General features: G+C 64.7%; 56 protein-coding genes and 1 riboswitch (2 of these 57 only partly in view). Of the genes, 28 read left to right on the forward strand and 28 right to left on the reverse strand.

All coding sequences use genetic code 11. The features are described from left to right. On the reverse strand, nucleotides 1-568 hold the 5' portion of the coding sequence (locus ACT2BZ_RS06445) for an ABC-F family ATP-binding cassette domain-containing protein (RefSeq protein ID WP_457940021.1). The gene continues 1,253 nt to the left of window position 1, outside the view; only the first 568 of its 1,821 coding nucleotides appear in the window; it begins with the start codon at nucleotides 566-568; its stop codon lies off the left edge, out of view. A gap of 5 nt (nucleotides 569-573) precedes the next feature. Then, nucleotides 574-1,218, reverse strand: a complete 645-nt coding sequence (locus tag ACT2BZ_RS06450) for a thiamine diphosphokinase (protein WP_457940022.1) — start codon at nucleotides 1,216-1,218, stop codon at nucleotides 574-576. Nucleotides 1,219-1,320: 102 nt separating this feature from the next. Continuing rightward, nucleotides 1,321-1,441: riboswitch (TPP riboswitch) on the forward strand. A 36-nt stretch (nucleotides 1,442-1,477) separates the two neighbouring features. On the opposite strand from ACT2BZ_RS06450, the gene thiB reads away from it, so the two are divergent. The 4 genes from thiB (at nucleotide 1,478) to ACT2BZ_RS06470 (ending at nucleotide 6,521) form a co-directional block, all read left to right on the forward strand. After that, nucleotides 1,478-2,473: a thiamine ABC transporter substrate binding subunit gene (gene thiB, locus ACT2BZ_RS06455; protein ID WP_457940023.1), complete on the forward strand. Its 996-nt coding sequence runs from the start codon at nucleotides 1,478-1,480 to the stop codon at nucleotides 2,471-2,473. Next, nucleotides 2,449-4,104, forward strand: coding sequence for a thiamine/thiamine pyrophosphate ABC transporter permease (thiP, locus tag ACT2BZ_RS06460; protein ID WP_457940024.1), 1,656 nt, complete (start codon nucleotides 2,449-2,451; stop codon nucleotides 4,102-4,104). The genes thiB and thiP overlap by 25 nt, the downstream gene beginning before the upstream one ends. Further along, nucleotides 4,101-4,841 carry a thiamine ABC transporter ATP-binding protein gene (thiQ, locus tag ACT2BZ_RS06465; RefSeq protein ID WP_457940025.1) on the forward strand — a complete coding sequence of 247 codons (741 nt, stop codon included), beginning with the start codon at nucleotides 4,101-4,103 and terminating at the stop codon, nucleotides 4,839-4,841. Before thiP ends, thiQ begins: the two co-directional genes overlap by 4 nt. 240 nt (nucleotides 4,842-5,081) lie before the next feature. After that, complete coding sequence (locus ACT2BZ_RS06470; protein ID WP_457941237.1) at nucleotides 5,082-6,521, forward strand: M48 family metalloprotease; 1,440 nt, start codon at nucleotides 5,082-5,084, stop codon at nucleotides 6,519-6,521. Here the strand turns inward: ACT2BZ_RS06470 and ACT2BZ_RS06475 are convergent. The 7 genes from ACT2BZ_RS06475 to ACT2BZ_RS06505 form a co-directional block, all read right to left on the reverse strand. After that, a complete protein-coding gene (locus ACT2BZ_RS06475) occupies nucleotides 6,508-7,356 on the reverse strand; it encodes an RNA polymerase factor sigma-32 (protein WP_457941238.1) in 849 nt (282 codons plus the stop codon). The two genes, ACT2BZ_RS06470 and ACT2BZ_RS06475, sit on opposite strands and share 14 nt — an antisense overlap. A 216-nt stretch (nucleotides 7,357-7,572) precedes the next feature. Then, the gene (locus tag ACT2BZ_RS06480) at nucleotides 7,573-8,169 is read right to left on the reverse strand and encodes a CarD family transcriptional regulator (RefSeq protein ID WP_457940026.1); all 597 of its coding nucleotides are present in this window, start codon (nucleotides 8,167-8,169) and stop codon (nucleotides 7,573-7,575) included. 364 nt (nucleotides 8,170-8,533) lie between these two features. Continuing rightward, nucleotides 8,534-8,872 (reverse strand): ferredoxin FdxA, encoded by a 339-nt coding sequence (gene fdxA, locus ACT2BZ_RS06485; protein ID WP_457940027.1) that lies wholly within the window; start codon nucleotides 8,870-8,872, stop codon nucleotides 8,534-8,536. 112 nt (nucleotides 8,873-8,984) lie between these two features. Then, nucleotides 8,985-9,368: an RNA-binding S4 domain-containing protein gene (locus ACT2BZ_RS06490; protein WP_457940028.1), complete on the reverse strand. Its 384-nt coding sequence runs from the start codon at nucleotides 9,366-9,368 to the stop codon at nucleotides 8,985-8,987. A 3-nt stretch (nucleotides 9,369-9,371) separates the two neighbouring features. Continuing rightward, entirely contained in the window at nucleotides 9,372-12,752 is a 3,381-nt protein-coding gene (locus tag ACT2BZ_RS06495; RefSeq protein ID WP_457940029.1) for a helicase-related protein, read from the reverse strand. A gap of 687 nt (nucleotides 12,753-13,439) precedes the next feature. Then, on the reverse strand, nucleotides 13,440-14,162 hold the full coding sequence (phbB, locus tag ACT2BZ_RS06500; protein ID WP_457940030.1) for an acetoacetyl-CoA reductase: 723 nt from the start codon (nucleotides 14,160-14,162) through the stop codon (nucleotides 13,440-13,442). A 90-nt stretch (nucleotides 14,163-14,252) separates the two neighbouring features. Continuing rightward, complete coding sequence (locus ACT2BZ_RS06505) at nucleotides 14,253-15,437, reverse strand: acetyl-CoA C-acetyltransferase (protein ID WP_457940031.1); 1,185 nt, start codon at nucleotides 15,435-15,437, stop codon at nucleotides 14,253-14,255. Between the two features lie 278 nt (nucleotides 15,438-15,715). Between ACT2BZ_RS06505 and phaR the strand changes: the two genes are divergently transcribed. Continuing rightward, entirely contained in the window at nucleotides 15,716-16,309 is a 594-nt protein-coding gene (gene phaR / locus ACT2BZ_RS06510; protein ID WP_457940032.1) for a polyhydroxyalkanoate synthesis repressor PhaR, read from the forward strand. 79 nt (nucleotides 16,310-16,388) lie between these two features. Beyond that, nucleotides 16,389-16,817, forward strand: a complete 429-nt coding sequence (locus ACT2BZ_RS06515; protein ID WP_457940033.1) for a GlcG/HbpS family heme-binding protein — start codon at nucleotides 16,389-16,391, stop codon at nucleotides 16,815-16,817. A 7-nt stretch (nucleotides 16,818-16,824) separates the two neighbouring features. Here the strand turns inward: ACT2BZ_RS06515 and ACT2BZ_RS06520 are convergent, their stop codons facing one another. The 3 genes from ACT2BZ_RS06520 to ACT2BZ_RS06530 all read right to left on the reverse strand — a co-directional run bounded on the left by ACT2BZ_RS06520 (nucleotide 16,825) and on the right by ACT2BZ_RS06530 (nucleotide 18,403). Beyond that, nucleotides 16,825-17,232 carry a hypothetical protein gene (locus ACT2BZ_RS06520; protein ID WP_457940034.1) on the reverse strand — a complete coding sequence of 136 codons (408 nt, stop codon included), beginning with the start codon at nucleotides 17,230-17,232 and terminating at the stop codon, nucleotides 16,825-16,827. A 132-nt stretch (nucleotides 17,233-17,364) separates the two neighbouring features. After that, a complete protein-coding gene (gene rpmF, locus ACT2BZ_RS06525; RefSeq protein ID WP_008834724.1) occupies nucleotides 17,365-17,547 on the reverse strand; it encodes a 50S ribosomal protein L32 in 183 nt (60 codons plus the stop codon). Nucleotides 17,548-17,695: 148 nt separating this feature from the next. Next, nucleotides 17,696-18,403 (reverse strand): biosynthetic peptidoglycan transglycosylase, encoded by a 708-nt coding sequence (locus ACT2BZ_RS06530; RefSeq protein WP_457940035.1) that lies wholly within the window; start codon nucleotides 18,401-18,403, stop codon nucleotides 17,696-17,698. 151 nt (nucleotides 18,404-18,554) lie between these two features. On the opposite strand from ACT2BZ_RS06530, the gene ACT2BZ_RS06535 reads away from it, so the two are divergent. Beyond that, nucleotides 18,555-19,472: a polyprenyl synthetase family protein gene (locus tag ACT2BZ_RS06535; protein ID WP_457940036.1), complete on the forward strand. Its 918-nt coding sequence runs from the start codon at nucleotides 18,555-18,557 to the stop codon at nucleotides 19,470-19,472. Nucleotides 19,473-19,551: 79 nt separating this feature from the next. Continuing rightward, a complete protein-coding gene (locus tag ACT2BZ_RS06540; RefSeq protein WP_457940037.1) occupies nucleotides 19,552-21,876 on the forward strand; it encodes a response regulator in 2,325 nt (774 codons plus the stop codon). A 12-nt stretch (nucleotides 21,877-21,888) separates the two neighbouring features. On the opposite strand, the gene ACT2BZ_RS06545 is transcribed toward ACT2BZ_RS06540, so the two are convergent. Then, nucleotides 21,889-22,743 carry a transglycosylase SLT domain-containing protein gene (locus tag ACT2BZ_RS06545; RefSeq protein WP_457940038.1) on the reverse strand — a complete coding sequence of 285 codons (855 nt, stop codon included), beginning with the start codon at nucleotides 22,741-22,743 and terminating at the stop codon, nucleotides 21,889-21,891. A gap of 4 nt (nucleotides 22,744-22,747) precedes the next feature. After that, nucleotides 22,748-23,998, reverse strand: coding sequence for a flavodoxin-dependent (E)-4-hydroxy-3-methylbut-2-enyl-diphosphate synthase (gene ispG, locus ACT2BZ_RS06550; RefSeq protein WP_457940039.1), 1,251 nt, complete (start codon nucleotides 23,996-23,998; stop codon nucleotides 22,748-22,750). A gap of 300 nt (nucleotides 23,999-24,298) precedes the next feature. Between ispG and glmM the strand changes: the two genes are divergently transcribed. The 5 genes from glmM to ACT2BZ_RS06575 all read left to right on the forward strand — a co-directional run bounded on the left by glmM (nucleotide 24,299) and on the right by ACT2BZ_RS06575 (nucleotide 28,849). Further along, a complete protein-coding gene (glmM, locus tag ACT2BZ_RS06555) occupies nucleotides 24,299-25,651 on the forward strand; it encodes a phosphoglucosamine mutase (RefSeq protein WP_457940040.1) in 1,353 nt (450 codons plus the stop codon). 99 nt (nucleotides 25,652-25,750) lie between these two features. Beyond that, nucleotides 25,751-26,152: a peptide-methionine (R)-S-oxide reductase MsrB gene (msrB, locus tag ACT2BZ_RS06560; protein ID WP_457940041.1), complete on the forward strand. Its 402-nt coding sequence runs from the start codon at nucleotides 25,751-25,753 to the stop codon at nucleotides 26,150-26,152. Nucleotides 26,153-26,285: 133 nt separating this feature from the next. Continuing rightward, nucleotides 26,286-26,858, forward strand: a complete 573-nt coding sequence (locus ACT2BZ_RS06565) for a Spy/CpxP family protein refolding chaperone (protein WP_457940042.1) — start codon at nucleotides 26,286-26,288, stop codon at nucleotides 26,856-26,858. Nucleotides 26,859-26,885: 27 nt separating this feature from the next. Next, complete coding sequence (locus ACT2BZ_RS06570; RefSeq protein ID WP_457940043.1) at nucleotides 26,886-27,587, forward strand: response regulator; 702 nt, start codon at nucleotides 26,886-26,888, stop codon at nucleotides 27,585-27,587. Nucleotides 27,588-27,589: 2 nt separating this feature from the next. Continuing rightward, the gene (locus ACT2BZ_RS06575) at nucleotides 27,590-28,849 is read left to right on the forward strand and encodes a sensor histidine kinase (RefSeq protein ID WP_457940044.1); all 1,260 of its coding nucleotides are present in this window, start codon (nucleotides 27,590-27,592) and stop codon (nucleotides 28,847-28,849) included. 322 nt (nucleotides 28,850-29,171) lie between these two features. On the opposite strand, the gene ACT2BZ_RS06580 is transcribed toward ACT2BZ_RS06575, so the two are convergent. From ACT2BZ_RS06580 to ACT2BZ_RS06590, 3 genes are all read right to left on the reverse strand, one after another. Further along, complete coding sequence (locus ACT2BZ_RS06580; protein ID WP_457940045.1) at nucleotides 29,172-30,452, reverse strand: TRAP transporter large permease; 1,281 nt, start codon at nucleotides 30,450-30,452, stop codon at nucleotides 29,172-29,174. Between the two features lie 13 nt (nucleotides 30,453-30,465). After that, nucleotides 30,466-31,038: a TRAP transporter small permease gene (locus ACT2BZ_RS06585; protein ID WP_457940046.1), complete on the reverse strand. Its 573-nt coding sequence runs from the start codon at nucleotides 31,036-31,038 to the stop codon at nucleotides 30,466-30,468. Nucleotides 31,039-31,106: 68 nt separating this feature from the next. Next, nucleotides 31,107-32,087: a sialic acid TRAP transporter substrate-binding protein SiaP gene (locus ACT2BZ_RS06590; protein ID WP_457940047.1), complete on the reverse strand. Its 981-nt coding sequence runs from the start codon at nucleotides 32,085-32,087 to the stop codon at nucleotides 31,107-31,109. Nucleotides 32,088-32,416: 329 nt separating this feature from the next. Between ACT2BZ_RS06590 and ACT2BZ_RS06595 the strand changes: the two genes are divergently transcribed. Together ACT2BZ_RS06595 and ACT2BZ_RS06600 are read left to right on the forward strand one after the other, a co-directional pair. Continuing rightward, entirely contained in the window at nucleotides 32,417-33,064 is a 648-nt protein-coding gene (locus ACT2BZ_RS06595) for a carbonic anhydrase (RefSeq protein WP_457941239.1), read from the forward strand. 210 nt (nucleotides 33,065-33,274) lie between these two features. Continuing rightward, nucleotides 33,275-33,442 carry a hypothetical protein gene (locus tag ACT2BZ_RS06600; RefSeq protein WP_457940048.1) on the forward strand — a complete coding sequence of 56 codons (168 nt, stop codon included), beginning with the start codon at nucleotides 33,275-33,277 and terminating at the stop codon, nucleotides 33,440-33,442. 68 nt (nucleotides 33,443-33,510) lie between these two features. On the opposite strand, the gene ACT2BZ_RS06605 is transcribed toward ACT2BZ_RS06600, so the two are convergent. The 4 genes from ACT2BZ_RS06605 to ccmA form a co-directional block, all read right to left on the reverse strand. Continuing rightward, a complete protein-coding gene (locus ACT2BZ_RS06605) occupies nucleotides 33,511-34,095 on the reverse strand; it encodes a DsbE family thiol:disulfide interchange protein (RefSeq protein ID WP_457940049.1) in 585 nt (194 codons plus the stop codon). Continuing rightward, nucleotides 34,092-34,262, reverse strand: a complete 171-nt coding sequence (gene ccmD, locus ACT2BZ_RS06610; protein ID WP_457940050.1) for a heme exporter protein CcmD — start codon at nucleotides 34,260-34,262, stop codon at nucleotides 34,092-34,094. Before ccmD ends, ACT2BZ_RS06605 begins: the two co-directional genes overlap by 4 nt. A gap of 72 nt (nucleotides 34,263-34,334) precedes the next feature. After that, entirely contained in the window at nucleotides 34,335-35,000 is a 666-nt protein-coding gene (gene ccmB / locus ACT2BZ_RS06615; protein WP_457940051.1) for a heme exporter protein CcmB, read from the reverse strand. Then, nucleotides 35,000-35,683 (reverse strand): heme ABC exporter ATP-binding protein CcmA, encoded by a 684-nt coding sequence (gene ccmA, locus ACT2BZ_RS06620; protein ID WP_457940052.1) that lies wholly within the window; start codon nucleotides 35,681-35,683, stop codon nucleotides 35,000-35,002. Before ccmA ends, ccmB begins: the two co-directional genes overlap by 1 nt. Before the next feature lie 202 nt (nucleotides 35,684-35,885). Between ccmA and acnA the strand changes: the two genes are divergently transcribed. From acnA to ACT2BZ_RS06635, 3 genes are all read left to right on the forward strand, one after another. Further along, nucleotides 35,886-38,591 (forward strand): aconitate hydratase AcnA, encoded by a 2,706-nt coding sequence (gene acnA / locus ACT2BZ_RS06625; RefSeq protein WP_457940053.1) that lies wholly within the window; start codon nucleotides 35,886-35,888, stop codon nucleotides 38,589-38,591. 148 nt (nucleotides 38,592-38,739) lie between these two features. Continuing rightward, a complete protein-coding gene (locus ACT2BZ_RS06630; RefSeq protein ID WP_457940054.1) occupies nucleotides 38,740-39,480 on the forward strand; it encodes a DUF1223 domain-containing protein in 741 nt (246 codons plus the stop codon). Between the two features lie 391 nt (nucleotides 39,481-39,871). Beyond that, the gene (locus ACT2BZ_RS06635) at nucleotides 39,872-40,264 is read left to right on the forward strand and encodes a DUF2794 domain-containing protein (RefSeq protein ID WP_457940055.1); all 393 of its coding nucleotides are present in this window, start codon (nucleotides 39,872-39,874) and stop codon (nucleotides 40,262-40,264) included. A 40-nt stretch (nucleotides 40,265-40,304) separates the two neighbouring features. Here ACT2BZ_RS06635 and ACT2BZ_RS06640 read toward each other — a convergent pair whose 3' ends face one another. From ACT2BZ_RS06640 to ACT2BZ_RS06655, 4 genes are all read right to left on the reverse strand, one after another. After that, a complete protein-coding gene (locus ACT2BZ_RS06640) occupies nucleotides 40,305-40,859 on the reverse strand; it encodes an N-acetyltransferase family protein (protein ID WP_457940056.1) in 555 nt (184 codons plus the stop codon). A 100-nt stretch (nucleotides 40,860-40,959) separates the two neighbouring features. Next, nucleotides 40,960-41,739, reverse strand: coding sequence for a Bax inhibitor-1/YccA family protein (locus ACT2BZ_RS06645; protein WP_457940057.1), 780 nt, complete (start codon nucleotides 41,737-41,739; stop codon nucleotides 40,960-40,962). Nucleotides 41,740-41,988: 249 nt separating this feature from the next. Then, the gene (locus ACT2BZ_RS06650) at nucleotides 41,989-44,538 is read right to left on the reverse strand and encodes an ABC transporter permease (protein WP_457940058.1); all 2,550 of its coding nucleotides are present in this window, start codon (nucleotides 44,536-44,538) and stop codon (nucleotides 41,989-41,991) included. Further along, entirely contained in the window at nucleotides 44,538-45,233 is a 696-nt protein-coding gene (locus ACT2BZ_RS06655) for an ABC transporter ATP-binding protein (protein WP_457940059.1), read from the reverse strand. Before ACT2BZ_RS06655 ends, ACT2BZ_RS06650 begins: the two co-directional genes overlap by 1 nt. A 64-nt stretch (nucleotides 45,234-45,297) precedes the next feature. Between ACT2BZ_RS06655 and ACT2BZ_RS06660 the strand changes: the two genes are divergently transcribed. Continuing rightward, nucleotides 45,298-45,945, forward strand: a complete 648-nt coding sequence (locus tag ACT2BZ_RS06660; RefSeq protein WP_457940060.1) for an arylesterase — start codon at nucleotides 45,298-45,300, stop codon at nucleotides 45,943-45,945. Nucleotides 45,946-46,072: 127 nt separating this feature from the next. After that, the gene (gene thpR / locus ACT2BZ_RS06665) at nucleotides 46,073-46,669 is read left to right on the forward strand and encodes an RNA 2',3'-cyclic phosphodiesterase (RefSeq protein ID WP_457940061.1); all 597 of its coding nucleotides are present in this window, start codon (nucleotides 46,073-46,075) and stop codon (nucleotides 46,667-46,669) included. Here thpR and ACT2BZ_RS06670 read toward each other — a convergent pair. Continuing rightward, a complete protein-coding gene (locus ACT2BZ_RS06670; protein WP_457941240.1) occupies nucleotides 46,573-47,091 on the reverse strand; it encodes a low molecular weight protein-tyrosine-phosphatase in 519 nt (172 codons plus the stop codon). The two genes, thpR and ACT2BZ_RS06670, sit on opposite strands and share 97 nt — an antisense overlap. Nucleotides 47,092-47,131: 40 nt before the next feature. Between ACT2BZ_RS06670 and ACT2BZ_RS06675 the strand changes: the two genes are divergently transcribed. The 3 genes from ACT2BZ_RS06675 to ACT2BZ_RS06685 all read left to right on the forward strand — a co-directional run bounded on the left by ACT2BZ_RS06675 (nucleotide 47,132) and on the right by ACT2BZ_RS06685 (nucleotide 48,594). Further along, nucleotides 47,132-47,428 (forward strand): 4a-hydroxytetrahydrobiopterin dehydratase, encoded by a 297-nt coding sequence (locus ACT2BZ_RS06675; RefSeq protein ID WP_457940062.1) that lies wholly within the window; start codon nucleotides 47,132-47,134, stop codon nucleotides 47,426-47,428. 56 nt (nucleotides 47,429-47,484) lie between these two features. Continuing rightward, nucleotides 47,485-47,847, forward strand: a complete 363-nt coding sequence (locus ACT2BZ_RS06680) for a YkvA family protein (protein ID WP_457940063.1) — start codon at nucleotides 47,485-47,487, stop codon at nucleotides 47,845-47,847. A 237-nt stretch (nucleotides 47,848-48,084) separates the two neighbouring features. After that, entirely contained in the window at nucleotides 48,085-48,594 is a 510-nt protein-coding gene (locus ACT2BZ_RS06685; protein ID WP_457940064.1) for an invasion associated locus B family protein, read from the forward strand. A 10-nt stretch (nucleotides 48,595-48,604) separates the two neighbouring features. Here ACT2BZ_RS06685 and ACT2BZ_RS06690 read toward each other — a convergent pair whose 3' ends face one another. Continuing rightward, on the reverse strand, nucleotides 48,605-49,921 hold the full coding sequence (locus ACT2BZ_RS06690) for a chloride channel protein (protein WP_457941241.1): 1,317 nt from the start codon (nucleotides 49,919-49,921) through the stop codon (nucleotides 48,605-48,607). Between the two features lie 195 nt (nucleotides 49,922-50,116). On the opposite strand from ACT2BZ_RS06690, the gene rlmN reads away from it, so the two are divergent. Further along, complete coding sequence (gene rlmN, locus ACT2BZ_RS06695) at nucleotides 50,117-51,352, forward strand: 23S rRNA (adenine(2503)-C(2))-methyltransferase RlmN (protein ID WP_457940065.1); 1,236 nt, start codon at nucleotides 50,117-50,119, stop codon at nucleotides 51,350-51,352. Continuing rightward, a complete protein-coding gene (locus tag ACT2BZ_RS06700; RefSeq protein ID WP_457940066.1) occupies nucleotides 51,352-51,831 on the forward strand; it encodes a hypothetical protein in 480 nt (159 codons plus the stop codon). The genes rlmN and ACT2BZ_RS06700 overlap by 1 nt, the downstream gene beginning before the upstream one ends. Here ACT2BZ_RS06700 and ACT2BZ_RS06705 read toward each other — a convergent pair. Next, complete coding sequence (locus ACT2BZ_RS06705; RefSeq protein WP_457940067.1) at nucleotides 51,803-52,444, reverse strand: LysE family translocator; 642 nt, start codon at nucleotides 52,442-52,444, stop codon at nucleotides 51,803-51,805. The two genes, ACT2BZ_RS06700 and ACT2BZ_RS06705, sit on opposite strands and share 29 nt — an antisense overlap. A 342-nt stretch (nucleotides 52,445-52,786) precedes the next feature. Between ACT2BZ_RS06705 and ACT2BZ_RS06710 the strand changes: the two genes are divergently transcribed. From ACT2BZ_RS06710 to ACT2BZ_RS06720, 3 genes are all read left to right on the forward strand, one after another. Beyond that, complete coding sequence (locus ACT2BZ_RS06710) at nucleotides 52,787-53,908, forward strand: TRAP transporter substrate-binding protein (protein ID WP_457940068.1); 1,122 nt, start codon at nucleotides 52,787-52,789, stop codon at nucleotides 53,906-53,908. A 100-nt stretch (nucleotides 53,909-54,008) separates the two neighbouring features. After that, on the forward strand, nucleotides 54,009-54,626 hold the full coding sequence (locus ACT2BZ_RS06715; RefSeq protein WP_457940069.1) for a TRAP transporter small permease subunit: 618 nt from the start codon (nucleotides 54,009-54,011) through the stop codon (nucleotides 54,624-54,626). Beyond that, on the forward strand, nucleotides 54,626-55,162 hold the 5' portion of the coding sequence (locus ACT2BZ_RS06720; protein ID WP_457940070.1) for a TRAP transporter large permease. The gene runs 816 nt beyond the window's last position; the window shows 537 of its 1,353 coding nt (coding positions 1-537); its start codon is at nucleotides 54,626-54,628; its stop codon lies beyond the right edge, outside the window. Before ACT2BZ_RS06715 ends, ACT2BZ_RS06720 begins: the two co-directional genes overlap by 1 nt.

Here is a 55,162-nt window from a genome sequence, read left to right on the forward strand (position 1 = left end):
CCAGCCACACGGTTGCCCGGCTTACCCGTTCCAGGAAGCGCCGGTCGTGCGAAATGACGACAAGCGCCGATGAGGAGCGGTTGAGTTCGTCTTCCAGCCACTCGATCGTCGCGAGGTCGAGATGGTTGGTCGGTTCGTCGAGCAGCAGGATGTCGGGCTCGGGCGCCATGACGCGGGCAAGGGCGGCGCGTCTTGCCTCGCCACCGGAAAGTTGCTCGGGATCCTCTTCGCCTGTCAGGCCGAGATGGTCGAGCAGATAGGTCGGACGGTGCGGATCGTCGGCCGGGCCGAGACCCGCCTCGACATAGGCGCGCACCGTGGCGAAACCTTCCATGTCCGGCGACTGCGGCAGGTAGCGAATCGTCGCCGAAGGCTTGCGGAATATCTTGCCGTCCTGCGGCTCGATCTGGCCGGCGGCGATCTTCAGCAGCGTCGACTTGCCGGAGCCGTTGCGACCGACGAGCGCAATGCGGTCGCCAGGCGAAGCCGACAGCTCGGCGCCGTCGAGAAGCGGCGTGCCGCCAAACGTCAGCAGGATGCCGTCGAGCGTCAGAAGTGGCGGGGCCATGCTGCCTAGAATTCCTCGCCCGGATAGGGGTGAGCGAGAAGCATGGCGCGGCCGACCGCCAGCGAAATGCACAGGTCGCCCCGCACCTCGTTGGAGATCGTGAGCGACGATCCGAATGGTACTTCGACCGAATCGAGCGGCCATTTGGCGCCGATGACGGTCAGGCCCGACAGATGCGAGAAACCCAGGATGCTGAACATGGTGCCATCCTCGTAGTCGAAATCTCGCGACCCGGGCAGCAGCGGTGAGCCCTCCTGCGCGCCGCTTGTAACCAGGACGGACAGGCCTTCCTTGGCGCGCCGAATGGCGAGAGCCGCGTGCAGGAATGCGTGGTCGGCGCGCGGACCGCCGAAGGCGCCGGCCAGCACCAGTGAGGTCGCACCGCGGGACAGGGCCTCTGCGACAGCCAGTTCGCCGTCAGTCTTGTCCTTCTCGGTCTCGAACCGGAGTTGCGGCACGGCAGCGAGATCGTCGCTCAGGCCTTCCGGCGCCGAGTCGAAATCGCCGACCCACAGCTCCGGAACCACGCCCAGCGCCGCAGCGTGCTTGATCCCCGCATCGGCCGCAATGATGCGCGCGCCCTCCATTTGCGCCTCAAGACGCGGAGTGCGGACAAGCTTGCCGCCAAGCAGGATGATGAATCGGCTCATGAGCGAGGCCCTTACCACGCGGTACGTCGAAAGTGGAAGCGGCCAATACCATACCCCTCAAACAAATACTTGCACGCCACGCGCCTGCGCCGTATTTCTTTCGGCGCTCTAACGGGGTGCCGGCTGCGGAAACGCGGACCGGCTGAGAGGCAAAGGGGAAACCCGCCAACCCGCTGAACCTGATCCGGTTTGTACCGGCGGAGGGATTAGACGCTGCAACGCGCCTCAATTCCTTTCAACATCAACGAAGGAGGCGCAGATGCGCAAGATTTCCGTTCTCATATTCATCCTGCTTTCCACGCTGGGCGTCGCCGACGCTCAGGAAAAACTGACCATCTACACTTACGAGAGCTTCACTGCCGAATGGGGTCCCGGGCCGCAGGTGGAGAAGGCTTTCGAGGCCGAGTGCGGCTGCGACCTCGAATTCGTTGCCGTCGCCGACGGCGTCGCCCTGCTCAACCGCGTCAGGCTGGAAGGTGACTCGACCAAAGCCGATGTCGTGCTCGGCCTCGACACCAACCTGACCGAAGACGCAAAGGCCACCGGCCTCTTCGTACCGGCCGGCATCGACATGGCTGCCGTCAAGGTGCCGGGAGGCTGGAGCGACGAAACCTTCGTGCCGTTCGACTACGCGCATTTCGCCGTCGTCTATGACACCGAAAAGCTGGCGACGCCGCCCAAGAGCCTGAAGGAACTGGTCGAGGGCGACCCGGAACAGAAGATCGTCATCCAGGATCCCCGCACCTCCACGCCCGGCCTCGGCCTCGTCCTCTGGGTAAAAGCCGTCTACGGCGACAAGGCGCCGGAAGCTTGGGCGAAGCTCAAGATGCGCGTGCTGACGGTCACGCCGGGCTGGAGCGAGGCCTACGGGCTATTCACCAAGGGCGAGGCGCCGATGGTTCTTTCCTATACGACGTCGCCAGCCTACCACATGGTGGCCGAGGGCACCGCCCGGTACCAGGCCGCCGCCTTCGAGGAAGGACACTATCTGCAGATCGAGGTCGCGGGCATCACCGTCAACGGCGAGAAGAACCCGCTGGCGAGCCGCTTCCTGTCCTTCATGACGAGCCCCGCTTTCCAGGATGTGATACCGGAGACCAACTGGATGTTCCCGGCGGCAGAAACCGCCAATGACCTCAACCCGGCATTCGGCAAGCTCGTGTCGCCGGCCAAGACGCTGCTGATCGAGCCCGCCGAGGTCGCTCGCAACCGGAAGGCCTGGGTCGACGAATGGCTGGCCGCCATGAGCAGGTAGGAACCCCATTGGCAGGACGGACGCACAGGCGGACCGATCCGCGAATCGCCGCCGGCGCTGTCGCGCTGGCGGCCATCGCCATCCTGATCGGTGGAGCCTTTCTCGGCCTCTTGGCGGAAGGCGCCAGCGACCTCACCGGCGCGGCCGCGGCCTTCGATTCATACCTCTTTCGCATCGCCCGATTCACGCTGTGGCAGGCCGCGCTCTCGACGTTGCTGTCGGTGGTGCCGGCAATCTTCGTGGCGCGCGCCCTGTCGCGCCACCCCGAGTTTCCCGGCCGCCAGCTCATCCTGCGACTCTTCGCTTTGCCACTGGCGCTGCCCGCCATCGTCGCAGCGCTCGGCATCCTGGCCCTGCTCGGTCGGGCCGGCTTTTTCGCCGAGACGCTCTCGGGCCTCTTCGGTGGCATATGGCCCGGCATCTACGGCCTTTCGGGTATCCTGGTCGCGCATGTCTTCTTCAACCTGCCGCTGGCGACACGCTTCTTCCTCGAGGCGCTCGACACGTTGCCGCCCGACCAATGGCGGCTGGCGAGCCAGCTCGGCATGGGAGCAGGGCCGTCGTTCAGGCTGATCGAGTGGCCGGCCATCCGCGCCAGCCTGCCGGGCACGGCCGGCCTCGTGTTCATGCTCTGCATTACCTCCTTCACGATCGTCCTGACGCTCGGCGGCGGCCCCGCAGCGACGACGCTGGAGGTCGCCATCTACCAGGCGCTGCGCTTCGACTTCGACCCGGCAAGGGCCGTGGCGCTTACCATGCTGCAGGTCGTGCTGACGGGAGCGGTCATGGTCGGCCTTGCAAGGCTCGGCGCCGCCACGGCGATCGACGCCAACCTGCCGGTCGCCCCGCGCCGCTTCGGCCGGGTGTCGCCCGGCGAGGCACTGACAAACGGCGTTCTGGTGCTCGCAGCGCTGTTGTTCGTCGCCGGCCCGATCCTGGCAATCGCGCTTGCCGGAGCACAGGCCGACCTCACGCGCCTTGCAGCCGACATTGCCGTCCGCAACGCCGCCGCGACCAGCGTCGTTCTCGCCACCCTGGCCGCCACCCTCTCGGTCATGCTGGGGCTCGCACTCGTGACAGCCCGGCAGGCGCTTGAGCGCCAGCGTGGCGGGAAGCGTCAGGGCTGGCTCGAGCGCGCCAGCGGCACCGGCGCAGGCTTCGTGCTCGTCATTCCGCCCATCGTCATCGGCGCCGGCTGGTTCGTGGCGCTGCGCCACTCCGATCTTCTCTTTGCCGCCGCTCCGCTGATGGTAGTCACGGTCAACGCGGTGATGGCCATGCCCTTCGCCATTCGTGCCATCCGGCCCGCCTACGACGCGGCCGGCGAGCGCAACGATCGGCTCTGCATGCAGCTCGGCATCGCGGGCTGGACGAGGCTGAGACTGATCGACTGGCCGGAGTTGCGCAAGCCGCTGCTCACCGGCTTCGCCTTCGCCATGGCGCTGTCGCTCGGCGACCTCGGCGTCATCGCTCTGTTCGGCAGCGATTCGGTGCAGACCTTGCCCTACCTGCTGCTTGCCCGAATGGGGAGCTATCGCACAGATGATGCGGCAGGCATCGCCCTGTTGCTGGCGATCCTGTGCCTGACGTTGATCTTTCTCGCCGAGCGGTTCGGCCGGAGGCCAGCATGACCGACATCCGTGAGCGGCATCCCGGAGGCCAGCCAGTAAGGCTGGATCATGCAGCGTTCACCTATGGCAGCGCGGACATGCTGTTCGACGCCGATTTCCCGTCCTCCACGATCACGGCGGTCATGGGGCCGAGCGGTTCGGGCAAGTCGACGCTGCTCAATCTCGTTGCCGGCTTCGAGACGCCCCGCAAAGGGCGCGTGCTGATCGGCGACAGAGACGTCACGGCACTTGCCCCGGCCGAACGCCCGGTGTCGATGATCTTTCAGGAGAACAACCTGTTCGCCCATCTCGACGTGGCGAAGAATGTCGGTCTCGGCCGCTCGCCGGCGCTCAGGCTGACATCCGACGACCGGCGCGCCGTGGCGAACGCCCTGGCGCGGACGGGCCTGTCGGACAAGGAGCACCGCCTGCCGCGAGAACTGTCCGGCGGCGAACGCCAGCGCGTGGCGCTGGCCCGAGCGCTGGTCAGGGACCGCCCGGTGCTGCTGCTCGATGAACCCTTCGGGTCGCTTGGCCCGGCGCTTAGGCAGGATATGCTCGATCTTCTCGCCGGCGTTCAGGCCGAGCGGCGGATGACCATTTTGTTCGTCACCCACCAGCCTGAGGATGCAAGGCGGCTTGCCCAGAAGATCGTCTTCCTCGAAGCGGGAATCGTTACAGCGGCAGGAAGTACCGAGGAATTCTTCGCCGGGGATGGTCCTGAAGGATTTCGGCGCTATGTGGGTTCGCAATCCTAGGCGATTGCGGGCAAATCGAGCCGCACCGCCCGGAAGCGGCCATAATTTGCGGCCAAACCGCAAGCTGCGGCCACATTATGTCAATGCTCGCGCAATGCGCGTAGAGTAGGAAGCAAACGCGGTCGCGTTTGACTGGCGAAGCTTTGATACCGAAAGGAAGTCGACCTGGCGTTTGACGTGCCTCGTTCCGGATCGAACCGGGTGTTGATTCTGGCCGCCCGATTTGCGGGCGTGGCGGGGCTGGTGGCGCTTGTCTCGGGTTGCCAGGCGCTTTCCAGCCTGTCGAGTGGCGACATCAAGGAATCGGCCTTCAGGCCATCCGAGAATCCGGTCACGGTCGATTCAGTCTCCCGCAACAACCGTCTTGCCGAACTCGCCAAGAGCCAGCACCCACGGATCCTGGCCACCTATGGCGGCGAGTATTCCGACCCGAAGCTTGAGCGCATGGTCGCAAAGGTCGTCGGAAACCTGACCACCGTATCGGGCAATCCTGGCCAAGCCTACCGGATCACCATTCTCAACTCGCCGAATGTCAATGCCTTCGCGCTCCCCGGCGGCTATCTGTACGTCACGCGCGGCCTGCTGGCGCTCGCGAATGACTCGGCCGAACTGGCCGCGGTCATCGCACACGAAATGGGCCATGTGACGGCCAATCACGGCCTGCAGCGGCAGCAGAAGGAAGCCGAGGAAGTGCTGGCCACCAAGGTGGTCAAGGACGTGCTGGGCGGCAATCCGACGGCCAATGTCGCGCTGATCCGCGGCAAGCTTAGGCTTGCCCAGTTCTCGCGCAACCAAGAGCTCGAAGCCGATGCGATCGGCATCAAGGCCAGCGGCCAGGCCGGCTTCGACGCCACCGCCGCGTCCCGCTTCCTGCAGTCGATGTCGGCCTACACGGACTTCCGCTCCGTCAGCGGCGCGACCGACGCCAGCCTCGACTTTCTGGCCAGCCATCCCAATGCACCGCAGCGCATCGAACTGGCGCAGCGCCACGCCCTGCAGTTCGGCAATGGCGGCGGCGCGCGCGACCGCGACTCCTACCTCGCCGGCATCGACGGCTTGCTCTATGGCGATACGCCGGAAGAAGGCTATGTTCGGGGCAACACCTTCCTGCACCCCAAGCTTGGCATCTCCTTTTCGGTGCCTACGGGCTTCATCATCGACAACAGCGCTGCGGCCGTCACCGCGACAGGCCCCGGCGACGTGGCGATCCGCTTCGACGGCGTCGCCGTCGACAAGCGCACCAGGCTTACCGACTACATCCGCAGTGGCTGGGTTGCCGGCCTGCAGGATTCGAGCGTCGAGGCCAGGACGATCAACGGCAACGAGGCGGCGAGCGCGCGTGCTGCCGCCGAGGGCTGGCAGTTCGACATTACTGTCGTGCGCGCAGGCGATCAGGTTTACAGGCTGCTGACGGCTGCCCCCGTGGCCAGCACCCAGCTCGACAGCGTCGCGGCCACGGTCGGCGGCAGCTTCAAGCTGCTCAGCGCCCAGGAAAAGGCCGCGCTGAAGCCGCTGAGAATTCGCATCGTCACCGTGCAGCCGGGTCAGACCACCGGGGCGATTGCGGCCCAGATGGTCGGCGTCGACCGCAAGCTCGATCTCTTCAGGGTTCTCAACGCCCTTGCGCCGGGCGCCTCGGTGTCGGCCGGCGACAAGGTGAAGATCGTTACCGACCGATAGCCGGGAGTTGCGTGCCGGCTGAAGCGAGCATGCCCGGCTCGTTGCGTTCCAGCGCCATCTTCAGCTTTTCGAGCGCCCGGGTCTCGATCTGGCGCACCCGCTCCTTTGAAATGCCGAGTGCGCCGCCGAGCTCCTCGAGCGTGGCGCCATCCTCGCTCAGCCGCCGCCTTTCGATGATCTGCATCTCGCGTTCGTTGAGAACGCCAAGCGCATCGCGCAGCCATATGCTGCGCCGTTCGACGTCGATCGTGTCGGCGACGACCTCGTCGGGCAGCGGATCGTCGTCGACGAGAAAGTCAGAACGCTCTGTCGTCGATCCGTTCTCGCCGGAAACCGGGGCGTTGAGTGAGGTATCGGCACCGGAAAGGCGCGAGTCCATCAGCGCGACGTCGTCCTCGGAAACGCCAAGTGCTGCCGAGATCTCCTTGCGTATCGCGAAGTCGGTCAGCGGACCGGCGCCCTGCGACAGGCGGGCCTTCAGGCGCCTCAGGTTGAAGAACAGCGCCTTCTGAGCCGAACTCGTTCCGCCGCGCACGATGGACCAGTTGCGCAACACGTAGTCCTGCATCGAGGCGCGGATCCACCAGGTCGCGTATGTCGAGAAGCGAACGTCGCGCGATGGCTCGAAGCGCGCCGCAGCTTCTAGCAGGCCGACATGCCCCTCCTGCACGAGATCGCCCATCGAAAGGCCGAAGTGCCTGAACTTGCTGGCCATCGAGATGACCAGGCGCATATGGGCGATCGTGATCTGGTGAAGCGCATGTTGGTCCTGCGTTTCCTTCCAGCGGACCGCAAGATCGTGTTCTTCGGCGCGTTCCAGATAGGGAGCCCGCATGGCAGTTCGTGCGAGCTTTCGATCACTGTCGGTTTGCTGGGTCACGCCGGGCTCCAATATGTCTGGCGCAGCACTGCCGCTTGCACGAACGGGCGCGCGAAGAAACTCAAACGCGTTGACCCTTGAATGGTTCCCCCGTTTTGGCGCACGCGCAACAAAAAACCCGGCCAGAAGGCCGGGTTTTCGTGCGAACTTGAAACGATGTCAGCCTGGGATTCAGGCCGCCTTTTCCTGCTCGGGTTCAGCCTCTGTCTCGGCTTCCTCGTTGTCAGCCTTGGCGCCGCGCTTGGGTCCCTTGGCGAGATTGACCTCGATGAGCCTGACTGCCTCGGTCTCCGACATGCGGTTGACCGCGGCGATCTCGCGCGCCATCCGGTCGAGTGCTGCCTCGTAGAGCTGGCGTTCGGAATAGGACTGTTCCGGCTGGTTGTCGGCGCGGAAAAGGTCGCGCACGACCTCCGCGATCGAGATCAGGTCACCGGAGTTGATCTTGGCATCATATTCCTGGGCACGACGCGACCACATGGTGCGCTTGACCCGTGCACGGCCCTGGACGACCTTGAGCGCGCGCTCGACATAGTCCTCTTCCGACAGCTTGCGCATGCCGATCGAGGTGGCCTTGGCGACCGGAACTTTCAGCCGCATCTTGTCCTTCTGGAAATCGATGACAAAGAGCTCCAGCTTGTGACCGGCAACTTCCTGCTCGTCGATGGACACGATCTGTCCGACGCCATGCGCGGGATAGACGATGTACTCGCCGGTCTTGAAACCGTGACGCGTTGCCGACTTCTTTTGCTGGGGGTTGGTTGCCATTACGCCCTGAACTCCTTGTTATGGCGCCGGTCAAGTCGACCGGCAAACCTGCTTCCGGGCCGTAAGGCCCTGACTCATGCGCCGTGCAAACAGATGAAATCCACCGGAACACCCCGAACCTGCCGACGCATAGCCGCGCCTGCTTGGCCCAGATCATCCTGGTCCGAAGAGTGGAGTGCACCTTTCAATGATTAGGGCTTCCGCGCCTTTGATCGACGTTGTGCCACCGGCATGTTGTGATTATGTAGCACAAAAACGCGCCAGAATCAACAATTTGCTGCATGAGCGCGCAGGAGCGGCCGCGGCTGCGGCCACGTCTCGTAGCGCATCAGGCGCCGGGCGAGATTCTTCCCTAGGGGAAGAATCAGTCGCCTTCTCCCGGCTCCGGCGAGAAGAACTTCTCGAACTTGTCGGGCACTCCGTCAAAGGACTTCGCATCCTCCGGAGCGTCCTTCTTGGCCGTGATGTTCGGCCATTTGGACGCGTATTCCGTATTCACTTCGAGCCACTTCTCAAGGCCGGGCTCGGTATCGGGCTTGATTGCGTCGGCCGGGCATTCCGGCTCGCACACGCCACAGTCGATGCACTCGTCGGGATGGATGACGAGCATGTTCTCGCCTTCATAGAAGCAGTCGACCGGACAGACCTCGATACAGTCCATGTACTTGCATTTAATGCAGTTATCGGTCACGACATAGGTCATCGGTCGGCTCCGGGATTTCCCGCGATGTGCGTCTTTCGGGTGAGGTAGCCCGTTTGCCGGGGTGTTGCAAGGTCGCCGATTGCGCCGCTGCCCGCCACCGTGGAATCCTGTTTCAATCGCTGTCGCGCAGCCGGTCGGTTTCCCGGCGTTCCTTCTTCGTCGGGCGGCCGCTGCCTGCCTCGCGCTGCGGCAGGATCGCCCTTGGCGGCAGTTCCGCGCCTGGTTCGGGGGGCGGAGACAGGTCCTCGTAGAGCTTGCGCGCCTCTTCGGCGGGGCCCCGCCTGACGCCTGGCAACAGCACCTTGTAGATAACGATGCGGCGCTCCAGCGTGATCGTCAGGACGTCTCCGGGCTTGACCAGGTCGGCTGCCTGCGTCGCGTTGTCGCGATTGATGCGCACCTTGCCTGAAAGTGCGAGCTTTGCGCCGAGCGATCGCGACTTCGTCACTCGTGCGAAAAACAGCCACTTGTCTATGCGCTGGCGGCCTTCCGCCATCGCCTACTTCTTGAGCTGGTCGCGCAATGCCGCCAGCTTGGCGAAGGGCGACAGCGGATCGATGCGCGCCGGACGCTCCTCGCGCTGGCGCGACGGTGCGGCAGGATGCTTCGACCGGTCGCCCCGACCTTCGGCCTGTCGATCCGGGCGCCCGCCCTCTTTCGCGCCCTTTGGCGGACCCTTGTAGCGGTCGCGGTCGAACTTCGGCTTGCCGCCCGGGCGGCCACGCTTGTCCGGCCTTGCACCGTCGGCAGCGCCGTCGGCGCCCTGGGCAGCTGCAGCGCCCTGGCCACGATGACGCTGGTTGGGCCGCTGATGGCGCGGCCGGTGGTCAGACCGGCCCTGCCGCCAAAGCAGGATAGGCTTCGGCGCTTCCGCCTCTTCGCCGCTGGCTGCCTCGTCGGCGGCGGCTGCTGCCGGTCGGTCGCCGGTCGCTACCGCGGCCTCGCCCTGCGCTGCGGGTTCAGCGGCAGGTGCGGCACCTTCAGCGGCGGGAGCCTCGGCTTCTGCCGCGGGTTCAAAAGCTGGGCTGGTCTCGGTCGCAACCACTTCTGCAGGCGCCGCGCTCTCCGCCGGCTCTTCACCCAGAACCGAAGCGGGTTGTTCGGCGACGGGAGCCGCGATCTCCGGGCTGCCCGAGGGCGCCCAGACCGGTGCCTCGACTGGAACGTTTTCGTCTCCGCCTGCGGCCGGCTCGGCACTGCTCTCCCCGGCATCGCCGGCCGGGGCCGCTACGATCCCGGCGGGCGCTTCAGCCGCCTCGACTGAGTCCCCTGCAACAGTAACGGCTTCGGTGGCCTGTGCTTCCTGCGCAGCCTTTTCCGCCGCACGTGCGGCCTTGTCGGCCTCTGCCTTCGCGGCGGCTGCGGCCACAGCCTCGCGCGCCGCCTGGTCGAGGGCCTCGAGCCGTTCCTTCACCTCGTCGGCGGGTTTCGCCTCGGACCGGTAGCCCAGACCCTTGAGAATCTCTTCGATGTCCTCTGCATTGGCGCCGAGAATCGACATCATCGCCGGCGTTACCATGAAGGCCGAGCCGTCATAGGCCCCTTCCGGGCGCGATCCCGTGCCCGCCTTCCAGGCCAGCGCGGGACGGATGAGATCGGCGAGCCGCTCCAGAATGTCGATGCGCACGGCGCGACGTCCAAGCGTGCGGAAGCCCGCGAGCTTGTAGAAGACCGGGTCGAAGGTCGGATCGATGACGACCGAGGTCCGGCCGGTGGCCAGTGCATGCACGATGTCGCCGAAACCGGGCTTGTCCTTGCCGTCGTTCTTGAGCGCCCACAGCAGCGTCACCAGCCCTGCCGGTGCCGGCTTGATCAGCGCCGGCACGAAAATGTGGTAGGCGCCGAAGCGCACGCCGAGACGGCGCAGCGCCGCGCGGCCAGCCTGATCCAGCGACTTCACGTCTTCGGCGATGTCGCGCCGGTTGAGGACGCCGAAATTCTCGGCGATCTGGAAGGCGATGCCGCGTCCGATGCCGGCAATCTGGTCGGCATTCTTCAGTTCGACCAGCGGCTTCAGCAGGAGTTCGACCTGAAAATTCACGAAGCGGTCGATGCGCGCGGCAACCTTGTCGCGTGCCGGGCCGGTCAGCTGTTCGTCGGCCAGAAGCACGGCGCGCGGCTTCAGCGCGTCCTCGCCCTCAACCAGTGTGGCGATCGGCGCACCGAGCCAGCGCAGCGTGCCGTCCGACCCGAGCGCAATGTCGCCATTGGCGCTCGCCGCGAAACGCTCTGCGCGCATTTCGAATTCGGCGGCAAGCGCCTTCTGCGCCGCCGAGCGGATGGCCTTGCCATCCTCGCCGCTGGCGCTCTGGTCGGCAGTGAACCGGAACCCCTGCAACTCGCCAACATGGTGGCCTTCGACGACAACCATGCCCGACGGGGCAATTTCGGCTTCGAGCATCGTGTTTTCCCTGAGACGCCGGACAAGGACGGAAGTCCTGCGGTCTACGAAGCGTTTCGTCAACCGCTCATGCAGTGCGTCCGACAGTCTATCCTCGATTTCGCGCGTCTTTTCCTGCCAGTGTGTTGGATCGGCAAGCCATTGCGGCCGATTTGAAACGAATGTCCAGGTTCTGATCTGGGCAATCCGGTGCGACAGTGCGTCGATGTCACCATCGGTGGAATCCGCGCGCCGCACCTGTTCTGCCATGTAGTTCTCGTCGACATGGCCCTTCCTGGCGAGGTCGTCATAGATCGAGGCGATCAGTTCGGCATGTTGTGCCGGCGCAATGCGGCGATAGTCCGGCAGGACGCAGGCCTCCCAAAGCAGTGCAACTCTCTCTCGGCTGGTCGCGAGGTCGCGGATCGCCGGGTCCATGGAGAGATGCTCGAGTGCCTGCGCATCGACCGCTGGCAGCGCCCGGGTCAGGCCCTCGACCGGGGCCGTCCGTTCGATCGATCGCCGCAGCGCGTCGAGGCTCGAAAAGTCGAAATCGGCCGTGCGCCACTGCAGCACCTTCACCGGATCGAAGTCATGGCCCTCGATCTTCTTGACCAGATCCTCATCAAAAGGGTCGACCTGGCCGGTGACGCCGAACGTGCCGTCGCGCAGGTGCCGGCCGGCGCGGCCCGCGATCTGCCCGAGCTCGGCCGCCGACAGGTTGCGGAACTGGTAGCCGTCGAACTTGCGGTCCTGCGCGAAGGCAACATGGTCGAGATCGAGGTTGAGGCCCATGCCGATCGCGTCGGTGGCGATCAAATAGTCGACGTCGCCCGCCTGGTAGAGCTCGACCTGTGCGTTGCGGGTCCGCGGGCTGAGCGCGCCGAGCACCACGGCCGCTCCGCCGCGCTGGCGCCGCACGAGCTCTGCGATGGCGTAGACCTCGTCGGCCGAGAAGGCGACGATGGCCGAACGGCTGGGCAGCCGGGTCAGCTTCTTCTGGCCCGCATAGGCGAGATGCGACAGCCGCGGCCGGGTTACCACCGAGACACCCTTCAGCAGGCGCTCAAGGATGCCGCGCATCGTCGCCGCGCCGAGCAGCAAGGTTTCCTGCCGGCCGCGCAGATGCAGGATGCGGTCGGTGAAGATATGGCCGCGTTCGAAGTCGCCTGCGAGTTGCACCTCGTCGATGGCGACGAAGGCGGCGTCGGTCGTGCGCGGCATCGCCTCGACGGTGCAGACCGAGTATTTGGCACCGGCCGGCTGGATTTTCTCCTCGCCGGTGATCAGCGCCACCTTGTGCGCGCCGACCTTCTCGCAGACGCGGGCATAGACCTCGCGCGCCAGCAGCCTGAGCGGCAGGCCGATAAGCCCGCTCTCATGCGCCACCATGCGCTCGATGGCGAGATGGGTCTTGCCCGTGTTTGTCGGGCCCAGCACCGCTGTTACGTCGCGGCCCGACAGGATCAGCGGGTCGGCATTCTTGGGATGGAAGGTCATGGGTTCCGAACGTGGCCTCTCTGGCTCGGCTTCGCAACATGCGGGAGACGATCGGTGCGGCACATTTCGGGCTGCGGATCCTTCCGACACATAGGGAGTTGTTGGGGGAAGGGAAAGCCGAAAAGTTGGCGCGGTTAACGTATGGAACGAGTCTGGAACGAATCAGCGACGAATCAGTGACCTGTGCCGATTCAGCTTTTGTTCTCCTCAACATGTGGTCCGCCGGCCGCTCGACTCCACCACATGCTGAATCGCCTGCTGCGCGCCTGCCTCGGTTTGCGGTCTGCGCGTTAACCTTTGTCGGCTGCGCCCCCGGCCCGCGCTCGGGCTTGAGAGCAAACTTATGATTTCGTTAGTATATTTGAAGCGCGAGTGAACCGTCGTGTGGCGACGCAGGCCCATTCCATTAACGTTTCGCCCAAAGGGGGAACGAATCGGCGACGAATCAGCGGCAGCGTGAATTTCCCCTTTTGTTCACCCCTAGATGTTGTGATGCCGCCCGCCGCGCGGCCTACGCGACGGAGTTTTCTTGTTGCGTTTGAATCCCGGATGGCTTGGCCGTTAACCAATGCGTCCCATGGCGGGACGACCGCGCCGGGCGCACGAACAGAGCCCGCGGCTATGCGAGCCGCGGCGGGCGAGACTTGGGCAAAGCGAGTGCCGGGCGTCGCAACCCGGCGCTCGTGCCTAGACGCAGTATTGGCCGCCGTTTGCGGAGAGCGTCGAGCCGGTGATGAAGCCGCTGTCATCTGAGGCGAGGAACACCACGCAACGCGCGATCTCGTCCGGTTCGCCGAGACGACCGACGGGTATCTGCGAGACGATGGAATCGAGCACCTTCTCGGGAACCGAGCGCACCATTTCGGTGCCGATATAGCCCGGGCAGATCGCGTTGACCGTGATGCCGGCCCGCGCGCCCTCCTGGGCGAGCGTCTTGGTGAAGCCGATGTCGCCGGCCTTCGCCGCCGCGTAGTTGGCCTGACCCATCTGGCCCTTCTGGCCGTTGATCGACGAGATGTTGATGACGCGGCCGAACTTGCGGTCGCGCATGCCCGGCCACACCGGATGCGTCATGTTGAACAGCCCGTTGAGGTTGGTGCCCATGACTTCACCCCACTGTTCCCGCGTCATGCGGTGGAACATCGCGTCGCGGGTGATGCCGGCATTGTTGACCAGCACGGCGACGGGCCCGAGGTCGGCCTCGACCTTGGCAATGCCCGCCACGCAGGCGTCGTAGTCGGCCACCGACCATTTGTAGACCGGGATTCCGGTCTCGTTCTTGAAGGTCTGCGCCGCCTCGTCATTGCCGGCGTAGTTGGCCGCCACTGAATAGCCGGCGGACTTGAGTGCGATCGAGATGGCGGCGCCAATGCCGCGCGTGCCACCGGTGACGAGTGCTGTCTTGGTCATGCGTTTCCCCTTTGGTCGCCCTGTTCCCGGGCTTTTATTTCAGTTCATGGCCGGATCGGGTGGCTGGCCTCCCGATCCGCAGTCTGATTGTCACATGGCTTCGAGGCACATGGCCACGCCCATGCCGCCGCCGATGCACAGTGTCGCCAGGCCCTTCTTCGCGCCGCGGCGACGCATTTCGTAGACCAGTGTGTTCAGGATGCGGGCGCCGGATGCGCCGACCGGGTGGCCGATGGCAATGGCGCCGCCGTTAACGTTGACGATCGCGGGATCCCAGCCCATGTCCTTGTTGACCGCGCAGGCCTGAGCCGCGAAGGCCTCGTTGGCCTCGACCAGGTCGAGGTCGCCCACCGACCAGCCGGCTTTCTCGAGTGCCTTGCGCGATGCCGGGATCGGACCCGTGCCCATGATCTGCGGGTCGACGCCGGCGGTCGCCCAGGAGACGATGCGCACCAGCGGCGTGATGCCGCGGCGTTCGGCTTCGGCCTCGGTCATCAGCAGCGTCGCGGCAGCGCCGTCATTGATGCCCGACGCGTTGCCGGCCGTGACCGTGCCTTCCTTGTCGAAGACCGGCCTGAGTTTCTGCATCGTGTCCATCGTGGTGCCTGCACGGATATACTCGTCCTGGTCGACGATGGTGTCGCCCTTGCGGCCCTTGACCGTAACCGCGACGATCTCGTCCTTGAACTTTCCTGCCTTCTGCGCAGCCTCAGCCTTGTTCTGCGAGCCGACGGCGAATTCGTCCTGCTGGTCGCGGGTAAGCTGCCATTGGCGCGCGACATTCTCCGCCGTGTTGCCCATCGGGTAGCCGTAGAAGGCGTCGACCAGCGCGTCCTTCATCATCGTGTCGACGAACTTCAGGTCGCCCATCTTGGTGCCTGCGCGCAGGTGTTGCGCATGCGGCGCCATCGACATCGACTCCTGGCCGCCCGCGACGATGATCTTGGCGTCGCCCATGGCGATCTGCTGCATGCCGATGGCAACGGCGCGCAGGCCCGATCCACAGAGCTGGTTCAGGCCCCAGGCGGTTGCCTCCTTCGGGATGCCGGCATTGATCGCCGCCTGCCTGGCCGGGTTCTGACCCTGGGCTGCCGTCAGTATCTGGCCGAGAATGACCTCGTCGACTTCCTTGGCATCCACGCCGGCCCGCTCGAGCACCTCCTTCAACACGATGGTGCCGAGGTCGTGCGCGGGCATGTTGGCGAACGCGCCGTTGAACGAGCCGACCGGAGTGCGGGCCGCGCTTGCGACGACGATTGAACTGGATGCGGACATATTGATCTCCAAACTGGCAATGGGGCTGTCGGGCGAGCCCTGATGAGAAACTTTCTGGGCGTTTCCAAATCCCGAGTCAAATATCAAATGGTCGCGTATCAGGGCGCGCTTCGCTACAGGTAGTCGTGCTGCGCAGCAATTTCACCGCCTTGCCGAATGCTGCAATCCCGCACTGCACAAACAGCTTGGAATCGCATGGCTTTTGCGCATATCCTCAAACAGGACACGATCGTTACCGGGTGCTTACACTGCGGCCCGGTCTTTCTGGGAGGACGCATATGGCCGTCAAAGACGATCCGGTTGTGATCAAGAAATACGCCAATCGACGGCTCTACAACACGGGCACGAGCACCTATGTCACGCTCGAGGACCTGGCCGAGATGGTCAAGAAGGGCGAGGACTTCACAGTCCAGGACGCCAAGACCGGCGACGACATAACCCACCCCGTGCTGACCCAGATCATCTTCGAACTGGAGAACAAGGACGGCCAGAACATGCTGCCGGTCCCGTTCCTGCGCCAGCTCATCTCTTTCTATGGCGACCAGATGCAGATGGTGGTGCCGAGCTTTCTCGAGCAGTCGATGATCGCCTTCGCCAAGGAGCAGGAGCGCTTCCGCGAGCAGATGAAGTCGGCAATGGGCAAGACGCCGATCGACATGGTCAAGATCGCGACCCCGATCAAGGCGATCGAAGACCAGGCGCGCCGGAACATCGAGATGTTCCAGAACGCCATGCGCCTGTTCACGCCCTTTCCACCCGGCGGCCAGGCGGGGGACACGGAGGAAGCCGAGGCGGAGGACAAGCCCGACGACCTAAGCGAGCTCAAGGAACAGATCGCCGCGATGCAGCGCAAGATCGACTCGATGGGCTGACCCCGGGCGTCCCGATATCGTGAAGTACCATCGAAGGCCGCCCCGGCGGCCCGGCACTTATTCAATCCGGAGCTACTTTATGACCGAGCTATCGCTGGCGAATGCCAATGCAATCATCACGTCGGCTCTTTCTAAGGCTGCCGAACTCGAGCTGAAGCCGCTTGGCGTCGCCGTTCTCGATTCCGGCGGACATCTTGTCGCGTTTCAGCGCCAGGACGGCGCGTCCTTCCTGCGGCCCGAGATGGCCTCGGGAAAGGCCTTTGGCGCGCTGGCGCTCGGCATGGGCTCGCGCCGGCTCGATGCCTTCGCCAGGGACCGGCCGCATCTCATGGCCGGTGTCCAGGATGTCTCGGGTGGCAGGATCGTTCCGGTGCCAGGCGGCGTGTTGATCCGCGACGGCGCCGGCGGCGTCATCGGCGCAGTCGGCATTTCGGGCGATACGTCCGACAATGACGAGGCGGCGGCGGTGGCCGGGATCGAGGCGGCCGGGTTTTCCGCCGAGGGCTGAGCCCGGCTCAGCCTATGGTGACGTCGCGGCTCGCGGCCCGCAGCGACACGGAAAAGCCTGCCAGCACGTCGATCAGCGTGATGACCATCAGGGTGAAGAACACCGAGGTTGCCGCGCCCCTGACCAGCAGGAACTCGACCAGGAAGGCGACGAAGACGAAAGTCGACAACAGGTGGTCGAGGATGGAGGCGTTCGACGTGCGCGTCGCCTTGACGATCTCGACGAAGAACAGCAGCAGCGCGATGACGATCATCAGCATGCCGAGCGTCATCGAGAACACACCCCCCGACATCATCGAGAACGAGAACAGCTCGATGCTCCAGGGGTCGCCCCCTGGTCCCGCGCCGAACACGCCGGCAAGTCCCAGATTGTAGAGAATGAACGGCACGACCAGCAGCGGAATGCTCGAAAGCATGGCGACTCTCCTCGGTAACGGGTCACGCTGCCTGTAGAGGGCGGGATGGCGTCGACGTCAAGAGCCCCGGTCGCGGCAACAAAAAAGACCGGCTGAAAGCCGGCCTTTAAGAACGTTGCGATGAAAGCCCGATCAGCTTTCCTTCGGCGTCAGCACCTGGCGACCGCGATACATGCCGGTCTTCAGGTCGATGTGGTGCGGACGGCGCATTTCGCCGGAGTTCTTGTCCTCGACATAGGTCGGGGCCTTCAGCGCATCGGCCGAGCGGCGCATGCCGCGCTTGGACGGCGAAGTTTTTCGTTTTGGCACAGCCATGGAAGTGCTCCACTAAAAAAGCCCGCAACCCTCGTAAAAGGGCCACTCTGGCGGGCCGATATCTCCAGAAAGTGCGGTGTCCATACACGGGCCACGCCGCTTTGACCAGTGCCGGCACGATTTTTTTGCGCGAGCGCCTCGCACAGCGCTATCTGAGACAGCCGACATAGCCTCCGGCCTTCGCCGCGCGCCGCTCGATGATGGAAGCGAGCCGCTTCAGGCCCGCCGATGGACGGGCCGGATTTCGGCCGGCCGGATTGGGCAGCGTGACGGCCAGCAGCGCGGCCTGCCTGGCGGTCAGGTCCGCCGCCGAGCGCGAGAAATGGTGTTGGGCCGCGGCCTCGATACCGTAGATGCCGGGGCCCCATTCGGCGATATTGAGATAGATTTCCATGATCCTGTACTTCGGCAGCACGAAATCGGCATAGACGGCGAGCGGCAGTTCGATGAGCTTGCGCACGGTTCCGAGCGGTCGCTGCCAGAGATAGAGGTTCTTGACCGTCTGCATGGTGATCGTCGAGGCGCCGCGCGTCGCCTCACCGGCCAGCGCATCGTCGATCACGACCTTGAGTTCGGCAAGGTCGACGCCGCGATGCGCGCAGAACTGCCCGTCCTCCGACATGATCACGGAATTCGCCAACACCGGAGCGACCTCGTCGAGCGACACCCAGCGCCGGTCGTAACCCGAGAATGTCACCAGATCCGCCAGCATCAGCGTCGACACCGGATGGACGAAGGAAGGCCGGTAGAAGACCGTGAGGACCAGCGGAAGCGCAATCAGCGCGGCAACGGGAAGCACAAGGCGACGCAGCCAGTGGCGCGGCGTGCGCTTTCCCCGCTTGGACTTCGCCGCCATGGGTCTCCCTTCGGTCCGTCGATCCACGATCCGCTCAGTCACGCGCGCTTCCCCGCTTCAGGGTCTGGCATAATGACGTCCAGACGGATAGGCAACACACAGCCCGGCGTGCCGCTTGACCGGGCCCGCCCATGACGTAAACGGTCGCACCATGCTTGATGATGCAAACTTGGCCTTCGAGACCGTCCTGGAACTGCGCGCCAGTTCCGTCGAGGACCTGCTTCGCCGACTGCTCGACGGCCGCTTGCAGCCGGGCGAGATTTCCCGCCCCGACAGACTGCTCGCTGCGATGCGCCACGGTGTGCTCAATGGCGGCAAGCGCCTGCGGCCGTTTCTTGTGCTGGAATCGGCAGCCGTCTTCGACGCCGACGCCGATGCCGCAATGCGGGTCGCGGCAGCGCTCGAATGCGTGCACTGCTATTCGCTGATTCATGACGACCTGCCCGCCATGGACAATGACGATCTGCGACGCGGGCAGCCGACGGTTCACAGGGCCTTCGACGAGGCCGCCGCCATTTTGGCTGGAGACAGCCTGCTTACCCTCGCTTTCGACATCATCGCCGATGAGGCTACCGGGCTCGACGCCGACCGCCGCTGCGCCCTCGTCGTGGCACTTGCCAGGGCATCGGGCATCGGCGGCATGGCCGGCGGCCAGACTCTCGACATCGACGCACAGCGCTCGCCGCCCGGCGAGCCGGGCATCATCGCGCTGCAGGCGATGAAAACCGGCGCCCTCATCCGATTCGCCTGCGAGGCGGGCGCGATCCTGGCTGGCGCAGCGCCCGCCGAACGGGAGCGAATGGCCGAGTTCGGTTCGGCTATCGGACTTGCCTTCCAGCTTGCCGACGATCTGCTCGACATAACCGCCGACGCAGAAAGCCTCGGCAAGGCCACCGGCAAGGACAAGGCCGCCGGCAAGGCGACGCTCGTTGCGCTGCACGGCGAGGATTGGGCGCGGCTGCAGCTCGCCGGGCTCGTGACCCAGGCGCAGGAGCTGCTCGACATCTACGGCGAACGCGGCGCAATGCTGAAGGCGGCAGCTTCCTTCGTCGCGGCTCGCCGCAAGTAGCGGCAAACACACGAAATTTTAAGGCAAATGCCGCCTAATCCCGACATTGGAATTTTGCGCACATGTTCGGGGTATGCGCTTGTCAGATCGTTCGACTTTCATCGATTCCGTTAGGCTGCGCTATCTCTCGGGCTTGGCGATCTTTGCCGTCACCTGCGGTGCGATTATTTTCGCGATGCATCACATCAATGCATTTCGCTACCAGATCGATGACGTTAGGGCCCAGATCGTCGACCTCAGGAGCGGCCTCGCCAAGGCTACCGCCTTCGCCGAGCAGGTGACGCGAAACTGGAGCAATGGAACCGGCGACCAGTTCGCCAGGGCGGCCGCCAATCATGCCTCGCGGCTGAGCGCGGTCATGGCCGCGCTGGAGCGCGACATTTCGACCGTGAGGCCAAGACTCGCAACGTCGACCAACGACGCCATCGATTCCGCCTCCGTCAACGGAGACCTGCTGTGGTCCGCGCGGGATCTTGTCCGCAATCTTGGAAAACTCGGCCAGACTGCCGAGGCCAACGAGGTTGCCTACCGCGAAATCCGCAACCAGAACGACCTGTTCATCCAGCCGATGCTGCAACGCGCCGACCAGGCGCTTGAGGCAGAGCATCATCGGGCCGAAGGACAGATGGAGACCGTGCTCTCCTCGGCAATCATCGTGCTGCTTGTCGTCCTGGTTTCCGTCGCGATCTGGGTCTTCCGGCCGATGGAAACCGCGATCCGGCGGGCGTTCGCCGAATCGGAACGGTCGCTGTTTCAGGCCGAGGCCGCCGACCGGGCCAAGTCGGAATTCCTTGCCAATATGAGCCACGAAATCCGCACGCCGATGAATGGCGTGCTCGGCATGGCGGAACTGCTATCCAAGACGGAGCTGACGCCGCGCCAGAAGACCTTCACCGACGTAATCGTGAAGTCCGGCAACGCACTGCTGACCATCATCAACGACATTCTCGATTTCTCGAAGATCAATGCCGGTCAACTTGCGCTCGAGAACGCGCCCTTCCGCCTTGCCGAAGCGGTCGAGGACGTTGCGACGCTGGTGTCGGCCAGCGTCATGGAAAAGAACCTGGAACTGATCGTGCGTATCGATCCGACCCTGCCGCCCATGGTCGTCGGCGACGTCGGCCGCTTCCGTCAGATCCTCACCAACATGCTCGGCAATGCGGTGAAGTTTACCGAAAAGGGCCATGTGCTTGTCGACGTCTCCGGCGAGTCCGGCAAAGGCATGGCGCGGCTGAAGGTTCGCGTCGAGGATACCGGCATCGGCATTCCCGCCGACAAGCTGCAGACGGTTTTCGAGAAGTTTGCCCAGGTCGACGGTTCCTCCACGCGTCGCCACGAAGGCACCGGGCTCGGACTTGCGATTGCAGCCCGCCTGGTCGACCTGATGGGCGGCAAGATCGGCATCGAGAGCGAGGTCGGCCGCGGTTCGATCTTCTGGTTCTCTGTCGCGATGCCCATTCACTCGACCGGCGCCGCCGAACAGGATGTGCCTGTCGACGTCACCGGCGCCCGCGTGCTCGTCGTCGACGACAATGCCGTGAACCGGGACATCCTGCTCGAGCAGCTACGCAACTGGGGATTTGACTGCGCGGCTGCGGAGAACGGCGCGATCGGCCTCGCCTTCCTCGAGCGATCCGCCCAGATCGGGGCCCGCGTGGACTGCGTCATTCTCGACTACCAGATGCCCGGGATGAACGGCGTCGACGTCGCCAGGGCAATTGCCGCCGAAGAGCGGATTGCGTCCGTACCGGTCGTGCTGCTCACTTCCGTCGATCAGGTCGACTTCAACCGCCTGACCGTCGAATGCGGCATTGCCGGCCACCTTACCAAGCCCGCGCGTTCGGCAGCGCTGCTCGGAACCCTGGTCAGCGTCATACAGCGCGCCCGCAACGGTGCCTTCGTCGGCAGCTTCAGCGACCGGAGCGAGCCGACCCGCAGCGTTCCGGAGCCGCGTCCTGTTCCGCGTCCGGTGCCCACGCAGCGCCTGGAGACAAAGCCGGCGGGCGACGCCTCGATCGACATTCTCGTCGCCGAGGACAATGAGGTGAACCAGCTGGTCTTTGCCCAGATCCTGAACGGTCTGGGCCTGACCTACCGCATCGTCGGCAATGGCCGTACCGCCGTCGAGATGCATCGCGCCATGCGGCCCAAGCTCATCCTCATGGACGTTTCCATGCCTGAAATGAACGGATTCGAGGCGACAATCGCGATCCGGCAGGCAGAGGCCGCAAGCGGTGCGCATACGCCGATCATCGGCGTCACGGCCCATGCGCTGAAGGGCGACCGCGAGAAATGCCTCGAATCCGGCATGGACGACTACCTGCACAAGCCGATCTCGCCCGACCGGCTGAGCGCCAAGATCGCCGGTCGTCTGGGCGACGCGCAGATCGCTGTGAGTGCCTGACGGCCTTTCCTGTCAGCGGTTCTTGAGCACGATGCAGGAGCCGCCCGCGCCGCGCAGCTTGCTGCAGATGCGCTCCGCCTCCGCACGGTCGTCTGCGCCGATCCTCACCACGTAGATTCCGCGCCGGCCGCGTGGCGAACGCACCCGGCTGACCACCGGCTCGTGCCCGGCGACGGCGCTGGCGACGCGGCGGCTCAGCCTTTGCCATTGCCTGACGGCCGCCTCGCGCCGGAAATTGCCGGCAACCTGGATGCCCCAGGGCTTCACGCTGACCGTCGACATGGCGACCATTGTTGGACGAAGTGCCCTGAGCTGTCGGCACGCGCCCTGGAAATCCAGTTTAGGATCAAGCGGTTGGACCGTCCCGGCGTAGGTCTGGTCGGAAAATCTATCCACCGGCTCGCCCATGATGTCCAAAACGTAGTTCTCGGTCTCCATCGGCAGGTATCCGCCAGCCGAAAGCCAGCGCGAGACCCTGGCCTCGCCGGCATTGTAGGCTGCAGCCGCCAGACCGAGATTTCCGAAGCCGGTTTTCAGCTCGCCGAGATATTTTGCCGAAGCCGGGATCGCCTTGTCGATATCGAAGGAATCGTCGAGGCCGCGCATGGCGGCAGTGCCTGGCATGAACTGGGCGATGCCCTCGGCGCCGGCCGGACTGACCGCCCCGGGATCGAAGCGGCTTTCCTTGAAGATCAGCCGGGCGAAAAAATCGCGCGGCAGGCGATGCCGGTCGGCCTCATTGCCGATCAGGGTGCAGATGCGGCTGACGGTGACCGGATGGCTGCGACCGGGAGGATCGGCAATTGCCTCGCCGCAGAAGGAGACCGTCCCGCAAAGCAGCATGAATGCCACTTGCCGGAGCCGCATCGGTCTACTCCGCGGCCGACTTGGCGCGGCCGAACCGCTGCTCGATATAGGCAGCCACCATTTTCTCGAAGTCGCGCGCAATGTCGGGGCCACGCAGCGTCGCAGCCTTCTTGCCATCGATAAAGACAGGCGCTGTCGGCGTTTCACCGGTGCCGGGCAGCGAGATGCCGATATCCGCATGCTTGGACTCGCCCGGCCCGTTGACGATGCAGCCCATCACCGCGACCTTCAGTTCCTCCACGCCGGGGTAGAGATCGCGCCATGCCGGCATGTTCTTGCGCAGGTCGGCCTGGATGTTCTGGGCCAGTTCCTGGAATACCGTGGACGTGGTGCGGCCGCAGCCGGGGCAGGCAGCGACGATCGGAACGAACTGCCGGAATCCCATCGTCTGCAGCAGTTCCTGCGCCACCTGCACCTCGCGGGTGCGGTCGCCATTGGGTTCCGGTGTCAGCGATACGCGGATTGTGTCGCCGATGCCCTGTTGCAGCAGGATGCCCATGGCGGCCGACGATGCGACGATGCCCTTCGAGCCCATGCCCGCCTCGGTCAGGCCAAGATGCAGCGCGTGGTCGGAGCGTGCGGCGAGTTCGGCGTAGACCGCGACGAGGTCCTGCACGCCGGAAACCTTGGCCGACAGGATGATGCGGTCGCGCGGCAGTCCGATCTCTTCGGCGAGTTCGGCCGACAGCAGTGCCGACTGCACGATCGCCTCGCGCGTCACCTGCTGCGCCGTCAGCGGAAAACCCTGCTTCTGGTTGTCGTCCATCAGTCGCGTCAGCAACTCCTGGTCGAGCGAGCCCCAGTTGACGCCGATCCGGACCGGCTTGCCGTAGCGGATCGCCATTCCGACGATGTCGGCGAACTGCCGATCCTTCTTTTCCTTGAAGCCGACATTGCCCGGGTTGATGCGGTATTTCGCCAGTGCCTCGGCGCAGGCCGGATGATCGGCAAGCAGCTTGTGGCCGATATAGTGGAAGTCGCCGACCAGCGGGACGTCGATGCCCAGCCGCGCCAGCCGGTCGCGGATATGCGGCACGGCGGCGGCCGACTCGTCGCGGTCGACGGTGATACGCACGATCTCGGAACCGGCGCGATGCAAGGCGGCGACCTGCGCGACCGTGCGGTCGATGTCCGCGGTGTCGGTGTTGGTCATCGACTGCACCACCACCGGCGCGCCGCCGCCGACAGTCACGCCGCCGACGTCGACGCCGACCGAATGCCGACGCGGGAACGGTGAGGAATAGTATCCGGTCATTGCCGGTTGCCTTTCGAGACAGGATTCTGCCCTGAGGTGGCGAACCGGGCCGCCTCTGTCAACTCCCCGAAGCCTGCGGGCCGCCTGCAACGGAACTGTGACGGAGCGCCGGCGCAGCACCTGCCGGGCTGCAGGTCATGGCACTGTCGTTGCAAAATCGACTGTATTCGCAGCCCAACGACAATGATTTCTAAGGGTTCGTAACATAGACTCACCAAATGTGATGCGTGGACGAGCCCGTTCTGTGGCAGAAATCCGCGCCAACGACACTCGAGGGGCCCATTTCGGGGGCGGATGCACATGGCGGGCAAGTATTTCGGCACGGACGGAATCCGTGGCAAGGCCAACAAGTATCCCATGACGGCGGAAATTGCCATGAAGGTCGGCATGGCCGCCGGGCTTTCCTTCCAGCGTGGCAGCCATCGGCACCGCGTCGTGCTTGGCAAGGACACGCGGCTCTCCGGCTACATGATCGAGAACGCCATGGTCGCCGGCCTGACTGCGGCGGGCATGGACGTCTTCCTGCTTGGTCCGATACCGACACCGGCCGTCGCCATGCTGGCGCGGTCGCTGCGCGCCGACATCGGCGTGATGATCTCGGCCTCGCACAATCCCTACTACGATAACGGCATCAAGCTGTTCGGACCCGATGGCTACAAGCTGTCCGACGAGATCGAGGGCCGCATCGAGGCGATGCTCGACCAGGACATCGACCTGGCGCTCGCCGATTCCGACGGGCTCGGACGCGCCAAGCGTGTCGACGGCGGCGACGACCGCTATATCGAGTTCGCCAAGCGCACGCTGCCGCGCGCCATGTCACTTTCGGGCCTGCGCATTGTCGTCGACTGCGCCAATGGCGCTGCCTACAAGGTCGCCCCGGCGGCGCTCTGGGAGCTCGGCGCCGAGGTCATCGCCATCAATGTCGAACCCAACGGCTTCAACATAAACAAGGAGTGTGGCTCGACCCACCCCGCTGGCCTGTCGCAGAAGGTGCACGAGGTTCGCGCCGACATCGGCATCGCGCTCGACGGCGACGCCGACCGTGTCGTCATCGTCGACGAGAACGGCGAGGTTGTCGACGGCGACCAGATCATGGCGCTGATTGCCGAATCCTGGCACCAGTCGGGCCGCCTCGCCGGTGGCGGCGTGGTCGCCACGGTGATGTCCAATCTCGGGCTGGAGCGCTTTCTCGGTAGCGTCGGCCTGGAACTTCATCGGACCAAGGTCGGCGACCGCTATGTCGTCGAGCACATGCGCGCGCACGGCCTCAATGTCGGTGGCGAGCAATCCGGCCACATCGTCCTGTCCGACTTCTCCACCACCGGGGACGGCCTCGTTTCCGCGCTTCAGGTCCTGGCCTGCATCAAGCGCCAGAACAAGCCGGTCAGCGAACTGACCCGCAAGTTCGAGCCGGTACCGCAACTGCTCAAGAACGTCCGCTTCTCGGGCGGAAAGCCCCTCGAGGAAGCGCCGGTCAAAGCCGCGATCGAAGATGCGCGCGACCGCCTCGGCAACACCGGCCGTCTGGTCATCCGCCCCTCTGGCACCGAGCCGCTGATCCGCGTGATGGCCGAGGGCGACGATCCGAAGCTGGTCGAGACCGTGGTCAACGACATCGTCGGCGTCATCGCCGAGAGCCGCAGCGCGGCCTGATCCCGGGTGGCGCTTCGCCCGTCAGCCTCCTTTTCAGACCACGTCGGGCGACCTACATTAGGGTCCAGCCGCCTTAGAAGGCCGCCCGAGGAGACTGACATGGACGCCAAGACCTATCCCGTGACCCGCAGCGAAGCCGAGTGGCGCGAATTGCTGACCGCTGAACAGTACGAAGTCATGCGCAATCACGGGACCGAGCGGCCGGGCAGTTGCGCGCTCCTGCACGAGAAGCGTGCCGGAACCTTCACCTGCGCCGGCTGCGACCAGCCGCTCTTCGAATCGAAGCTGAAGTTCGAGAGCGGCACCGGTTGGCCGAGTTTCAACGACCCCGTACCCGGATCGGTCGAGACTACGACGGACCGCAGCCACGGCATGGTTCGCACCGAATGCCACTGCTCGCGCTGCGGCAGCCATCTTGGCCATGTCTTCGAGGACGGCCCGCCGCCGACCCACCTGCGCTACTGCATCAACGGCGTGGCGCTGAATTTCACGCCGGCCTGAGGGTCATTTCCGCCCCCCTGCCGGGCGGCAGCAGCTTTGCATATCTTTACATTCCCCCGCTAAGCAGGAAACCTGACGCCGCTAGCCTTGGATCATCGCAGCGATGGTGCTGCATGATGAAAGGAAGACGATCATGGAACCCGAGAAGCAGGAAATTCACACTCCCGAAGCTGCCGCCAGCAACAGCGGCTGGGGCCGTCGGCTGGCCATGGGTTCGCTGGCCATCGCCGCGCTTGCCGGTCTCGGCCTCGCCTCGGCCAAGGGCAGCGACATCGCCGCAGCGCAGTTCGGCATGCACGGCTCCGACGGCAAGGCGATGCAGGTCTCGATGCGTGGCAAGCATTTCGGCGAGCGCCGGCTCGACTACATGCTCGATGAGATCGACGCGACGCCGGAGCAGGCGACGAAGCTGAAGGAAATCTTCGGTTCGGCCCGCGACGAGGTCGTGCCCATGGTCGAGGACTTCCGCGATACGCGCGGCCAGATCGCCGATTTGCTTGCGGCGCCGACCATCGATCGCGCGGCGGCCGAGAAGCTTCGCGCCGACCGCGTCGCGGCAATCGACGAGGCCTCGCGCAAGATGACGACCGCGGTCCTCGACGCCGCCGAGGTCCTGACCCCGGAGCAGCGCGCCCAGCTTGCCAAGCACTTCAAGGAACGCGGCGAGCGTGGCGGCCACGGCCGGCACGGGCACGGCCGGTGGTAGTCCGGTTCCTGGCGGAGTAACGACAACATGGCGGAACAGGTCCTGATCGTCGACGACGACACGCGCCTGTCCGCCATGATCGCCGACTACCTGTCGGGCAATGGCTACACCGTTCATTCCGCAGCGACGGGCCACGCCGGCATAGCCGACCTGGCCCGTCGCTCGCCCGACATCGTCATTCTCGACATCATGCTGCCTGACATCGACGGCTTCGAGACCTGCCGCCGCATGCGCGCGACGTCAGACGTGCCGATCCTGATGCTGACCGCCAAGGGCGAGGAGACCGACCGCATCGTCGGCCTGGAACTCGGCGCCGACGACTACCTGCCCAAGCCCTTCAACCCGCGCGAGCTTCTGGCCCGCATCAAGGCGATCCTGCGTCGCCGTCAGGGCGGACGTTCGGACAGCGACAGGGTGCTGCGCTTCGGCCGGCTCGAGATCGATCCCGGTTCGCGCCAGGTGCGCCTCGACGGACAGGAGCGCCAGATGACAAGCCACCAGTTCGACCTGCTCGTCGCACTCGCGGGCAATGCCGGCCGCGTCCTGTCGCGCGAACAGTTGATGGATCTCGTGCGCGGCGAGGAGTTCGACGCGTTCGACCGCTCCATCGACGTCCACATTTCGCGCATCCGCGCGGCGGTCGAGGACGATCCGAAGCATCCGCGGCGCATCATCACCGTGCGCGGCGCGGGCTATGTCTTTGCCCGCCAGCAGGATGGGCAAGGCTGAGCATGCGCAGTCGCCTTTTCCTCAAGATATACCTGACGCTCCTGGCCAGTCTTGTAATCGTCGCAGTCGGAAGCGCGCTGCTCATGCGCATCGGGCAGGACGATGAGGATCGTGGCTGGGCCGGGCGGCGAGACCGCTTCATCGCGGACATGCTGCCCGCCGGAGACGACCCGGTGGTCCTGTCCGCCACGCTCGACCGTCTTTCCGACGCGCTCGATGCCGACATCGCCGTCTATGGACCTGACCGCCGACTCATCGCGGCAGCCGGCTCATCGCCGCCTCCGCCCCTCGACAGGCCGCGTCGCGAAGCCAGGCGCGAGGGACGACGGGGCTTTGCGACGGAGCTTGCCGATGGCCGCTACGTAGCCTTGCGGTCCGATCAGCCCCTCGGACCCGGGCGTCGCAATCCCCTCGGATCGCTGGTGCTGGTCGCGGCCGTCATCGGCATTGCTGCCTACCCCGTCGTGCGCCAGCTGACCCGCCGCCTCGAAAGCCTGCGCAAGGGAGTCGAGGTCTGGGGCGGCGGCGACCTGTCCCGGCGCGTTCCTGTCTCAGGCAGCGACGAGGTCGCGGCCGTTGCCAAGAGCTTCAACGAGGCGGCCGGGCAGATCGAGCGGCTTGTTGCCGCGCACCGCTCGCTGCTCGCCAATGCCAGCCATGAACTGCGCTCGCCCCTGGCGCGGCTGCGCATGGCGATCGACCTTTACGAGCGGTCGGCAAGCGACAGGACACGCGACGAGATCATCAAGAACCTCGGCGAGCTCGATGCCCTCGTGGAGGAGATCCTGCTTGCCAGCCGGCTTGACCATGTGCGCAGCCCTGAGCGCGTCGAAGACGTCGACTTGCTCGCCCTCACAGCCGAGGAGGGGGCCGGAAGCGATGTCGCGGTCACCGGGTCTCCGGCCACCGTGTCGGGCGACGCACGCCTGCTCCGGCGGCTGGTGCGCAACCTGATCCAGAACGCCCTGCGGCACGGCGCGCCGCCGGTGACGACGCATGTCCGACGCGATGGACCGGTCGTGCGGCTGGTCGTGCGCGATTGCGGTGACGGTATTCCGGAAGGCGAGCGTGATCGCATCTTCGAGCCCTTCTACCGCCCGAGCGGGCGCAGCGAGAGCGCGGGAGGCTGGGGAATCGGCCTCTCCCTGGTGCGCCAGATCGCCGTTCACCATGGCGGCTCGGTGCGTTACGAAATGGTGCCCGAGGGCGGCGCCTGTTTCGTCGTTGAATTGCCGGCGAACGGCGCACAAACCGACGCTTGAAGCGCCTCGAACCTGCTGGCCTGATTATCTGCTGCGGGCTTCCGCCTTGGCTGGATGCACCAAGCCTGCGTGCAACGCCCTGGACCCGGAACCGGCATAAAAAAAGCCCGCTGCCGGGAGGAGGTGGCAGCGGGCTCGATCTGAGGCGACCCGCGGGAGGAGGTGCGGACCGCTCGGAGTTGGCATCGCATCTGGGAGGAGTAGATGGCCAACATCTGCAATCTAGGTCTTGCCCAATGATTCGGCAATAGGTCAATGTGCCTGACATATAGGCAAAATGTCGCAGGTGGCCGTAGGGCTCCTCGCCGCGTCTCGCGCCCGCCTAGCGGTAGAGCAACGTTGGCAGCCACATGGTGAAGATCGGGAAGAAGGTCACCAGCATCAGCACGACGAACAGCGGAACGAGGAAGGGAAGCGTCGCGGTGACGCAACGCTCGAACGGCACCTTGGCCACCCGCGACAGCACGTAGAGCACCATGCCGACCGGCGGCGTCAGCAGGCCGATCATCAGGTTGAGCACCAGGATCACGCCGAAATGCACCGGGTCGACCCCGACGCTGACCGCGATCGGCAGCAGCACGGGTACGAGAATGGTGATCGCCGCAACGGTTTCCATGAAGCAGCCGACCACCAAAAGGATGGCGTTGATCAGAAGCAGTATCACGATCGGGTTGTCGGACACGCTGAGGATCAGCGCCGCAAAGTGCTCCGGCACGCGGTTGGAGGTCAGGATCCAGGCGAAGATCGACGCGGCGGCGACGATGAACAGCACCACCGACGTGGTCTCGATCGTATCCAGCGACACCTTGAGGAAGCGCCGGACCGTCAGCGTGCGGTAGACGAACAGGCCGAGGAAGAGCGCCCAGGCGCAGGCCGCGATCGCGGCTTCGGTCGGGGTGAAGGCGCCCGACAGGATGCCGCCGACGATGATGACCGGCGTCAGCAGCGACAGGAACGCGCGCGTGAAGGCCGTGCCGAGGATGGACATCCTGAAGGCCTGGTCGCGCGGATACTTGTAGCGATGGGCGTAGAAGGCGACCATCGCCATCAGCGCCACCGCCATCAGCAGGCCGGGAATGAAGCCGGCAGCGAAGAGCTGGCCGATCGATGCGCCGGCCACGACGCCGTAGATCACCATCGGCAGCGACGGCGGTATGATCGGCCCGATGGTCGACGAGGCAGCGGTAATGCCGACCGCGAAGCCCGCGTCGTATTTTGCGTCGCGCATGGCCTTGATCTCGATGGCGCCGAGGCCGCCCGCATCGGCGACGGCCGCACCGGACATGCCGGCAAAGATCACCGACGCGCCGATGTTCACGTGGCCAAGCCCGCCCGGCAGCCAGCCGATCAGCGCCTTGGCGAAATCGAAGATGCGTTCGGTGATGCCCGCCGTGTTCATCAGGTTGCCGGCCAGGATGAAGAAGGGCACGGCCAGCAGCGGGAAGGAATCGACGCCGTTGATCATGCGATGCGCCACCACCAGCCCCGGGACATTGCCGTCGAGCAGGATGAAAACGGCCGAGGAACCGGCCAGCGCGATCGCAACAGGCACGCCGAAGGCGATCAGCGCGAAGACCATGACGAAGAGAAGGGTCAGGAGCATGATGTGCCCGCGGTCAGAGGGAAGGGCCGAGCACCGCCTTGGCGCTCTCCGGGTCGATCAGCCGGCTGGTGCCGGTGCGCACGTGCTGCCACGCCACCTTGATGGCGTAGAGCGTCATGGCCAGGAAGCAGGCCGCGGTGAACCAGTAGAGCGACGACTTGGGCAGGTTGATCGACACCATCATCTGCTGGGTCTTGCCCGCCATCTGCGTGCAGAGGAAGCCCATGAACCCGTAGAAGACGATGGAGATGACGTCGATGGCGATCTGCAGCGTGTAGCGCGCCCGCCGGGGCAGCCATCGGTAGGCGAGTTCCACCGCGATGTGGCTCTCCTTCCGGACCGCCATGATGGCGCCGAGGAAGGTGACCGCGATCAGCAGGAAGCGCGCGATCTCCTCGGTCCAGCCGAGCGAGTTGTTCAGGACGTAGCGGGTGAAGAACTGCAGGAAGACGACGAAGGCAAGCGCCCAGAATACGCCCAGGACCAGCGAATCGTCCCACTGGTAGCCGGACAGGTCTTCGTCCTCGGCGTGGATGAGGTCCGCGATGGACGATTCCGCGACCGGGGCATTCTTGTCAGCCGACATCGGGCAAGCTCCGAGGGGAAAGGCGCGGCGGCTGGCTGCCGCCGCGCTCGATGGTGGTCAGGCAGCCGTTACTTGATCGACTGCAGCTTGTCGTAGGTGGCCTGGTCCCAGGTCGCGTCCTCGCCGTTGTGAAGCTTCATCGTCGCTTCGCGGAATGGCGTGATGTCGATCTCGTTGACCGTCACCTTCTGGTCGCGGAACCACTGCACGAGTTCCTTTTCCTTCTGGATGATCTGCTCCGTGGCGCAGGTGGCGGTATCGTCGAGCACGCCCTCGAGCGCCGTCTGGTCCGCCGCATCCATGGCGTTCCAGGCCGGGCCGCCGACGATGGTCAGCAGCGCGTCGGTGATGTGGCCGGTGAGCGTGATGTACTTCTGCACCTCGTAGAACTTCTTGGCCTGGATCGTCGGCAGCGGATTCTCCTGCGCGTCGACCGTGCCCTGCTGCAGCGCGAGGTACACTTCGGCGAATGCGATCGGCGTCGGGTTGGCGCCGACGGCCTTCGGGAACATCATGTAGAGCGGCGCATTCGGCACGCGGATCTTGAGGCCCGCCATGTCCTCGGGCTTCTGGATGTCGACGTTCGATGTCGCGTGGCGCTTGCCATAATAGGTCAGCGAGGTGATGTGGTTGCCGGTCGCGTCGCCATAGCCCTTCGACAGATCGGCGAAGAGCTCGGAATTGCGGTATTTGTCCCAGTGATCGTAATCACGGAACATGTAGGGCGCACCGCCGATGGCGATCGGGCCGTAGGCGCGGCCGGCGAACAGCTGGCCGGTGTAGATGATGTCGACGGTGCCGAGACCCAGGCCCTCGTTGATGTCGACTTCCTTGCCGAGCGAGCTGGCCGGGAAAACCTCGATCGAGTAGCGCCCGTCGGTCGCCGCCTTCAGCTTGTCGGACGCCTCGACGGCGCAGGTGTGATAGGGCTCGCTGACTTCATAGACATGCGCCCATTTCAGCACCGTCTCGGCGTGAGCGACGGACGAAAGTGCCGTGGCGCCGGACAGCACAGCGGAAAACAGGATGTGCGGGATAGCTCGTTTCAAGGTAGTTCCTCCGTATAATTTCAAAGGCACCCGCGCCAGGCACTCCTCCGGCGGCAGAAACGGTGCCCGCGGCCGCGCCTGTGCGTCCGCTGATTCCGGCTGCCTATAATTGTCCTCCCGGTGGAAATGCGAACGCGGCCGCTATTTCTCAGACAAGTAGAAGCTACTTGCAGCTTTCCCGTGTAGCAAGCAGCTATATCGCCCAGCCTGCCCGCGGTTGCACCCGCCAACCCGGCGCAGGCGCCGATCTCGAGCTGATTGCCCGCCAGACCCCGCCGGCGTCGCATTTGCGCATTGCGGCGCAGCGGGTTTTGCCGTTAATTCGTGCGATGTCCGTTCATCTGCCAGATCATCTCCTCACCGGCTACCGCAACTTCATGAGCGGGCGCTATCCTTCCGAGAGTGGGCGTTATCGCTCGCTCGCACGCGAAGGGCAGACACCCGAAACCATGATCATCGCCTGCTGCGACTCCCGCGCGGCGCCGGAATCGATTTTCGATGCCGGGCCCGGCGAACTCTTCGTCGTGCGCAACGTCGCCAACCTGGTTCCGCCCTACGAGCCCGATGGCGAGTATCACTCGACCTCGGCCGCACTCGAATTTGCAGTGCAGGGCCTGAAGGTGAAGAACATCGTCGTCATGGGTCACGGCCGCTGCGGCGGCATCCGCGCTGCGCTCGACCCTTCCTCGTCGCCGCTGTCGCCCGGCGACTTTATCGGCAAGTGGATGAGCCTCGTTGCACCCGCCGCAGAATCCGTGACGGGCAACACCATGATGACCCCCGGCGAGCGGCAGACCTCGCTGGAACGCATCTCGATCCGCTATTCGATCGCAAACCTGCGCACATTCCCCTGCGTGAAAATCCTTGAGGGCAAGGGGCGGCTTACCTTGTCCGGCGCATGGTTCGACATTTCGTCCGGCGAACTCTGGGTCATGAACCGCGATACAGGCGACTTCGAGCGGCCTGACGCCGCCTAGAGGCGCCCTCAAGCTCCTCTTCTTCCAGCCTCAAGTCCCAGAAGACCGGATTCTGCCAATTCTTTAGGCAGATTGCCCAGCTGCGCATTCAACGCATTGCTGCATTGCGGCATCATATGTTGCGTTGCACCAAATCGGTACTACCTTTCACCTGTCAGGGAGGAACAACCTATTCAGTCGCCGCAAGGCGGCCCATCAAGGAGCCTCACCATGATCATTCAGAACCTTATCTCGGGTGCCCGCAGCCGTCTCACCAAGCGCCGCCGCTTCAACCGGATGGCCGACGAGATTGCCAGCCTGTCCTCACGCGACCTCGCCGACCTGCGCGCCGACCGCACCGACATGCTGCGTCAGGCCTACAAGGAAATTTACGGCTGACTTCAGATCAAGGGCGCCCGCTGGGCGCCCTTTCGATTCAAGGGATAGGGCCAATCGACTCGCGGGAATCAGCTCGCAGGTGACGGCGCGGCAAGCGCCTTCTCGATTTCCGGCATCAGGGTCCGGGCCAGCGACTGTTCTGTCAGCGGGCCGACATGCTTGAACAGGATCCTGCCGTCTCGTCCGACGACAAATGTTTCCGGCACGCCGTAGACGCCCCAGTCGATCGCTGCCCGCCCAGCCTCGTCGACGCCGATTGCCTTGTAGGGATTGCCGAAGCTGCCAAGGAAGCGGCGCGCATTGTCCGGCTCGTCCTTGTAGTTCATCCCGACCAGTTCGATGCGCGAATCGCGTGACAGGCCAAGCAGGAAGGGGTGCTCGTCCCTGCAGGGCCCACACCAGGAAGCCCATACATTCAACACGGTCACCTTGCCGGCAAAGCCGCTGCTTTCGATGCCCGGCATGCCCGTGCCTTCAAGCGGCGGCAGGCTTGTCTGCGGTGCCGCGTGGCCGATCAGTGCCGACGGAATTTCGGCCACGTCGCGGCCGGACACCAGCTGCATCAGGAACAGCGCGGCAAGCACGAAGAAGAGAGCCACCGGCAACAGCACCAGCAGCCGCCGCGACCGCGGTTCGGCGGTCCGCGCTGTCACGGCCTGGCCTCCTTGCGCTCGGACCGTCGGCGCAGGCCGGCGGCCTCGATCTCGGCCATGTCGCGCCGGCGCGCCCGCTGGTCGAGCAGGATCCAGGCGATGAGACCCCCGATGCCGACGGCCGAGATGGCGTAGGCAGCGGTTACGTAAAGTGTATGCGACGTCATGGCTTGCGATGTCTCCAGGCGCCTTCAATAACCTGCGCGCCCGATACGGGCAATCGACGCAGCCGTGATCGGCTAGTCGGCTGAGAAGCGCAGCGCCAGCGCGGCCGCTACCGGTCCGACGACCGCCAGAAACAGCGTCAGTGCGGCAAGAATGAGAAAGGGCGGCATGAATGGGTCGGGGTCGTTGACTGCTGCATAGCTTGCCGACACCCCGAAGATCAGCACGGGAATCGTCAATGGCAGGACCAGCACCGACACCAGCAGCCCGCCGCGCGGCAGGCCGACCGCCACGGCCGCGCCCGCTGCCCCCACGAAAGTGATCGCCGGCGTCCCCACCAGCAGCGTCAGCGCCGAGGCGCCGATGCCGGCCGGCGGCATGTTGAGGATGAGCCCGAACACGGGCGCCGAAATCACCAGCGGCAGCACGCTCGCGGTCCAGTGGGCCAGGCATTTCACCAGCACCGTGAGTGCCAGCATGTGCCGGTCGCCGGCGAGGATCAGGAGGTCGAGCGACCCGTCCTCGCGGTCGGCCTGGAACAGCCGGTCGAGCCCGAGCAGCGAAGCGAGCAACGCGCCGATCCACAAGATCGCCGGCCCGATGCGGGAAAGCAGGTTGAGGTCGGGTCCGACGGCAAACGGGATGGTGGCGATCACGGCCAGGAAGAACAGCACGCCTGTCAGCGCCCCGCCGCCTGCCCGGATGCCGAGCCTGATTTCGCGGAGATAGAGCGCGAGCATCAGCCGGCGTCCGCCAGTGCGACCTGGCCCATCTCGAGCGTGCGCACGCCCTCGAGGCCGAGCGGCAGGTGGGTCGCGGCGACAATGATGCCGCCATTCGAGAGATGCGTCGCCATCAGTTCCGTCAGCCGGGCCTCCGACTGCCGGTCGAGGCCGGCGCTCGGCTCGTCGAGCAGCCATAGAGGGCGGTGGCTGACCAGCAGCTTGGCGATCGAGCTGCGCCGCCTTTGCCCGGTCGACAGGTAGCCGAAGGGCAGGTGCCCGATCGAACCGAGCCCCACCATCTCGAGCGCTTCGCCGACATCGCGGGCCGGGTTGCCGCTGAATTCCTGCCAGAAGGCGAGGTTTTCCCGCACCGTCATCGCGGTCTTCATGGCGTTCAGGTGGCCGAGATAATGGCAGGCCGACGCCACGCTCGGGAAGTCTTCGCCGCCGCCCTCGAAGGCGGCACGGCCGGAGCCTGCCGGCAGCAATCCGGCCAGAACCCTCAGCAAGGTCGACTTGCCGGCGCCGTTTGGCCCGGTCACGATCAGGCACTCGCCTTCGCCAAGCGCGAAATCGATACCCGAGAATACCGGTTGGCCGCCGCGTTCGCCGCCCAGATTTTCAGCAATCAGCCGCATCGTCCCCCAGCCTGCAAGACTTCCCGCCGCGAAGCCGACGCATCGCGGCAAATATCCCATTCCTGTCTGGAACTCTTCCAGAATCTTCTTTATATCCAGATCGATCCTGCCAGCGGTCGGCGGGATAAATCAAATTGCGCCGAACCAGCGAACGTCGTTCCACGGACGAATCGCAGGGAACGGACAGCGGAAATGACCGTACCCGCACCTTTGCGCGTGTTAGCATGCCACAGGAGTCCGTTCTTAGGCAGAACCGACCGGAATGGGATCGCACGTGCCAAAATCAATCGATAGCTTCAATTGCCGCCGCACTCTGAAGGTGGGCAGCGCCGAGTATGTTTACTACAATCTGATCGAGGCCGAGAAGAACGGCCTGACCGGCATCTCGCAGCTGCCCTACTCGATGAAGGTTCTGCTTGAGAACCTGTTGCGAAACGAGGATGGCCGCTCGGTCACCAAGGAAAGCATCGAGGCTGTCGCCGGCTGGCTGACCGACAAGGGCACCGCCGGTGTCGAGATCGCCTATCGCCCGGCACGCGTCCTGATGCAGGACTTCACGGGCGTGCCCGCAGTCGTCGATCTCGCGGCGATGCGCGACGCCATGGCCTCGCTGGGCGGCGATCCGCAGAAGATCAACCCGCTGGTGCCCGTCGATCTCGTCATCGACCACTCGGTCATTGTCGACGAGTTTGGCACGCCGATGGCCTTCGCGCACAACGTCGACCTCGAGTACCAGCGCAACCAGGAGCGTTACAAGTTCCTGAAATGGGGCCAGCAGGCGTTCCGCAACTTCCGCGTCGTGCCGCCCGGCACCGGAATCTGCCACCAGGTCAATCTCGAATATCTCGCCCAGACCGTATGGACGACAACCGGCGAGGACGGCGACGTCATTGCCTACCCGGACACCTGCGTCGGCACCGATTCGCACACCACCATGGTCAACGGCCTCGGCGTGCTCGGCTGGGGCGTCGGTGGCATCGAGGCGGAAGCAGCGATGCTGGGTCAGCCCGTGTCGATGCTCCTGCCCGAAGTCATCGGCTTCCGCCTGACCGGCAAGCTGACGGAGGGCGTCACCGCCACCGACCTGGTGCTCACCGTCACGCAGATGCTGCGCAAGAAGGGCGTCGTCGGCAAGTTCGTCGAATTCTACGGCCCGGGCCTGTCCAACATGACGCTCGCCGACCGCGCCACGATCGGCAACATGGCGCCCGAATACGGCGCGACCTGCGGCTTCTTCCCGGTCGATTCCGAGACCATCCGCTACCTGACCATGTCCGGCCGCGCCGAGAGCCGCATCGAACTGGTCGAGGCCTATTCCAAGGCCCAGGGCATGTGGCGCGAGAAGGATTCGCCGGAGCCTGTCTTCACCGACCTTCTCGAACTCGATCTCGGCGAGGTCGTGCCGTCCATGGCCGGGCCGAAGCGCCCCGAGGGACGCGCGGCGCTGCAGGACATCCCGTCCGGCTTCGCCAAGGCTATGGAGACCGAATACAAGAAGACGGTCGACGCCGCCGCCCGCTACAAGGTCGAGGGCGAGGATTTCGATCTCGGCCATGGCGACGTGGTGATCGCCGCCATCACCTCCTGCACCAACACATCGAATCCGAGCGTGCTGATGGCAGCCGGCCTCGTGGCGCGCAACGCCAACCGGCTCGGCCTGAAGCAGAAGCCGTGGGTGAAGACGTCACTGGCGCCCGGCAGCCAGGTCGTTGCCGAGTATCTGGAGAAGTCGGGCCTGCAGAAGGAACTCGACCAGATCGGCTTCAACCTCGTGGGCTTCGGCTGCACCACCTGCATCGGCAATTCCGGTCCGCTGCCGGCGCCGATTTCCAAGACCATCAACGACAAGGGCCTGATCGGCGCGGCCGTGCTGTCGGGCAATCGCAACTTCGAGGGCCGCGTCTCGCCGGACGTGCAGGCGAACTATCTTGCCTCGCCGCCTCTCGTCGTCGCCTATGCGCTGGCCGGGACCGTGACCCGGGACCTAACCACCGAGCCGCTCGGCGAGGACCGCGACGGCAACCCGGTCTTCCTGAAGGATATCTGGCCGTCGAGCCAGGAGATCGACGAGTTCATCGCCGAGAACGTCACGCGCGAACTCTTCGCGCGCAAATATGCCGACGTCTTCAAGGGCGACGACAACTGGAAGGCTGTCCAGATACCTGAGGGCCAGACCTACACCTGGGACAATGACTCGACCTATGTCCAGAACCCGCCCTACTTCACCGGGATGGGCAGCAAGCCGGCCGCTATCGGCCGCATCGAGGGCGCACGCATCCTTGGCCTGTTCGGCGACAAGATCACCACCGACCACATTTCGCCGGCCGGTTCGATCAAGGCCGCGTCGCCGGCCGGAAAGTACCTCACCGACCACGGCGTCGGCGTTGCCGACTTCAACCAGTACGGCACGCGCCGCGGCAATCACGAGGTGATGATGCGCGGCACCTTCGCCAACATCCGCATCCGCAATCACATGCTGGGCGAGAACGGGCGCGAGGGCGGCTACACCATCCACTATCCCTCCAAGGAAGAGATGCCGATCTACGACGCAGCCATGCAGTATCGCCAGGAAGGCGTGCCGCTGGTCATCTTTGCCGGCGTCGAATACGGCAACGGATCGTCGCGCGACTGGGCGGCCAAGGGCACCAACCTGCTCGGCGTACGCGCCGTCATTGCGCAGTCCTTCGAGCGCATCCACCGCTCGAATCTCGTCGGCATGGGCGTCGTTCCCTTCGTGCTCGACGCCGGCACCTCCTGGGCCTCGCTTGGCCTGAACGGCGACGAGACCGTAACCATCGAAGGCCTGGAGGCCATCCGCCCGCGCCAGAAGATGGTGGCGAAGATCAGCTATGCCGACGGCCGCACCGTCGACGTGCCGATCCTGTGCCGCATCGATACGGTCGACGAGCTCGAATACTTCAAGAACGGCGGCATTCTGCAATACGTGCTGCGCGATCTCGCCGCCTAGCATCCGCATCCCTGTCCGCCGGGCTCTGGCCCGGCGGTTCGGGCGGCGGGCCGGGGTTTCACCGCAACGTGACTTCCCGTTGTTCGGATGATCTGTCAATCAGGTCGGCAATCATCTGGGAGGCGGCATCGGCGGAGCCGCAATGCATATGCGTAACAGGATCTTGTTGACGGCCGCGACCTTGCTCGCCCTGTGCGCGCCATCGCTCGGCGGTGATTTCCAGAGGCCGGCCGGCGTCGTCGAACTCTTCACCAGCCAGGGCTGCAGTTCCTGCCCGCCCGCCGACCACGTGCTCGACGAGCTTGCCAGCAGCGGCGACGTCATCGCACTCGGCTACCACGTCGACTACTGGGACTATCTCGGCTGGAAGGACACGCTCGGCAGCCCCGAGAACACCAAGCGGCAGTACCAGTACGGCAAATCGCTTGGAGAGCGCTCGGTCTACACGCCGCAGGCAGTCATCAACGGCTCAAGCCATGTCAACGGCGGCAAGCGCAGCGCCGTGCTTGGCGCCATAGGCAAGACACGCGAGGCCGGCGGACTGCCGATCGGCATCGCCGTCAGCGAGGCCGGCGACAGCATCATCATCAACACCGATGCCGCGCCGAACCAGAAGGGCAATGCCCACCTCGTTCTCGTCTATTTCGACCCGCAGCACCCGGTGGTCATCCAGCGCGGCGAGAACCGGGGAAAGACCATCAACTACGCCAATCCGGTCACCGATATCCAGACTGCGGGAATGTGGCACGGCAAGGCGGCGAGTTTCGAATTCCCCAAGAGCGAGATCCTGCGCAAGGGCGGCTGCGCCGTGCTGCTGCAGTCGGTCCGCCCGGGCGGCCTGCCGGGTCCCATCCTCGGCGCAGCGATGATCGGCCAGCCAGCGAGCTGAACCGCTTTCCGGATACTAAAAAGCCGGCGCCAGCTTGCTACTGACACCGGCCATTTTGGTCTTTGGGATCGTCGCACCCGACTTCCCGAAGGAAGCCGAGGTTGGTTCGATCCGACTCAGACCCGTGGGCGGGGGGCTTGGGGTTTACGAGCCAGTGCCGGACCGAACCGTCTCAGGCAACACAAGTAAATTCGTCGGACATTGGGGCGTGAGCACGGATAAATAACGGCAGCAATGTGGCGTGACATCACCAATCAATTCAGAATGTATCTGTCGCGTGAACAGCTGGTTTGCCATTCTGCGCCGTTGCGTGATTGCATCCTCGGGTATTGCAATTGCAGCGTGAAAACGTCACCTTTGATTGTCAGGCAACTGTCATGAAAGGTCGCTGATGATGGATCGCGCCCCGGGACCGGAGGATAGGGAAGACTCCGGGATACTGATCCGCCTCCATGAGGCGCGGCGCGAACGTCAGGACCTGCCCGTTACGTTTCACCGACGCGAACTCGACCAGATCCTGCGCCTCTATGGCCGGATGGTCGCGGCCAACGAATGGCGCGACTATGCTATCGACCATCTTCAGGACCGCGCCGTATTCTCCGTCTTCCGGCGCACCTCCGAGACCCCGCTTTACCGCATCATCAAGGATCCGTCGCTCGCGCGCCGGCAGGGCGCCTGGTCGGTCGTCGCGGCTGGCGGGCAGATTCTCAAGCGCGGTCATGAGCTTGCCCGCGTCCTGAGCGTCTTCGACAAGAGCCTGAAGCTGGTCAGCGGCAGGTCCTGAACGGATCGGCTCCGCCGGCAAGCAAGCGGACTGCGACCTGCTACGCCCTCACCGGGCCCGGCTCGGCGTCAGGCGGCGTCTCCGAACCGCCATTCATCGAAAACTGCATGAACACCGTATCGAGCCAGCGCCCGTGCTTGTAGCCCGAGCCCTCCAGCCTCCCGCAATGGCGGAAACCGACGCGCGCATGCAGCCTGACTGACGGACTTTCTGGCGAACCGTCGCCTATCACCGCGATCATCTGCCGAAAGCCGAGCGCCTCGGTCTCGCCGATCAGGCGCTCGAGCAGCGACCGGCCGGTGCCGCTGCCCTTCGCCCAGGGCGCGACATAGACCGAGTTCTCGACGATGAAGCGATAGGCCGGCCGCGGCCGGAACGGCCCGGCATAGGCATAGCCGGCAATCCGTCCGGAGATTTCGGCCACCAGGTAGGGAAAGCCGCCATCAGCCAGTGTGCGGTAGCGTCTGGTCATCTCGGCGAGCGAAGGCGGTTCGAGTTCGTAGCTCGCCGTGCCGTTGAGAACCGCATCGGCATAGATCTTGGTGATCGCGTCGAGGTCCGCCGCGAACGCGGGCCGGATCTGTGTGGTGGTCATGTCGCGCTCGTCAGTGATTCACCGATCAAAGCAGCGGTCCGGCCAAAAGAAAAGGGCGGCCGCATGGGCCGCCCTCGGATTTCTGCGTGTACGGCAGCGGCTATTCGCGGTTGCCGAGGAACTGCAGCAGGAAGGTGAACAGGTTGATGAAGTCGAGGTAGAGGCGCAGCGCGCCCATGATTGCCTTGCGGCCCGAGACTTCGGAGCTGTCGCCCTCGTAGTACATTTCCTTGATCTGCTGCGTGTCGTAGGCCGTGAGGCCTGCGAAGATCAGCACGCCGATCGACGAAATGGCGAACTGCAGTGCCGACGACTGCAGGAAGATGTTGACCACCATCGCGATGATCAGGCCGAACACGCCCATGACAAGGAACGTGCCCATGCCGGTCAGGTCGCGCTTGGTCGTATAGCCCCACAGCGACAGAGCGCCGAAGGCGGCCGCGGTGATGAAGAAGGTCTGCACGATGCTCTGCGCCGTATAGACCAGGAAGATCGACGACAGCGACAGGCCCATCAGGCCGGCGAAGACCCAGAACGCGGTCTGCGCAGCGGACGTCGTCATCGAGTTGATGCGGGCGCTGAGGTAGAACACCATGCCCAGCGGAGCCAGCATGACCACCCAGCGCAGCGGCGAACCGTAAAGAGTCTGTCCGACGCTGGTGAGCATCTTGCCGTTGCCCAGTGTGGCAACTGCTGTTGCAGGGTCGTTGGTCGTCGCCAGCATAATCGTGCCAAGCGCGGCCAGGCCCGTAATGACGAGGCCCAGTGCCATCAGGTTGTAAACCTTGAGCATGTAGGCGCGCAGGCCCTCGTCGATGGACGCGTCCGCGTGGGTGCCCACGTTCACGGCGCGTGCCTGATAATTTCGAAGGTCAGCCATTGTTTCCTCTATGTTGCTTCTGTCCCGTCCGGTGTCAGGCAACCCTTGGCAGGGATTCCCGGGCGCCGCTGGCGGGACTCCAGCATGCCTGCGGCGAATATGATGCTTCTTGGTCGCCACGACAAGACCCGCAACACCCTGCAACGATGCGTGACCGGGTGAATTCGCGGTAATATTACCGCGAGATGAGCGGAATTGGCGCGCCTTCCAATGCGCGCCTGCTCGCGAGCGTCTCTGCCGGGGGCGTCGCTAGAGATTCCGCAGCACCGGCGCTGCCTTGTGGCCAAGCACCCGCCAGGTGCCGAGCAGGCCGAAGCCAACGGTGAGCACCAGGGCCGCCACGACGGTCGCCACCGCCACCTCCGGCATGAAGCTCGAGGGCAGGTTCATGATCCTTGCGACCACGAACCATGCGGCCGTACCGCCGGCAAACAGTGCAAAGACTGCCGTGGCAAGGCCGATGAGGGCGTATTCGAGCGAGAAGGCCGAAATCAGCGTTCGCCGCGTCGCGCCAAGCGTTTTCAGCACCACAGCGTCATGCACCCGGGCCCGGTTGCCTGCGGCCAGCGCACCGGAGAGCACCAGTACCGAGGCAATCAGCGCGACGCTTGCCGCGGCGCGTATGGCTGTTCCGAGCTGCGCCACGATGCGGTTCACCACATCGAGCGCGTCCTTGACCCGCACGGTCGTGACCGCCGGAAAGGCCCGCGTCACGGCATTGAGCAGGCGTGCCTCGTCGGCGACACTGGCGTCAGGGGCCGACAGCGTTGCCAGCCAGGAATGCGGCGCGCCTGCGAAGGTGTTGGGCGAAAACACCATGACGAAGTTGATGCCCATGGATTCCCACTTCACCTGCCGGAAATTGGCGATGCGCGCGGTCAGGTTGCGGCCGAGGACGTTGACGGTGATGGTGTCGCCGAGCTTCAGGCCGAGTTCGCCAGCCTCCTCGGCAGAGAACGAGACCAGCGGCTCGCCGGCATAGTCCTGCGGCCACCAGGTACCGGCCGACAGGGTTGCATTGTCCGGCTGCTGTGCCTCGTAGGTCAGGCCGCGATCGCCGCGCAGCACCCAGCCCCCCTCGGCCGGGATCTCGATCTTCCGCAGGTCGACCCCGTTGAGTTCGACGATACGGCCGCGCAGCATCGGCACGCGCACGAGCTTGCCGGCTGGCGCCTCCCTGGCAATGAAGTCGGCGAAATTCTCGACTTCGGTGCTCTGGATGTCGACGAAGAAGAAGTTGGGCGCGCGTTCCGGCAGGCTGCCCGAGATCTGCTGCCTGAGGTTTCCGTCGATCAGCGCCAGCGTCACCAGAAGCGTCAGCCCAAGCCCGAGCGACAGCACGACCGAGGGTGTCAGGACGCCGGGCCGGTGAATGTTGCCGATCGCCAGCCGAAGCGCCACGAAGCGCACGCGCGGGCTCTTGCGCGCCAGCATCTGCACCAGCTGGCCGACGAGGCGCAGCACCAAGAAGGAAAATACCACACCGCCAACGAAAATGGCGGCGATGCGACGGTCGCCGGAAAACCAGATGGCAAGGCCGGCGAGCAGCAATGCCAGCACCGCCACCGCCAGCATGTAGACGCGCCTCGGCAATCGCCCCGATTGCACGCCCAGTTCGCGAAACAGCGCGGTTGCCGGAATGTCGCGCGCCCGGCCCAGTGGCAGGAGCGCGAACAACAGCGTCACCAGCAGGCCGAACAGCGCCGCCATGCCGAGTGCGTCGGGGTAGAGTCCCCCTTCGACTGGTACCGGAATGACCGAAGACAGTGCAGCCGTCGCTGCAAACGGCATTATCGCGCCGAGTACGAGCCCGATCACGATGCCGATGCCGGCGATGATCAGTATCTGCACGAGATAGACGCTGACGACGAAGCCGCCCGACGCGCCGAGGCTCTTGAAAGTGGCGATGACGCCGAGCTTGCCCTCGAGATAGGCGCGCACCGCGTTTCCAACGCCGACCCCGCCGACGACCAGGGCGGTGAGACCGACCAGAGTCAGGAACTGCGAAAAGCGTTCGATGTTGGCCGATAGCGATGGCGCGGCATTGAGGCGCGTGCGGATGCTCCACCCGGCCTGCGGAAACTGTTCGGCCGCCTGGTCGCGCACTGCCGCCAGCGCGGCCTCGGAAGGATTTCCCGGCAGCCGCGCCTTGTAGGCGTATTCGACAAGACTGCCCGGCTGCACCAGCCCCGAAGCCGTCAGCCCTTCCAGCGAAACCAGGAGCCGCGGCGCGAAGCCGAAGCCTTCCGACGCGGCATCGGGCTCAGTGACCAGCCTGGCACGCAGTTCGAAGGTCGCCGTGCCGAGCCTGACGTGGGCTCCGGGCTCGATACCGAGCCGCTCGAACATCAGGTCGGGAGCCGCGGCGCCGAAGATGCCGTTCCTTTCGCCGAACAGTTCGTCACGTGGCAGCGCAGGCTCCGTCACCAGCGCGCCGAAAAGCGGATAGAGGCCGTCGACCGCCTTCACTTCCGCCAGCGTCTGGTCGGAGCCGTCTTCCAGCCGCACCATGGATCGCATGCTGGCGCTCTCCGCCACCGTGCCGAGCCCATCAAGAAAGGTCTTCTCTTCGGCAGATGCCTGCCGTTGGTTGAGCTCGAAACGAATGTCGCCGCCGAGCAGCACCTGGCCCTCATTGGCGACGCCGGCAGTGATCGAGCGTGCGACCGAATTGACGCCGCCGATCGCCGCGACGCCGAGCGCAATGCAGGTCAGGAAGATCATGAAGCCCGACAACCCGCCGCGCATCTCGCGCAGCGAGAAGCGGACGGCCAGTTGCAGCGTTCGCGCCGGCGACATCAGGCCGGAACTGCCAGCGCGGGTGCAGCCTCGATTCGTCCCGAACGCATCGCAACCTGGCGCGCACAGCGCCCCGCCAGCGACGGGTCATGCGTCACCAGCACCAGCGTCATGCCGCGCTCTGTCGCCTTCGCGAACAGAAGGTCGGCGATCTGCCGGCCGGTCGCCTGATCGAGATTGCCGGTCGGCTCGTCGGCGATCAGCAGGCGCGGATTTGGCGCCAGCGCCCGCGCGATGGCGACGCGCTGCTGCTCGCCGCCCGACAGTTCGCCCGGATAGTGCGTCACGCGCTCGGCCAGCCCGACGGAAGCGAGTTCCGCCGACGCCGCCCCGAAGGGGTCGTCATGCCCGGCAAGCTCCAGCGGCACGGCGACGTTCTCCAGCGCTGTCATGTTGGGGATCAGGTGGAACGACTGGAACACGATGCCGATCGTGCGGCCCCTGAACGCCGCAACCGCATCCTCCGACTTGCCGTTCAGCAACTCGCCGGCGATCCGTACCGTTCCCGAATCGACTCTTTCCAGTCCGGCCAAGACCATCAGCAATGTCGATTTTCCCGAACCGGATGGGCCGACGATGCCGGTAGCCTCTCCCTGTGCCACATCGAGGCTGACGCCTTTCAGCACGTGCACTGACGACGCGCCCTCGCCAAGGGTCAGCGACACGTCCTTCAACTGGATGACGGGTTCTGTCACGGAAAATCTGTCCTATATGGGGAGTGGAGGGCGGAAACTGTTTCCGTCATATGGGCTTTGCGGCATGGCATTCAATTTTTTCGCGCGACTGGTCGCCAGTCTGTTTCTCGCGGCATCGCTGCTTTCGGCGTCGGCATCGGCAGAGCCCTACAAAATCGTCGGCTTCGGTGACAGCCTGATGGCCGGTTATGGGCTCGACGCCGGCCAGAGCTTCCCCGAAAAGCTTGAAAAAGCCCTGCGCGAGCGGGGTCACGATGTCGTGATCGTCAATGCCGGCGTTTCCGGCGACACCACCAGCGGCGGACTGGCGCGACTCGACTGGTCGATCCCGGATGGAACGCAGCTCGTCATCCTGGAACTCGGAGCCAACGACATGCTGCGCGGCGTGGCGCCCGCTTTGACGCGCAAGAACCTCGACGCAATGATCTCGCGGCTGCGCGAGCGCAAGATCGACGTCCTGCTGGCCGGCATGCTTGCAGCACCCAATCTGGGGCCCGAATACCAGTCGGCCTTCGATACGATCTTTCCCGCGCTGGCCGCCGAATACGGGGTGCCGCTTTATCCCTTCTTTCTCGACGGCGTGGCGGGGCAGCCGCAATTTCTGCTCGACGACGGCATGCATCCCAATGCGGCGGGCGTCGACCGGATGGTGGCGCGAGCGGTGCCCGCCATCGAAAAGCTGCTGCCCGCGGCGCCGGCAGACCCGACGTGAGACGAAAAATCTTACGCCGCGTAATCGCGTCGCCCGTGTGCAGCAGCGAAAAAAATCCGCTTGCCCCCCGGGGTGATCGGTGATTCGTTGAGTTTCAAGAGTACGATTCGAGGAAGGGAACCTGGCCATGCCGCGTCTTTTCACCGCCCTCGAAATTCCGCGTGACGCAGCACTTTCACTCTCGTTGCTGCGCGGTGGGCTCCCCGGCGCACGCTGGATGGACGTCGAAAACTACCACATGACGCTGCGCTTCATCGGCGACATCGAAGGCCACGTGGCCGACGAAATCGCCGGTGCGCTCGACCGCGTCAGGCGACCGTCCTTCTCCCTGACCCTTTCCGGCGTCGGCGCCTTCGGTTCCAAGAAGCCGCATTCCGTCTATGCCGGCACCGCAGCTTCGCCCGATCTCAATGCCCTTCAGGGCGAGATCGACCGAATCTGCCAGCGCCTCGGCATCGCGCCAGACCCGCGCAAGTTCACGCCGCATGTCACGCTCGCACGGCTCAGGCACTCGAACCCCATCGATGTCGCGCACTATCTCTCGGCACGCGGCAACTTTGCCGCGGCACCCTTCCGGGTCGGCCGCTTCGTGCTGATGTCGTCGCGCGATTCGGTCGGCGGCGGGCCCTACGTGATCGAGGAAACCTGGCCCCTGGCGGGTGCCGACAACCGCGCCCCGAGCCTGTCGGCAACCGCCTCCGAGGCGACCCGGATCATGCGATAGACCTCGTCGAACCCGTTCGCGCCGCCGAAATAGGGATCGGGCACCTCGATATCTCCGCGTCCCGCGAAGTCGAGGAACAGGTGAACGCGGTCCGTGCCGTCCTGCGGGGCCATGGCGCGCAGCAGCTCGACATTGGAGTGGTCCATGCCGAGGATCAGCTCGAAGCGAGAAAAGTCTTCCGGGCGGACCTTTCTCGCCCTCTGGCCGGAAATGTCGATACCGTTCCTGGCCGCAATGGCGACCGAGCGCGGGTCGGGTGCCGATCCGGCATGCCAGGCGCCCGTCCCCGCCGAATCGATGTCGACCCCCTCCGCCATGCCCTTTGCGGACAGCACGGCGCGCAGCACGCCCTCGGCGAGCGGAGACCGGCAGATATTGCCGAGGCAGACAAAAAGGATAGATGGCTTGGGCATGGCGGCCAGAATGCTGCCATGATCGGCAGCCGACAAGATGGAGAATGGCATGGCTAGGGAAAAGATGGACCGACAGGCCGTCGCGGCGGCGATGGCAGAGCTTGATGGCTGGGCGCTTGCCGAGGACGCAGCTTCGATCAGCCGCACCTTCACCTTCCGCAATTTCAGCGAGGCCTTCGCCTTCATGACCCGCAGCGCGCTTGCCGCGGAAAAGCTCGACCATCATCCCGACTGGTCGAATGTCTACAAGACCGTCGAAGTGAAGCTGAACACGCACGACGCCGGCGGCCTGACCGCGCTCGACTTCGACCTCGCCCGCATGATGAATCGCTTTGCCGGCACGTAGGCGGGTCTTGCAGTCAGGCAATTGATTTCCCACATCTTCTTGCAAGGAGAAGAGCGATGGCCGCAGACAACGCATCGGACAGCACCAGAGGGACGACGGAGCAGGGCGCCGGCGAGGCCGACCTGCGCCAGAAATTCTGGCGCACCGCGCGCAAGGCTGGCCGGCAGGTCCCGTTCATGGACGAGGTGGTCGCCGCCTATTACTGCGCGCTCGACGGCAACACGCCATTTCGCGCCAAGGCCATTCTGCTTGCCGCGCTCGGTTATTTCGTGCTGCCCACCGACAGCATTCCCGACATCATTCTTGGCTTCGGCTTCACGGACGACATCGCGGTGCTGACGGCCGCGATAAGCGCCGTTCGCGCCCACATCACGCCGGCCCACCGCCTTGCCGCGAGGCAGGCGCTGGAAGAGGCCTGACCACGCAGGTCAAACTCTTGCCGCTTTCCTGCCATTGGGTTGCCCGCGGGATACGGCGCGGATTCGTCCCTGGGGGCTTGCGCGTCGTCGTGGCGTTGGCGGATGATGGAGCAGGAATGCTCTTGGGCAAAAGTTCATCATTTGGTAACCCAGATTAAATCAAAGTGAACCAAATCGGCGCGCTGCGCCCCCGGCATGTATTGTGGCCGGCGGAAACGACAGGAAAACGGTAGGACGATGCGGGGATTCATCTCGATACTCTTCGGCTTGGCGCTCGTTGCGACGGCGGGCTCGGCCTTCGCTCAGTCGGCCAAGAAGATGGCCGAGCACGGCGATTGGGCGACCTACAGCTATCAGGCGCAGAACGGCAAGGTCTGCTACGTGCTGACCGTGCCCAAGCCGAAATCCATGCAGCCAGCGACGCTCGACCATGGCGACATGTTCTTCTTCGTCAGCCAGCGGCCGGGCCAGGCCGTCTCCTTCGAGCCGCAGTTCATCGCAGGCTATGAACTCAAGGACGGTTCCAAGGTGCAGGTCACGATCGGCGACAAGAAGTTCTCGATGTTCACCAAGGGCAAGTCGGCCTGGGTCGAGAACGCCGCCGAAGAGCCGCAGCTCATCGCCGCCATGAAGGCCGGCGCCGACATGGAGGTTCAGGCGCGCTCGGGCCGCGACAACCCGACCAGCTACACCTTCTCGCTGCGCGGCATCACCGCCGCTCTCAACTCCATTTCCAGCTGCAAGTAAGTCCAGCCCGTCAGACCGCGTCGCCCACACCCTCTGACACCGGCTTCGATTCGGCGCGCTTGCGGCGCAGCTGGTCGGCGATGATCAACCGCGACATGGCGTGGTAAAGCGGCTCGCGTGAGATCATCCGCGCCGTGCCGTAGCCAAGCATCGAGGCGCACATCAGCGGAATCACGTTGTCATGGTTGCCCGTCATCTCGAGGATGATGACGAAGGCGGTCATCGGAGCCTGGACGACGCCGGCGAAGTAACCCGCCATCCCGAGCAGTGCCGCCAGCCCGATATCGGCGCCGAGCAGCAGCCCGAGCGTGCTGCCGATGCCGGCGCCGACCGACAGCGACGGTGCGAATATGCCGCCCGGAATGCCCGAAACCATCGAGATCAGCCCGGCGGCAAATTTCTCCGCGAAGAAAAACCAGGGCAGCGCGTTTCCCTCGATGGCACTGCGTGCTTGGTCGTAACCCGTGCCGAAGGTCTGGCCGCCCGACACCAGGCCGATGGCCGCCACCGCCAGTCCGCAGATGCCGGCAAAGGCAAGCGTGCGCCTGAGCGGGTCGGGTTGCAGCCAGCGCCGCAAACGCCGGATCGCACGCAGTGCCGCCCAGCTGAAGAAGGCCCCCATGCCGCCGCCAACGATGCCGCAGGCGCCGACGAGCAACCACTCGGCGCCGGTGCTGACACGCGCGTCGGTGATGCCGAAATAGGTGTAGTTGCCGACCAGACCGATCGCGGCCAGGCCTGCGAGAATCACCGCCGACAGCACGATGCCGTTGGTGCGCGACTGGTAGCTGCGCCCCATTTCCTCGATGGCGAAGACGATTCCGGCAAGCGGCGTGTTGAAGGCCGCTGCGATGCCGGCCGCGGAACCGGCGAGAATGAGCCCGCGCGCATGCGCCATGCCTCCCCAGCGCGCCGCCTGCAGCATCAGCGACGCACCGACCTGCACGGTCGGCCCTTCTCGGCCGATTGAGGCTCCCGACGCGAGACCGATCACGGTGAGCAGGATCTTGCCGACAACAAGCTTGAGCGACAGGATGTGGCTGCGGTCCGCGTCGTCGCGCAAAACACGCGCCGCGATCGCCTGCGGAATGCCGCTGCCCTGCGACCCCGGAAACCAGCTGTGGGCGAGCCATGCGCACAGCACGAAGCCGGCGGGCGTGATGAGCAATGGCAGGGCCGAGCGCCAGCCCTCGCCGCTGGTGACGCCGTGGAACAGGAACTGCGCTTCGTCGGCCAGGTAGGCAAACAGCACGCTGATCAGGCCGATGCCGACGGCGCCCGCCCAGAAGACGAGCCGCGGCTGCCATACGCGCCGCTTGGTCAGCATGATGCGCGACCGGCGCAGCACCGGGAAATTCTTTTCTATGCCCACGAACCTGCTCTTCCGGTCTTCTGCCCCAGTGTTTTCATCAAGGTTTTTCGGCGCCGCCTGTCAACCGCCGCGCGTGACGCAACCCCTGCATCATGCTATGTGCGCGCAAAACGTCGACAATCCGACCCGATCCACCCATATGACCGAGCCATGACCCTATCGATCAACCTCGCCGACACGGCCACGCGCGATGCGCTCAGGGCTGCAGCTCCGGGCGCCGGCAAGGCTTCCCTGATCGGCCTGACGCGCGCCGAGATCGGCGAAGCCCTTGTGGCCGCCGGCATCGTGCCGGAACGCCAGGCCAAGATGCGCGCACAGCAGCTCTGGCACTGGCTCTATGTGCGCGGGGTCTCCGACTTCGCTCACATGTTCAACATTTCCAAGGATCTGCGCGGCCAGCTGGCGGAGCATTTCGACATTGCGCGCCCCGAAATCGTCGAGGAGCAGATTTCCTCCGACGGCACGCGCAAATGGCTGTTCCGCTTTCCGCCGCGCGGCGCCGGACGCCCCGTCGAGATCGAGACCGTCTACATTCCCGAGGCCGGCCGCGGCACGCTCTGCATTTCGAGTCAAGTCGGCTGTACCCTGACCTGCTCCTTCTGCCACACCGGCACGCAGAAGCTGGTGCGCAACCTGACCGCCGAGGAAATCCTGACCCAGTTGATGACGGCGCGCGACCGGCTCGGCGATTTTCCCGACCGCGACACGCCCGACGGCGCCATCGTGCCGGCCGAGGGGCGCAAGATCTCCAACATCGTCATGATGGGCATGGGCGAGCCGCTCTACAATTTCGAGGCGGTCAAGAAAGCGCTGCTGATTGCATCCGATGGCGACGGCCTGTCCTTGTCGAAACGGCGCATCACGCTGTCCACTTCCGGCGTGGTCCCGGAGATCTATCGCACCGGCGAGGAGATCGGCGTCATGCTCGCCATTTCGCTGCACGCCACCAACGACGACCTCCGCGACATGCTGGTGCCGATCAACAAGAAGTATCCGCTCAAGGACCTGATCGCAGCCTGCCGCGCCTATCCCGGCCTGTCCAATGCCCGCCGCATCACATTCGAGTATGTGATGCTCAAGGACGTCAATGACAGCCTGGCCGACGCCAGGGAACTGGTGAAGCTGCTCAAGGGCATCCCGGCCAAGATCAACCTGATCCCGTTCAACCCCTGGCCCGGCACCAACTACCAGTGCTCCGACTGGGAGACAATCGAGAAGTTCTCCGACTACATCAATGCGGCCGGCTACGCATCGCCGATCCGCACACCGCGTGGCCGCGACATTCTCGCAGCCTGTGGCCAGCTCAAATCCGAGTCCGAACGCATGAAGAAGTCCGACCGCCTGGCGCTGGAGGCGATGATGATTGCGGGCCATGGCGAGGCCTGATGGCTGCCGTCTTCATCTATCTCCTGCGGTTTCTCTTCATCATAATCGGCTACGCCACGGCCGCCCTCGCTGCCAGCCTGTTCCTCAATCTGCTTGTGGTGAGCGCGATTGAATTCGGGCAGGACGAGCCGCTGCCGGCAGCTCTCGGATCGATGTTGTTCGCCGTTCCGCTCGTCGCGCTCTGGATTGCCTACATCGCCTTCGTCCCGGCGATGCTGGCCATCCTGCTTGGCGAAATCATGGGCAAGCGCGACTGGCTGTTCTACGCCCTGACCGGCGCCGTCGCCGCCGCGGTCGTCATCGGCTTGATGACCGGCATGGCCGAGGCCGGCCATGACATGACCGCCGATCCGGGCTTCGCGCTCGCCATCATCGCCAGTGGCATCTTCGGCGGCATGGCCTACTGGCTGGTGGCCGGCCGCAGTGCCGGCAACTGGCGAGGGCGCGACGCTACTTTGCCTGGGCCGTCAGGATCTTGAGGGCGAAGGCCGAGAACACGCCGGCAAACAGATAGTCGACCGCGCGGGTTATGCGCGGATTGCGCACCATGGCTGACGAAAAGCGTTCCGCGGCCAGCACCATCGGAGCCGTTACCGGAACCGATACCAGCACGAACATTGCGCCGAGGAAGAACAGCTTGCCCGGCGCGTCCGGATCGTGCGGCGAGACGAACTGCGGCAGGAAGGTCATGAAGAAAAGGATGATCTTCGGGTTGAGCAGGTTGACGCCCAGCCCCGTCGAAAAGCTCCTCACCATGGAAAGCCTGGCCCCGCTCTTCTTTGCCGGCTTGAAAGCCGAGCCGTAGCGGATGGCCTGGTAGGCCAGGAACACCAAGTAGCCTGCGCCGAAAATCTTCAGCACCAGAAAGGCGGCCGGCGAGGCCACGATCAGCGCCGAGACGCCGACCACCACCAGTGTCGTATGCACCAGCGTCCCCGTCAGCGCGCCGGCCATCGAGGCAAATCCGGCGGCGCGGCCCTGATTCAATGCCCGGCTGACGAACAGCGTCATGTCTGGACCCGGCGTGATCGCCAGGATGACCGAGGCGATGGCGAACTGGATCAGGATCGGCATGCTGGGAATGAAGGACATGGCTGGCTCTCGACGCGATCCGCCTCAGATACGCCAAACACCGTCGTCCCGCTAGTGGACCGAAGCCCGCGACTTGCTGCGTCGCAGTATTCGATTTCGCATTGCAATATAGCGTCGGGCAATTGGTTGACCAATTTGCCGTTCTGGCGCCACTATCGCAGTTTGCGCCGGACTTCGCCGATCATACTAAAGTCTAAAGGCACGGATTGGCAGCTGGAAGCCTTGTATTCCGCGGGTTGCCCGCACGGTGCATCAAATCATTACACGCTTGCAACATAGCGCTTCCTGCATATGCTGTCCCAGCTGAATAAATTAAAAAAAGATGCAACTGGGAGGTACACAATGACCAAGGATCCGATTTCACGCCGCAGATTCCTGAAGACATCTGCGCTGGGCGGCACCGTTGCCGCCGGCGCAACGCTTGCTGCCCCCGCCGTTCTGGCTCAGGCACCCATCGTGCTGAAGATGCAGTCCTCATGGCCGTCATCCGACGTCTTCCAGGAAATGGCCGCGCAATATGTCGAGCGCGTCGAGGCCATGTCCGGCGGGCGGCTCAAGATCGACCTACTGCCGGCCGGCGCTGTCGTCGCCGCCTTTGCGGTGCAGGACGCATGCCATGACGGCCTGATCGACTGCGCGCACACCGTGCCGGTCTACTGGTACGGCAAGAACAAGGCCGCGTCCCTGTTCGGCACCGGTCCGGTCTTCGGCGCCGACGCCAACCAGATGATCGCCTGGCTCTACCATGGCGGCGGCTACGACTATTATCGCGAACTGACCCAGGACGTGCTGGGCCTCAACATCGTCGGCTACCTGAGTTTCGGCATGCCGGCCCAGCCGCTCGGCTGGTTCAAGAACGAGATCACCGATGCCAGCCAGATCGCCGGCCTGAAATACCGCACCGTCGGTCTGGCCGCCGACCTGTTCCAGTCGATGGGCGCCTCCGTCGCACAGTTGCCCGGCGGCGAGATCGTGCCCGCCATGGAGCGCGGCGTCATCGACGCGTTCGAGTTCAACAACCCGACTTCCGACATGCGCTTCGGTGCGCAGGACGTCGCCAAGAACTACATGCTGGCGTCCTACCATCAGGCTTCCGAGTCCTTCGAGTACATCTTCAACAAGGACAAGTTCGAGAGCCTCGACCCGGATCTCCAGGCCATTCTGAAGTATGGAGTCGAATCGGCCCATCTCGCCAACTTCGCCATGGCCATGAACCAGTATTCGTCGGATCTGGAGAAGCTGCAGAAGGAGAACGGCGTCAACGTGAAGCGGACGCCGGATTCGGTCCTCCAGTCGCAGCTCGACGCTTGGGACAAGATCCTGCCGCCGCTGATGGAAGACCCGCTCTTCGCCAAGATCGTCGACAGCCAGAAGGCATGGTGCGAGCGCGTGGTGTTCTACAGCCTGCAGAACGCCCCGGACTACAAGCTGGCCTATCAGCACTACTTCCCGAACAAGATCTGACGGTGTTCGTCGCCGTGGACACGGCATGGGAATAAGTCACAGGCGGGGCCGCAACGGCCCCGCCTGAATCTGCTGCGGCGCGCGCAGAGACGGGCTGGTTATGGAAAGCTACATTCGCTTCGCCGACAAGCTGTCGGCTTGGTTCGGCAAGGTGTTCGCCTGGTGCGTCATGGTGATGACGTTCGGCGTCGCCTATGAGGTGTTCGTCCGCTACGCGCTCAACTCGCCGACGCCCTGGGCCTTCGACCTGTCCTACATGATGTACGGAACGATGTTCATGATGGCCGGCGCCTACACGCTGTCGCGAGACGGTCATGTGCGCGGCGACTTCGTGTACCGGCTGTTGAAGCCGCAAACTCAGGCCAAGCTGGAGTTCGTTCTCTATTTTCTCTTCTTCTTTCCGGGCGTCATCGCGCTGGTCATCTCCGGCTGGCGCTACGCCGGCCGGTCATGGCGCTACCTCGAGGTCAGCGTGATGAGCCCTGCCAACATTCCGATCTACCAGTTCAAGACGGTCATCATCGCAGCCGGCATTCTCTTGGTGCTCCAGGGCATCGCCCAGGTGTTTCGCTGTGTCATCACCATGCGCACCGGCGTCTGGCCGACACCCGACGACGATGTCGAGGAACTGGAGGCCGTTCTGCAGCGCGAAGGCGCAGCTGCTCTCAAGCATGGCTCTGAAGCCATCGACGTCGTACGGCCGAAGGGACAAGCCTGATGACCGACCCGCAAATCGCGATCTTCATGCTCGGCCTGTTCATTTTCGTGATCATGCTGGGCTTCCCGATCGCCTTCACCCTGATGGCGATGGGCATCGGCTTTGGCTACTACGCCTATTTCGACATCGACCGCATGCGGCACATCTTCGACAACCGCATCTTCGACCTGTTCGTCAACCAGACCTATTCGGTAATGGCCAACGACGTGCTGACGGCGATCCCGCTGTTCCTGTTCATGGGTTACATCGTCGAGCGGGCCAACATCGTCGACCGGCTGTTCGAGACGCTCAGCATCGCCTCGCGCCGGGTTCCAGGCTCCATGGCGGTGGCAGCGCTGATCACCTGTGCCCTGTTCGCCACCGCGACAGGCATCGTCGGCGCCGTCGTGACCCTGATGGGCCTGCTCGCTTTGCCGGCCATGCTCAAGGCGGGCTATGACGAGCGCTTCGCCTCCGGCGTCATCTGCGCCGGCGGCACGCTCGGCATCCTCATCCCGCCATCGATCATGCTGATCGTCTATGCGGCCGCGTCCGGC

It is taken from the genome of Mesorhizobium sp. 10J20-29 (genome assembly GCF_054130485.1).

Coding starts and splice junctions, on each gene's coding strand:
- ACT2BZ_RS06450 (WP_457940022.1), bottom strand. CDS start 1,218: ATGAGCCGATTCATCATCCTGCTTGGCGGCAAGCTTGTCCGCACTCCG.
- thiB (WP_457940023.1), top strand. CDS start 1,478: ATGCGCAAGATTTCCGTTCTCATATTCATCCTGCTTTCCACGCTGGGC.
- thiP (WP_457940024.1), top strand. CDS start 2,449: ATGGCTGGCCGCCATGAGCAGGTAGGAACCCCATTGGCAGGACGGACG.
- thiQ (WP_457940025.1), top strand. CDS start 4,101: ATGACCGACATCCGTGAGCGGCATCCCGGAGGCCAGCCAGTAAGGCTG.
- ACT2BZ_RS06475 (WP_457941238.1), bottom strand. CDS start 7,356: ATGCGGGCTCCCTATCTGGAACGCGCCGAAGAACACGATCTTGCGGTC.
- ACT2BZ_RS06480 (WP_457940026.1), bottom strand. CDS start 8,169: ATGGCAACCAACCCCCAGCAAAAGAAGTCGGCAACGCGTCACGGTTTC.
- fdxA (WP_457940027.1), bottom strand. CDS start 8,872: ATGACCTATGTCGTGACCGATAACTGCATTAAATGCAAGTACATGGAC.
- ACT2BZ_RS06490 (WP_457940028.1), bottom strand. CDS start 9,368: ATGGCGGAAGGCCGCCAGCGCATAGACAAGTGGCTGTTTTTCGCACGA.
- ACT2BZ_RS06495 (WP_457940029.1), bottom strand. CDS start 12,752: ATGACCTTCCATCCCAAGAATGCCGACCCGCTGATCCTGTCGGGCCGC.
- phbB (WP_457940030.1), bottom strand. CDS start 14,162: ATGACCAAGACAGCACTCGTCACCGGTGGCACGCGCGGCATTGGCGCC.
- ACT2BZ_RS06505 (WP_457940031.1), bottom strand. CDS start 15,437: ATGTCCGCATCCAGTTCAATCGTCGTCGCAAGCGCGGCCCGCACTCCG.
- phaR (WP_457940032.1), top strand. CDS start 15,716: ATGGCCGTCAAAGACGATCCGGTTGTGATCAAGAAATACGCCAATCGA.
- ACT2BZ_RS06515 (WP_457940033.1), top strand. CDS start 16,389: ATGACCGAGCTATCGCTGGCGAATGCCAATGCAATCATCACGTCGGCT.
- ACT2BZ_RS06520 (WP_457940034.1), bottom strand. CDS start 17,232: ATGCTTTCGAGCATTCCGCTGCTGGTCGTGCCGTTCATTCTCTACAAT.
- rpmF (WP_008834724.1), bottom strand. CDS start 17,547: ATGGCTGTGCCAAAACGAAAAACTTCGCCGTCCAAGCGCGGCATGCGC.
- ACT2BZ_RS06530 (WP_457940035.1), bottom strand. CDS start 18,403: ATGGCGGCGAAGTCCAAGCGGGGAAAGCGCACGCCGCGCCACTGGCTG.
- ACT2BZ_RS06535 (WP_457940036.1), top strand. CDS start 18,555: ATGCTTGATGATGCAAACTTGGCCTTCGAGACCGTCCTGGAACTGCGC.
- ACT2BZ_RS06545 (WP_457940038.1), bottom strand. CDS start 22,743: ATGCGGCTCCGGCAAGTGGCATTCATGCTGCTTTGCGGGACGGTCTCC.
- ispG (WP_457940039.1), bottom strand. CDS start 23,998: ATGACCGGATACTATTCCTCACCGTTCCCGCGTCGGCATTCGGTCGGC.
- glmM (WP_457940040.1), top strand. CDS start 24,299: ATGGCGGGCAAGTATTTCGGCACGGACGGAATCCGTGGCAAGGCCAAC.
- msrB (WP_457940041.1), top strand. CDS start 25,751: ATGGACGCCAAGACCTATCCCGTGACCCGCAGCGAAGCCGAGTGGCGC.
- ACT2BZ_RS06565 (WP_457940042.1), top strand. CDS start 26,286: ATGGAACCCGAGAAGCAGGAAATTCACACTCCCGAAGCTGCCGCCAGC.
- ACT2BZ_RS06570 (WP_457940043.1), top strand. CDS start 26,886: ATGGCGGAACAGGTCCTGATCGTCGACGACGACACGCGCCTGTCCGCC.
- ACT2BZ_RS06575 (WP_457940044.1), top strand. CDS start 27,590: ATGCGCAGTCGCCTTTTCCTCAAGATATACCTGACGCTCCTGGCCAGT.
- ACT2BZ_RS06580 (WP_457940045.1), bottom strand. CDS start 30,452: ATGCTCCTGACCCTTCTCTTCGTCATGGTCTTCGCGCTGATCGCCTTC.
- ACT2BZ_RS06585 (WP_457940046.1), bottom strand. CDS start 31,038: ATGTCGGCTGACAAGAATGCCCCGGTCGCGGAATCGTCCATCGCGGAC.
- ACT2BZ_RS06595 (WP_457941239.1), top strand. CDS start 32,417: ATGTCCGTTCATCTGCCAGATCATCTCCTCACCGGCTACCGCAACTTC.
- ACT2BZ_RS06600 (WP_457940048.1), top strand. CDS start 33,275: ATGATCATTCAGAACCTTATCTCGGGTGCCCGCAGCCGTCTCACCAAG.
- ccmD (WP_457940050.1), bottom strand. CDS start 34,262: ATGACGTCGCATACACTTTACGTAACCGCTGCCTACGCCATCTCGGCC.
- ccmB (WP_457940051.1), bottom strand. CDS start 35,000: ATGCTCGCGCTCTATCTCCGCGAAATCAGGCTCGGCATCCGGGCAGGC.
- ccmA (WP_457940052.1), bottom strand. CDS start 35,683: ATGGGATATTTGCCGCGATGCGTCGGCTTCGCGGCGGGAAGTCTTGCA.
- acnA (WP_457940053.1), top strand. CDS start 35,886: ATGGGATCGCACGTGCCAAAATCAATCGATAGCTTCAATTGCCGCCGC.
- ACT2BZ_RS06630 (WP_457940054.1), top strand. CDS start 38,740: ATGCGTAACAGGATCTTGTTGACGGCCGCGACCTTGCTCGCCCTGTGC.
- ACT2BZ_RS06635 (WP_457940055.1), top strand. CDS start 39,872: ATGATGGATCGCGCCCCGGGACCGGAGGATAGGGAAGACTCCGGGATA.
- ACT2BZ_RS06640 (WP_457940056.1), bottom strand. CDS start 40,859: ATGACCACCACACAGATCCGGCCCGCGTTCGCGGCGGACCTCGACGCG.
- ACT2BZ_RS06645 (WP_457940057.1), bottom strand. CDS start 41,739: ATGGCTGACCTTCGAAATTATCAGGCACGCGCCGTGAACGTGGGCACC.
- ACT2BZ_RS06650 (WP_457940058.1), bottom strand. CDS start 44,538: ATGTCGCCGGCGCGAACGCTGCAACTGGCCGTCCGCTTCTCGCTGCGC.
- ACT2BZ_RS06660 (WP_457940060.1), top strand. CDS start 45,298: ATGGCATTCAATTTTTTCGCGCGACTGGTCGCCAGTCTGTTTCTCGCG.
- thpR (WP_457940061.1), top strand. CDS start 46,073: ATGCCGCGTCTTTTCACCGCCCTCGAAATTCCGCGTGACGCAGCACTT.
- ACT2BZ_RS06675 (WP_457940062.1), top strand. CDS start 47,132: ATGGCTAGGGAAAAGATGGACCGACAGGCCGTCGCGGCGGCGATGGCA.
- ACT2BZ_RS06680 (WP_457940063.1), top strand. CDS start 47,485: ATGGCCGCAGACAACGCATCGGACAGCACCAGAGGGACGACGGAGCAG.
- ACT2BZ_RS06685 (WP_457940064.1), top strand. CDS start 48,085: ATGCGGGGATTCATCTCGATACTCTTCGGCTTGGCGCTCGTTGCGACG.
- ACT2BZ_RS06690 (WP_457941241.1), bottom strand. CDS start 49,921: ATGCTGACCAAGCGGCGCGTATGGCAGCCGCGGCTCGTCTTCTGGGCG.
- rlmN (WP_457940065.1), top strand. CDS start 50,117: ATGACCCTATCGATCAACCTCGCCGACACGGCCACGCGCGATGCGCTC.
- ACT2BZ_RS06700 (WP_457940066.1), top strand. CDS start 51,352: ATGGCTGCCGTCTTCATCTATCTCCTGCGGTTTCTCTTCATCATAATC.
- ACT2BZ_RS06705 (WP_457940067.1), bottom strand. CDS start 52,444: ATGTCCTTCATTCCCAGCATGCCGATCCTGATCCAGTTCGCCATCGCC.
- ACT2BZ_RS06710 (WP_457940068.1), top strand. CDS start 52,787: ATGACCAAGGATCCGATTTCACGCCGCAGATTCCTGAAGACATCTGCG.
- ACT2BZ_RS06715 (WP_457940069.1), top strand. CDS start 54,009: ATGGAAAGCTACATTCGCTTCGCCGACAAGCTGTCGGCTTGGTTCGGC.